50 protein-coding genes and 3 tRNA genes (1 of these 53 running past the window's edge) are annotated in these 57,671 nt (G+C 44.0%); 36 read left to right on the forward strand and 17 right to left on the reverse strand.

What is annotated here, in order from left to right:
• The 3 genes from QZU58_RS02155 to QZU58_RS02165 form a co-directional block, all read right to left on the reverse strand.
• A partial coding sequence (locus tag QZU58_RS02155) for a DNA primase (RefSeq protein WP_294494375.1) occupies positions 1 to 1,697 on the reverse strand: 1,697 nt, incomplete at its 3' end.
• A complete protein-coding gene (locus tag QZU58_RS02160; protein WP_294494378.1) occupies positions 1,698 to 2,219 on the reverse strand; it encodes a hypothetical protein in 522 nt (173 codons plus the stop codon).
• A gap of 8 nt (positions 2,220 to 2,227) precedes the next feature.
• Positions 2,228 to 3,130 carry a hypothetical protein gene (locus QZU58_RS02165; protein ID WP_294494381.1) on the reverse strand — a complete coding sequence of 301 codons (903 nt, stop codon included), beginning with the start codon at positions 3,128 to 3,130 and terminating at the stop codon, positions 2,228 to 2,230.
• A gap of 525 nt (positions 3,131 to 3,655) precedes the next feature.
• Here QZU58_RS02165 and QZU58_RS02170 point away from each other — a divergent pair.
• The gene (locus QZU58_RS02170; RefSeq protein ID WP_294494384.1) at positions 3,656 to 4,711 is read left to right on the forward strand and encodes a DUF4238 domain-containing protein; all 1,056 of its coding nucleotides are present in this window, start codon (positions 3,656 to 3,658) and stop codon (positions 4,709 to 4,711) included.
• Positions 4,712 to 4,943: 232 nt separating this feature from the next.
• Here the strand turns inward: QZU58_RS02170 and QZU58_RS02175 are convergent, their stop codons facing one another.
• The 7 genes from QZU58_RS02175 to QZU58_RS02205 all read right to left on the reverse strand — a co-directional run bounded on the left by QZU58_RS02175 (position 4,944) and on the right by QZU58_RS02205 (position 9,824).
• Positions 4,944 to 6,770 (reverse strand): DNA polymerase, encoded by a 1,827-nt coding sequence (locus QZU58_RS02175; protein ID WP_294494387.1) that lies wholly within the window; start codon positions 6,768 to 6,770, stop codon positions 4,944 to 4,946.
• A gap of 72 nt (positions 6,771 to 6,842) precedes the next feature.
• A complete protein-coding gene (locus tag QZU58_RS02180) occupies positions 6,843 to 6,977 on the reverse strand; it encodes a hypothetical protein (RefSeq protein ID WP_281242272.1) in 135 nt (44 codons plus the stop codon).
• Between the two features lie 8 nt (positions 6,978 to 6,985).
• Positions 6,986 to 7,534, reverse strand: coding sequence for a DUF2815 family protein (locus QZU58_RS02185; RefSeq protein WP_294494391.1), 549 nt, complete (start codon positions 7,532 to 7,534; stop codon positions 6,986 to 6,988).
• 3 nt (positions 7,535 to 7,537) lie between these two features.
• Positions 7,538 to 8,665, reverse strand: coding sequence for a DUF2800 domain-containing protein (locus QZU58_RS02190; protein ID WP_294494394.1), 1,128 nt, complete (start codon positions 8,663 to 8,665; stop codon positions 7,538 to 7,540).
• Positions 8,658 to 9,029: a hypothetical protein gene (locus QZU58_RS02195; RefSeq protein ID WP_093141889.1), complete on the reverse strand. Its 372-nt coding sequence runs from the start codon at positions 9,027 to 9,029 to the stop codon at positions 8,658 to 8,660. Before QZU58_RS02195 ends, QZU58_RS02190 begins: the two co-directional genes overlap by 8 nt.
• Positions 8,962 to 9,174, reverse strand: a complete 213-nt coding sequence (locus QZU58_RS02200) for a hypothetical protein (RefSeq protein WP_143066467.1) — start codon at positions 9,172 to 9,174, stop codon at positions 8,962 to 8,964. Before QZU58_RS02200 ends, QZU58_RS02195 begins: the two co-directional genes overlap by 68 nt.
• 170 nt (positions 9,175 to 9,344) lie before the next feature.
• The gene (locus QZU58_RS02205) at positions 9,345 to 9,824 is read right to left on the reverse strand and encodes a hypothetical protein (protein ID WP_294494406.1); all 480 of its coding nucleotides are present in this window, start codon (positions 9,822 to 9,824) and stop codon (positions 9,345 to 9,347) included.
• An 896-nt stretch (positions 9,825 to 10,720) separates the two neighbouring features.
• Here QZU58_RS02205 and QZU58_RS02210 point away from each other — a divergent pair.
• The 6 genes from QZU58_RS02210 (at position 10,721) to QZU58_RS02235 (ending at position 20,763) form a co-directional block, all read left to right on the forward strand.
• Complete coding sequence (locus QZU58_RS02210; protein WP_294494409.1) at positions 10,721 to 12,340, forward strand: type I restriction-modification system subunit M; 1,620 nt, start codon at positions 10,721 to 10,723, stop codon at positions 12,338 to 12,340.
• Complete coding sequence (locus QZU58_RS02215; RefSeq protein ID WP_294494411.1) at positions 12,337 to 13,665, forward strand: restriction endonuclease subunit S; 1,329 nt, start codon at positions 12,337 to 12,339, stop codon at positions 13,663 to 13,665. Before QZU58_RS02210 ends, QZU58_RS02215 begins: the two co-directional genes overlap by 4 nt.
• Before the next feature lie 170 nt (positions 13,666 to 13,835).
• Entirely contained in the window at positions 13,836 to 14,228 is a 393-nt protein-coding gene (locus QZU58_RS02220) for a restriction endonuclease subunit S (RefSeq protein WP_363174809.1), read from the forward strand.
• 21 nt (positions 14,229 to 14,249) lie between these two features.
• Positions 14,250 to 17,408 (forward strand): type I restriction endonuclease subunit R, encoded by a 3,159-nt coding sequence (locus tag QZU58_RS02225; RefSeq protein ID WP_294494416.1) that lies wholly within the window; start codon positions 14,250 to 14,252, stop codon positions 17,406 to 17,408.
• Positions 17,409 to 17,462: 54 nt separating this feature from the next.
• Positions 17,463 to 19,496: a DUF262 domain-containing HNH endonuclease family protein gene (locus QZU58_RS02230; RefSeq protein ID WP_294494419.1), complete on the forward strand. Its 2,034-nt coding sequence runs from the start codon at positions 17,463 to 17,465 to the stop codon at positions 19,494 to 19,496.
• A 115-nt stretch (positions 19,497 to 19,611) separates the two neighbouring features.
• On the forward strand, positions 19,612 to 20,763 hold the full coding sequence (locus QZU58_RS02235; protein ID WP_294494422.1) for an HNH endonuclease: 1,152 nt from the start codon (positions 19,612 to 19,614) through the stop codon (positions 20,761 to 20,763).
• An 893-nt stretch (positions 20,764 to 21,656) separates the two neighbouring features.
• Here the strand turns inward: QZU58_RS02235 and QZU58_RS02240 are convergent.
• The gene (locus QZU58_RS02240; protein WP_294494425.1) at positions 21,657 to 23,045 is read right to left on the reverse strand and encodes an aldo/keto reductase; all 1,389 of its coding nucleotides are present in this window, start codon (positions 23,043 to 23,045) and stop codon (positions 21,657 to 21,659) included.
• Between the two features lie 302 nt (positions 23,046 to 23,347).
• Positions 23,348 to 23,533, reverse strand: a complete 186-nt coding sequence (locus tag QZU58_RS02245) for a hypothetical protein (protein ID WP_294494427.1) — start codon at positions 23,531 to 23,533, stop codon at positions 23,348 to 23,350.
• Here QZU58_RS02245 and QZU58_RS02250 point away from each other — a divergent pair.
• The 3 genes from QZU58_RS02250 (at position 23,532) to QZU58_RS02260 (ending at position 24,880) form a co-directional block, all read left to right on the forward strand.
• Positions 23,532 to 24,080: a DUF4417 domain-containing protein gene (locus QZU58_RS02250; RefSeq protein ID WP_294494430.1), complete on the forward strand. Its 549-nt coding sequence runs from the start codon at positions 23,532 to 23,534 to the stop codon at positions 24,078 to 24,080. The genes QZU58_RS02245 and QZU58_RS02250 overlap by 2 nt on opposite strands.
• Positions 24,080 to 24,454, forward strand: coding sequence for a hypothetical protein (locus QZU58_RS02255; protein ID WP_294494432.1), 375 nt, complete (start codon positions 24,080 to 24,082; stop codon positions 24,452 to 24,454). Before QZU58_RS02250 ends, QZU58_RS02255 begins: the two co-directional genes overlap by 1 nt.
• A gap of 105 nt (positions 24,455 to 24,559) precedes the next feature.
• A complete protein-coding gene (locus QZU58_RS02260) occupies positions 24,560 to 24,880 on the forward strand; it encodes a hypothetical protein (protein ID WP_294494435.1) in 321 nt (106 codons plus the stop codon).
• A 71-nt stretch (positions 24,881 to 24,951) separates the two neighbouring features.
• On the opposite strand, the gene QZU58_RS02265 is transcribed toward QZU58_RS02260, so the two are convergent.
• Both QZU58_RS02265 and QZU58_RS02270 read right to left on the reverse strand, forming a co-directional pair.
• The gene (locus tag QZU58_RS02265; protein ID WP_294494438.1) at positions 24,952 to 25,272 is read right to left on the reverse strand and encodes an N-acetylmuramoyl-L-alanine amidase; all 321 of its coding nucleotides are present in this window, start codon (positions 25,270 to 25,272) and stop codon (positions 24,952 to 24,954) included.
• A 40-nt stretch (positions 25,273 to 25,312) separates the two neighbouring features.
• Positions 25,313 to 26,224 carry a hypothetical protein gene (locus QZU58_RS02270; protein ID WP_294494441.1) on the reverse strand — a complete coding sequence of 304 codons (912 nt, stop codon included), beginning with the start codon at positions 26,222 to 26,224 and terminating at the stop codon, positions 25,313 to 25,315.
• 594 nt (positions 26,225 to 26,818) lie between these two features.
• Between QZU58_RS02270 and relA the strand changes: the two genes are divergently transcribed.
• The 9 genes from relA to QZU58_RS02315 all read left to right on the forward strand — a co-directional run bounded on the left by relA (position 26,819) and on the right by QZU58_RS02315 (position 36,771).
• Positions 26,819 to 29,065 (forward strand): GTP diphosphokinase, encoded by a 2,247-nt coding sequence (relA, locus tag QZU58_RS02275; RefSeq protein WP_294494443.1) that lies wholly within the window; start codon positions 26,819 to 26,821, stop codon positions 29,063 to 29,065.
• Between the two features lie 267 nt (positions 29,066 to 29,332).
• Positions 29,333 to 30,964, forward strand: coding sequence for a CTP synthase (locus tag QZU58_RS02280; protein WP_294494446.1), 1,632 nt, complete (start codon positions 29,333 to 29,335; stop codon positions 30,962 to 30,964).
• A gap of 367 nt (positions 30,965 to 31,331) precedes the next feature.
• Positions 31,332 to 32,642 (forward strand): phosphopyruvate hydratase, encoded by a 1,311-nt coding sequence (gene eno / locus QZU58_RS02285; RefSeq protein ID WP_294494449.1) that lies wholly within the window; start codon positions 31,332 to 31,334, stop codon positions 32,640 to 32,642.
• 199 nt (positions 32,643 to 32,841) lie between these two features.
• Complete coding sequence (locus QZU58_RS02290; protein WP_294463318.1) at positions 32,842 to 33,129, forward strand: septum formation initiator family protein; 288 nt, start codon at positions 32,842 to 32,844, stop codon at positions 33,127 to 33,129.
• A gap of 1 nt (position 33,130) precedes the next feature.
• Positions 33,131 to 33,811, forward strand: coding sequence for a 2-C-methyl-D-erythritol 4-phosphate cytidylyltransferase (gene ispD / locus QZU58_RS02295; RefSeq protein ID WP_294463317.1), 681 nt, complete (start codon positions 33,131 to 33,133; stop codon positions 33,809 to 33,811).
• Between the two features lie 2 nt (positions 33,812 to 33,813).
• Positions 33,814 to 34,287, forward strand: coding sequence for a 2-C-methyl-D-erythritol 2,4-cyclodiphosphate synthase (gene ispF / locus QZU58_RS02300; protein ID WP_294463315.1), 474 nt, complete (start codon positions 33,814 to 33,816; stop codon positions 34,285 to 34,287).
• Between the two features lie 10 nt (positions 34,288 to 34,297).
• Positions 34,298 to 35,047, forward strand: a complete 750-nt coding sequence (surE, locus tag QZU58_RS02305) for a 5'/3'-nucleotidase SurE (RefSeq protein WP_294463320.1) — start codon at positions 34,298 to 34,300, stop codon at positions 35,045 to 35,047.
• A 2-nt stretch (positions 35,048 to 35,049) separates the two neighbouring features.
• On the forward strand, positions 35,050 to 35,673 hold the full coding sequence (locus QZU58_RS02310) for a YqaA family protein (RefSeq protein ID WP_294494452.1): 624 nt from the start codon (positions 35,050 to 35,052) through the stop codon (positions 35,671 to 35,673).
• Positions 35,674 to 35,679: 6 nt separating this feature from the next.
• Positions 35,680 to 36,771: a peptidoglycan DD-metalloendopeptidase family protein gene (locus QZU58_RS02315; protein ID WP_294494454.1), complete on the forward strand. Its 1,092-nt coding sequence runs from the start codon at positions 35,680 to 35,682 to the stop codon at positions 36,769 to 36,771.
• 96 nt (positions 36,772 to 36,867) lie between these two features.
• Here QZU58_RS02315 and mutS read toward each other — a convergent pair whose 3' ends face one another.
• Positions 36,868 to 39,432, reverse strand: coding sequence for a DNA mismatch repair protein MutS (gene mutS / locus QZU58_RS02320; RefSeq protein ID WP_294494457.1), 2,565 nt, complete (start codon positions 39,430 to 39,432; stop codon positions 36,868 to 36,870).
• 117 nt (positions 39,433 to 39,549) lie between these two features.
• Here mutS and QZU58_RS02325 point away from each other — a divergent pair, with 117 nt between their 5' ends.
• The 10 genes from QZU58_RS02325 to alr all read left to right on the forward strand — a co-directional run bounded on the left by QZU58_RS02325 (position 39,550) and on the right by alr (position 48,751).
• A complete protein-coding gene (locus QZU58_RS02325) occupies positions 39,550 to 40,056 on the forward strand; it encodes a CinA family protein (protein ID WP_363174810.1) in 507 nt (168 codons plus the stop codon).
• A gap of 290 nt (positions 40,057 to 40,346) precedes the next feature.
• Positions 40,347 to 41,462, forward strand: coding sequence for a recombinase RecA (gene recA, locus QZU58_RS02330; RefSeq protein ID WP_294494462.1), 1,116 nt, complete (start codon positions 40,347 to 40,349; stop codon positions 41,460 to 41,462).
• 68 nt (positions 41,463 to 41,530) lie between these two features.
• On the forward strand, positions 41,531 to 42,004 hold the full coding sequence (locus tag QZU58_RS02335) for a regulatory protein RecX (protein ID WP_294494465.1): 474 nt from the start codon (positions 41,531 to 41,533) through the stop codon (positions 42,002 to 42,004).
• Positions 42,005 to 42,178: 174 nt separating this feature from the next.
• A complete protein-coding gene (alaS, locus tag QZU58_RS02340) occupies positions 42,179 to 44,809 on the forward strand; it encodes an alanine--tRNA ligase (RefSeq protein WP_294494468.1) in 2,631 nt (876 codons plus the stop codon).
• A gap of 149 nt (positions 44,810 to 44,958) precedes the next feature.
• The gene (gene csrA, locus QZU58_RS02345) at positions 44,959 to 45,165 is read left to right on the forward strand and encodes a carbon storage regulator CsrA (protein ID WP_294462356.1); all 207 of its coding nucleotides are present in this window, start codon (positions 44,959 to 44,961) and stop codon (positions 45,163 to 45,165) included.
• Between the two features lie 476 nt (positions 45,166 to 45,641).
• Positions 45,642 to 45,732: transfer RNA gene (locus tag QZU58_RS02350), tRNA-Ser, on the forward strand.
• A gap of 24 nt (positions 45,733 to 45,756) precedes the next feature.
• Positions 45,757 to 45,833, forward strand: a tRNA-Arg gene (locus tag QZU58_RS02355).
• A gap of 18 nt (positions 45,834 to 45,851) precedes the next feature.
• Positions 45,852 to 45,928 (forward strand) — tRNA-Arg (locus tag QZU58_RS02360).
• A 215-nt stretch (positions 45,929 to 46,143) separates the two neighbouring features.
• Entirely contained in the window at positions 46,144 to 47,601 is a 1,458-nt protein-coding gene (gene dnaB / locus QZU58_RS02365) for a replicative DNA helicase (protein ID WP_294461154.1), read from the forward strand.
• Between the two features lie 58 nt (positions 47,602 to 47,659).
• Positions 47,660 to 48,751: an alanine racemase gene (gene alr / locus QZU58_RS02370; protein WP_294494471.1), complete on the forward strand. Its 1,092-nt coding sequence runs from the start codon at positions 47,660 to 47,662 to the stop codon at positions 48,749 to 48,751.
• Between the two features lie 158 nt (positions 48,752 to 48,909).
• Here alr and QZU58_RS02375 read toward each other — a convergent pair whose 3' ends face one another.
• Together QZU58_RS02375 and nadC are read right to left on the reverse strand one after the other, a co-directional pair.
• The gene (locus QZU58_RS02375; RefSeq protein WP_294461160.1) at positions 48,910 to 49,338 is read right to left on the reverse strand and encodes a hypothetical protein; all 429 of its coding nucleotides are present in this window, start codon (positions 49,336 to 49,338) and stop codon (positions 48,910 to 48,912) included.
• 220 nt (positions 49,339 to 49,558) lie between these two features.
• Positions 49,559 to 50,401 (reverse strand): carboxylating nicotinate-nucleotide diphosphorylase, encoded by an 843-nt coding sequence (nadC, locus tag QZU58_RS02380; RefSeq protein ID WP_294461161.1) that lies wholly within the window; start codon positions 50,399 to 50,401, stop codon positions 49,559 to 49,561.
• Positions 50,402 to 50,713: 312 nt separating this feature from the next.
• On the opposite strand from nadC, the gene prfB reads away from it, so the two are divergent.
• From prfB to QZU58_RS02415, 7 genes are all read left to right on the forward strand, one after another.
• Positions 50,714 to 51,812, forward strand: a protein-coding gene (gene prfB, locus QZU58_RS02385) for a peptide chain release factor 2 (RefSeq protein WP_294461163.1) whose coding sequence is annotated in 2 segments (ribosomal slippage) — positions 50,714 to 50,788 and positions 50,790 to 51,812 — 1,098 coding nt in all. Because the reading frame shifts where the segments join, the coding sequence is not laid out codon by codon here.
• A 16-nt stretch (positions 51,813 to 51,828) separates the two neighbouring features.
• Complete coding sequence (lysS, locus tag QZU58_RS02390; RefSeq protein ID WP_294461166.1) at positions 51,829 to 53,352, forward strand: lysine--tRNA ligase; 1,524 nt, start codon at positions 51,829 to 51,831, stop codon at positions 53,350 to 53,352.
• A gap of 119 nt (positions 53,353 to 53,471) precedes the next feature.
• Positions 53,472 to 54,347: a 4-hydroxy-tetrahydrodipicolinate synthase gene (gene dapA, locus QZU58_RS02395; protein ID WP_294461168.1), complete on the forward strand. Its 876-nt coding sequence runs from the start codon at positions 53,472 to 53,474 to the stop codon at positions 54,345 to 54,347.
• A gap of 247 nt (positions 54,348 to 54,594) precedes the next feature.
• Entirely contained in the window at positions 54,595 to 55,308 is a 714-nt protein-coding gene (gene trmB / locus QZU58_RS02400) for a tRNA (guanosine(46)-N7)-methyltransferase TrmB (protein WP_294494495.1), read from the forward strand.
• Position 55,309: 1 nt separating this feature from the next.
• On the forward strand, positions 55,310 to 56,323 hold the full coding sequence (locus tag QZU58_RS02405) for a phosphotransferase (RefSeq protein WP_294494474.1): 1,014 nt from the start codon (positions 55,310 to 55,312) through the stop codon (positions 56,321 to 56,323).
• 255 nt (positions 56,324 to 56,578) lie between these two features.
• Positions 56,579 to 57,259, forward strand: a complete 681-nt coding sequence (gene murU / locus QZU58_RS02410; protein ID WP_294494477.1) for an N-acetylmuramate alpha-1-phosphate uridylyltransferase MurU — start codon at positions 56,579 to 56,581, stop codon at positions 57,257 to 57,259.
• Positions 57,260 to 57,671: the start of a DnaJ domain-containing protein gene (locus QZU58_RS02415; RefSeq protein WP_294494480.1), read on the forward strand. The gene runs 485 nt beyond the window's last position; only the first 412 of its 897 coding nucleotides appear in the window; it begins with the start codon at positions 57,260 to 57,262; the stop codon falls past the right edge of the window.

Here is a 57,671-nt window from a genome sequence, read left to right on the forward strand (position 1 = left end):
GAGGTTGACATCCTTCGGCCTTCTTCGAGTTCCGAGGCAAGCAGGAATCGTTTGCCTTTCAGTTCAGCCAGCTCCGGCTTAACATTTCTGCGGCATTCGGCGGTCAGCACATCCGCTGAAATAACTCCGGCATAGGATCCCATAGCTCCGCCAACCGAATTCCACCATGTGGATTTACCGTTGCGTCCTACACCAAAGGAAATGAAAATTCCTTCATGGAAGACTTCTCCGATAAGGCAAAGACCGGATCCTCGATGCAGATATTCGATTTTTTCCTGATTGCTTTCGCACACTCTGTCCACAAAGTCGAGCCACAGATCTTTGCCTTTATCCCCGGGAGCATAAGCTGTTATCTGGGTGATAAGGTCAGCCGGATCGTGATCTCTGCGGCCGGCCAGACCCTTGGTAAGGTCGTAGGTGCCGTCCGGGCAGTTCAGCAGAAACGGATGACTGTCGATAGCACTGATGGAAACCTCCACCAATGGCTTAACCGCTGTTAAAGCACCGTTAACATACTTGATATCCCGTCGCTGACAGGCAAAGCTCCTGTATGTAATGGCATTGTTGTATTTCAGATATGCATCAGCCTGAGTGAAATTTTGGATAGCCTTTTTAAGGGCTTTCCCACCTGCGGCGAGAGCTTCCTCCGAAAATCCGCTTTTGATGAGTTCCTTCTCGGCGGTTTCAAGTTTATCCCCGGCTTCGGCAAGCTGACGATCAAGGAAGTTCAGCATGACACCCATGGCTTTTGATTTTGACTCTACCCAGCGGTTGGTTTCATAGACTATGAAGTCTGTGTTGGGGCTGTATGCCAGCTCATTGGCGCAGTCTCTCGCCAGCACCTTAGCCTGTCCCACGTCGGAATAGTCCGAAGGCTGCAGAGTGCTTTCCGGCTTATATTTCTCCGGCGGTACATACCCAGGCTGACCCTGAACCTTTTTGGCAAAACGCTGGGCGCTTGCCCAGACCTTTCCGAGTTCCTCATCTGAGAGAGGCGGGTTACATCTGTCGGCTTCCTCCATAAAGATTTTGAAAGCTTCCTCGGTAGAGCCGTATCGCTTAACAATCTTTCCGGCAAAACGGCTCATGGTGGCATTGCGTCTGCCTTCCTCTATGACGATCTTTTTGCCGTAACTGCCCTGGGGCATGTCGGCATCAAACTCATCATCGCCAAGAAATTCATTCAGAGTTTTGGTTCCGGAGAAGAATTCCACCTGCGGATTTTCAGTTCCGTAGAAGAAGTGGGCAGAATCCATTGATTGCGGATCAAAATACGGGAATAATTCATGAGCTCGTTCCTTTAGGCGTTTCAGCTGTTCGGCATCCTTTATTGAATCCGTAAGAAAGCCTATGTGGAATTTAGGTCTGGCTGCTTTCCCGTTCTTGGCTTTCATATGATGACGGCTGTAATGAACCCAGAAAGGTACATCGGGAAAAGCGGCTGCCACGTCCTTCGGAGTGATCCAGTCTTTCGGATCATCTGAATGTGTGTTGTCACAGTCTCCGGCACAGCAGTTGCTGCTGATGAAATTCTTGGTATTCCGATAGCTGTTCCTGTACTCTGCACAGACGTAATCTTTGGAAACGGCGCGGATCAGGGACTCCGTGTCGGACACTTCAATTTTGTTGGGATACAGACAGTTGGTTTTATTCCCTCTGCAGTCCGCGCTGTATAAGATAAATACTGGCTTTGTCACTTAAATTCCTCCTTCTTCAATAACAATTTCCCTTTCACGACCATCAAGATCCATTCGGAGTTGCCTCATTTCTCCTTTCCAGTAAGGCTTGATAAATACCTTCTTGCCGTCTGAGTAATGACGCCAGTGACCGATTACGTACCAGATCGGGGTATGTCGGGTAAAACCGCTTTTGCCCTTGAATGAGGTCTGTTCAAGGTCTTCAGCAGTAATGACGTGCTTTTTGATGTAACGCACAACACGTCTTTTCTTTCCGCCTTTACGTGGTCTGGTGTCCATTACCGGCTCGGTTTTAGGGTGACTGAACACCTCCTTAACAGTTGGGTGAAGCAGTGCCAGCTGAATACCGTACCAGGTGGTAAGACATTCATATCCTGCGGAAACAAAATCCTGTACCGGAATCCTCCCCATGCGATTTCTTACTTCTGCACTGCTGTAATTGCCAATCACTCCGCAATTTGACATGAGCACAAAATCAACACCGTAAAACACAAGAATCGGTATAAAGAATTTATGCCCCATAAACTCCGTTACCACAGCACCGACATCTGCTTAATACGCTCGATATAATCCGGGTATATGACAACGCGGTATGTAACAAGCTGACCGAACGGCTTATCTCTTTCATCCACTGTAATTTCGCAGTCAAGAAGAGGTACGTTTCCTGAGAAGAAGAGATCTGACGGAATACCGCCCTTATCAAGCATTTCCCTGGAGCAGAACTGTTTCCAGAACTTGGATATGGCCTCATCGTCTTTGGATTTAAGATGTATGCGGTCAGTAGGACGGCTTTGAGAGATATCCCGCCACACTTCATCACGAACTTCATCCTTCAGAGGGGGCATGGAAACGCAGTTAAGGGCAGAATTTTCAAAGGTTACATTGCGCTTCTTATTGAATTCTGCTCTCTTCTTAACGAGATCTTTATAAGAAACACCTTTACGCTTAACCGACTCTGCACACTCAGCCGCAATCTGATCAAATACAGAATCCGGCATAGTGGCAAAAAGATGAGACATCTTCCTGTATTCATCAATGGTTAAAATGCTGGCGAGCCCATTAAGCATCGCCTCTTTCATTTCATCTCTGCTCTTAAATGGCGAATTTAAACAGGTCATTAGTCCACAACCTCCGCTGTTAACCACGAACTTCAAAGCTCGGAGCATGGTCTCGAGCTCGCAGTCGCCGCCCAGGTACACCTCGAATTCGGCGGTGTTGCCGTTCTCGGCGCGGAATCTCTTCACGAACATGTCAGTACCGCCAAGATCTTTGATGCGGATGTAGGTACGGCTTCCGCAGCTGGCATCACCGCCCTTAAAGCCGTTGGTGCCGACTTCCACTTCGATGGTGTTGGCACTGGCAACCTCACGGGTAAATGTGGTGATCTTGGTTCCGTCCGGCAGAACTCTCTGTTTTTCCTTAATTTCAAACATAAAAACTCCAATGAAAATTGTTGATAAAACCGGAGCGTTTTTTGGTGCTCCTACTATCTACTGGACGTGAGGGGCGATTTTGAGCGGAACTATTTTGAAAATTTTTTCTAAAAGGTTAAGAAATGAGCGAATTGAGACTGTATGTTTGAAAAAGGCTTGGAGGTAGACAACTTGATCGGTAGAGACCGACCAAGTTACCGATAAAGATCTTAAGGAGAGAGCTAATCTTTCTTGTTGTATTGGGATGTATAACCTGCAGCATGGAGAATCAAACCAAGGGATACGTCCCATAAGTTTACACACGGCATCAAGACTCATATGAGGATCAGCTTCGATTACCACTTCGTCATGTATGTGCATCGCGCTACTGCTGTGCGGGAGCGTCTTCATTTCAATGGACATGACGGAGGTGTTTGGGCGAAACGGAATGAGTTGGAATGGTAATATCCAAAAATTATGTGATATTTCGAGGTATCCATGATATGCTGACAGTTAAATGAAAGCTTTGCGGTACTGGAGGTGTTAATGATTAACAGCCACTATATTCCTAGACTGATTCTAAAGAAGTTTAGTGATGATAAAGAGCATTTAATATACGCTGATTTGATTCATCAGAAATGTGAGATTAGAAGATTGGATTCTGTTTTCTCAAAAAAGGGATATTATTCTGATGATCTAGAACATGATCTTAGTAAAAGCATTGAATCAAGGTTTGCACAACTTCTTAACGATAATCTGTTAAAGAGTAAGGATCAAATTATTTTAAGCAGGGAGGAGCTCTTTCTTCTCAAAAAATTCTTATTAATAGGTTCACTTAGAAAGTCTTTTACCCGCGATGAAATTGAAACACGTAATGGATCGGCAGTTGATGAATTTGTCTACGAAAGGAATAAAAAATTTTTTGAATCCAGAATGGACGAAATTTTAAAATGCAACACATCTGAAGAACTTCTTAAATTCTGCGACACAAAGTGCGAGGAGATGATTGATAATGGTCTGTTAAGAGCCATTAAGAGAATTGTCTATGGGTACATGTCTTTCGTTTCTACAGAAATATGCGGGGAAAATTTGATTATTTCTGACTGTGCATGCGGTTATTGGTACGGTGAAAGACCTTTTGCTAAGTTAGACCTGATTTTCAATTCAAAATCTCCGTATGCCATAGGGCTTTTAGACAAAATAGATCCTGCAGATTATGTATATTTTCCAATATCGAAACATTTGGGGGTTTTAGCAATCAGTCCTATTTTTAGAAAAGAGTATGGGATATTTGATGTAAAAAAATATTCCAAAAATGGTTTAGAGAAAAGATTGGGATTTGATGATAAACATTTGTTAAATGCTCCTGCCGTAACCTTTTCAGAAACAGGAGTTAGAACTCCAAATAAATACGTGTATAAAAAAACACAATTAAGCTTAAAGAATGCCATCTTTTTTAATATTTTAACTATGCAGACATCATGTAAGTTTATAGCCTTTTCTAATTACGAAAAGGTGAAAAGTTCAATAGAATCGTACATCAAAAACCAGGGTATGAAACATGATTTATCTTTTATTGCCAATCATTTTCGGCATGAGTAATCTTCGCGAAGGCGTGTTCCTTCAACTACCCTTGAATTTGGGTACCTTCCTTTACGGCCGTTAACACATTAAAAGCAGCAGTGAAATCTGACAAGTAATCACAGATGTCTTAATGTGGCATCTGTGTTGAATTCCAAATGACTTGATCGGTACAGACCGACCAAGATACCGATCAAGTTAAGGCGCTAATCCTTTTTGTAGTAGGGCGATGTGTAACCGCTGGCGGTAAGGATTAAGCCTTCAGCCCATGGCGGATGTGCATAACTATGCTGCAGCACCGTAAAGTCTTCATGGCAAAACACAGGATATCTCTTGCCGTTGCCTGGACGATGTTTTCCACGAACTTGGGACCGTAGGATTCGAGACGTTCCCACTTTTTGGTAGCACCGATGCCTTCATAGGTAATGCTTTCACCGCCGAACTGGTTCATGCCGATACGAGGTTTAACGTAGGCGAGCTTTCTGCCGGAAGGCAGGGTAATAAACAGCATGCCGCTTTTGAACGAGAAAGTGATGCCGTGAGTTTCGGTGGTGGTTCTTTTATTCACTGCTTCCATAACTGCGTTATCCACAGCCCACCAGAATTTCACAATATTTGGATTGGCGTTTCTCCAGGCGTTGACGAGGGGCTGTAACTCCTCCTCCTTAAGCCCCATCTCAAGAGCTCCCATGGCCTTTAATGCGCCCATACCCCCGCCGTAACCAAGGGCCAGTTCCGCTATTTTCCCTTTTTGCCTCAGATGACCATTGATACCATGCTTTTCCACCGGAACCTTAAACATCTGACTGGCACTGGCGCAATAGATATCACCGCCTTTACGGAATACCTCAGACCGCCATTTTTCACCAGCAAACCACGCAATCACTCGGGCCTCAATGGCTGAAAAGTCCGCTACATAAAAGAGCTTTCCCTTCGGAGGCACAAAGGCTGTTCTTACGAGCTGGGAGAGCGTATCCGGCACATCATCGTAGAGCATAGATACAGCGTCATAGTCACCGGTTTTGATAAGCGCACGAGCCTGATCTAAATCGCTCATGCTGTTACGGGCAAGATTCTGCAACTGAATGATTTTGCTTGAGAACCGCCCGGTGCGATTGGCACCGTAGAAGCTGAAAAGTCCCCTGGCTCTGCCGTCGGCACATACAGCATTCTGCATAGCCTGGTACTTTCTCACTGATGACTTGGCAAGCTGCTGCCGGAGTGTCAGCACTCTGATGAGTTCCGGCGGGGCATTCTTCATAAGTTCAGCCACGGCTTTCTTATCAAGGCTTTCAGTCATAAGACCGTTATTTGCCAGCCAGACCCTCATCTGCTGGACTGAGTTGGGATTTTCAAGCTGAGTAAATTCCCTCATGGCACTTATGAGCTCATTTCGCGAGCGTTCATCAATGGCAATCGCCTGACGTACCAGTTCCATGTCGATTTTTACGCCGCGGTCGTTAATCTCCTGGTCGAGGTGGTATTCCTCCCAGACGAAGTCCGGCACCGGGAACTTACTCAGTCTTTGCTGTATTCCCATCTCAGCTTCCACGTCCCGGATGTTGTAGCGTTTGAACATTTCCCACTTGTCGGGAGCATGGCAGGGGAGATTTCTGGTTCTGCCACTGTTTGCCTGAGTAGGGGAGCACGGTTTGCAGAAATAGCGTATGAGCTCCTTTCCTTCCGTGAGTTTCTGCTTATCAAGACCCAGTACTGCACCTGCTCCTTCGAGTGAGAAGGGAAGACCCAGAGTTGCTGCCCACACCATGTCGCACCGCCAGCCTTCGGGATTGAGATAACCGGTTAGTAAGCCTAAGTCGCGCAAGTATCTGGACAGACATACACGCTCAAAGTTTGCATGCCACGCCCATTTGATGACGCTGTCATCGGTCACGGCCTTGATGATTTCCCTGGGAAGTTTTTCTCCGGAGGCGAGATCAGCAAGCTGTACCTCACCACCATCTACACTGTAGGCAAAGAGCAGAATTTCAAAATCGGGAGCCTCGCAGTAGCGGTAGACTCCGCATTTCCTTAAGTCCTCACTGCTGTATGTTTCGAGATCACAAGATAGTGTTTCCATAAAATTCTCCTGTCAAAAAAGGGCAGCAGTCAAAACCACTACCCTTACTAAATCGTTACAAGTTATCTGGTGCTACCAGACACGACGCTTTCTGCGTTTCAGGAACTCGGTAAAGAGAAATCCGAGGAACTCAAACAGGATTGCTGCCACTACGCCGGTAAACAAACCGGAGCCAAAGCCCATCAGAAAGATTTCACCTGAATCCATGATGCCTCCTAACCTAAAAAGTCTTCATCTTCTTCAGTGGCAAAATCACTTTCGGCACTTGCTCTTCCGCCTAACGGCTCACCGTCCTTAATCTTCTGCAGATTGTTAAGACCGCAGGCAATACCCTTGTTGCCGTTGGCATTGAAGGCATAGAAGCTGATTGACGCTCTGCCGTAGCAGCCGGAGTAGACTTCAGACTTGTCGAGGATTTCATTCCTGTTGGCGTCCACCACACCGGGAGCAGTGGTAGAGTTGGCGTTGACGAAATACGCATTGGCGTAAGCAGGATCATCCGGACGTTCCAAATCACCGTCACGAAGCGGAGTTCTGAGAGTGCTGAGCGCAGGTACGGACTTGGCGTTACCCTTGAGCTTGGACTGACCGTCACGGTAAGCCTCTTCAATGGCAGCCTTGATCTTGCCAACGGTTACGGTGTCAGACTTTGGGATGATGAGAGACACACTGAACTTAGGCTTGCCGCCTTCCATAGCCTTTGGTTCCCATACATTTGCATAAGACCATCTGGTGTTAACACCTGTAATCACTTTTGTAGCCATAATTTATTCTTCCTTAAAATCTAAAGATGCACTTGAAACTGCCGGTCTTTTATCGCTCTCCGGTACGAGCGTTGGTTTGCCTTTCGACTTGGCAATAAGTCCTGAAAGAAGTTCGTCAAACTTTGCCTTTCCGAGAAGTTTCTGCATGGCGGTGATGCCTATGAGTTTCTTCTCGAACGGATCGAACCCTGCCTCGCATACAGCCTTGATTACCTTGTCCTCGCTGGTGAATTTTCTAACTGAACGTCCTTCCACGAGCTTCCAGCCGTGCCATTCCTTACCGCCAATGGCCTGCTTCAAGGCATATTCCTTGATGTCATTTGCCCATGCTGTAAGTTCATCAACCTGGGAAAGGATCACTTCGATTTCTATGTCCTCGAGTAGATCTGGAAGTTTGAAATCGTGCTTTGCCAGCAGAATGTTCGCCTCGGCTCTGGCACGGCAGGCGTGTTTGGCTTTACAGAATCCGCACCATTCACCGGCGCAGAATTTACCTTCACCGGCAAAAGCCAGACCGGCAATAGGCTTCAGAGTGTTTTCAGCCCATTGGAGGAGTTCTTCCCGGGAAATCTCCCAGGTGCTGATGTTCTCCCGGCGGGGCTGATAGATGGTCATGCTGACCTTTTCGATGTCATAAAGAACATCGAAGATTTCCAGCGCACCAAGGGCATAGCACTTCATCTGCGGATTGTTTTCAGCCTCGACAAGAACACCGAGACCGTGCTTGTAATCAACAATTCGGAGTGTTCCATCGGATACAATGATGCAGTCAGCCGTACCGAATCCCTCCGGTACCCATTGCGAGAAATCAACTCTCTGCTCAATAAGCACCTTCGGATCTGAGCAGGACTTGGCAGCCTCGCTTACCAGCTCCAGAACAAAGGAGGCATAGCCGGTGGCGCATTCATCCATCTCCTCGCTGTATCGGGAAAGTTCGGGCGTAGGATCAGTAGCATCCATGCCAAGGGCTGTTTTCAGCTTGAACTCGCAGAGCGCGTGAGCCTCTGTTCCCTCTGCAGCAAACTCGCTGGCTCCGTCTCCCGGAAACTGCTCACATAAGCGGACAGAGGGCGGGCACATCAGCCAGCGGTGTGATGCCGAGGCTGACAGGATTGCGTGGGAATCAGGCATTCTTAAGTTCCTCCGCATCTTTAAGAATCGCAGCGTAGTGCTCCGGGGCAAGAGCAGAAAGCTTTGAAGCACCGTACTTTTCAAGCAGAGCCTTAACGCCTTCACGGTTCCCAGCACGGGCAATGTCAGCCAGAATTCCGCGAACATCCTCGAAGGATAATTTCGGGGTTTCCGGTTCAGCCTTGGCTGCCGGAACAACTGCATCGGTCGACGGTGCGGATTCAGTTTCCTGAGACTGGTTTTCAGTAGCAGGTGCAGAATCCTTGGCATTCAGATCTTCCAGAAAATCGGCAATGTTATTCAAAGCGACTGCCGCATGCCGCAGTGCGACGATGCTCGAAGCCATGTCTTTTGTGTTGTTCATAGGTAGTATTTCCTTTCTTTGAGTTACGTAATTCAGCAAGAAGCTCAAGGTTTCTTGCCATCTTTGCGGATACATGAGAGATAGCCGTGAGTACGGCAATCAGCTCATGGCTTTTCCCGCGGGAATCGAAGTAAGACTTGTTCATTTGAGAACCTCCTTAATTTGTGAAAAAATCAGCCTTACACTTACTACTGGACATGAGCGGGCGTTTTGAGCGGAAATATTTTTAAATTTTTTATTACTTGGTTATTTCGTAATCAAAACGCCTTGCTCAGACATCGCCACTATGGGTAAAAGCCTTTATGAAAGGGGAAACTACCTGTTGAGCTTATGCAGCTCGGTTCGGATCTTCTTCATGTGATCTGCAAAGGTTCGCTGTTTACGTCCCAGCGTTTCCGCAATTTTTCGGTCGGAAAATCCTTCCTCCAGCAATTCAATGATGAGATCAGCCTCCGGTTCAAGTTCGCGGAATCTGGCAACCAGTAGTTTCAGCATTTGGTCGCATGCCATAAGTTCATCCATCAGCGGTTTCTCATCTGATAATTCTGTATCTGTCAGTTCATCAATAGACTCCTCATTTCCTCCGGTGTGATAGGAACAGTCAGAACAGTAGCCATTACATGTCCACAGGTAGTTGGCTGGGCATCTGCATCGGCCATGTCTCTGTTCCCGCTTAATGGTTGCCCAGATTTCAGGATAGATTGCCTGGTACTGTTCCTCGGTAATCTCAACGAGCTTAACTTTCTTGGGATCGGTTGAGCTGCGAAGAGGGTAATAACGTTTTTTATTTGCCATTTAGGCTTCTCCAGTTCGGAAAAACCGAAGCGGAGTAGCCCTTCACGGCTCGTTGTCACTGTGTGCATTAGGTCACCTCGGGAATACCCCGTTCGGCAGGTGACCAGTGGTGCATGACACTGGACGGTTAAAATAAATTCGCCTGTTTCAGCCATGCACTCATCAATTTGCAACTTGATGAGCTTACGCAGGCGAGGTTAAAAATCTGTATCCAGATCTGAAAAGACGCAGAACACGTAACATCCAACAGGCGTGTTGCATGTTACGTAGATAAAGCCTTTGTCTTTAGTAAAAAAAGCAATCCCCCTAACAAGTAGCCAGGGGGATTGGTGAAATCTGACGTTCGGTCAAGATTCATACGAAAAAAGCAGGCATCTTTTGCGGTGTCTGCTTGGATAAATACGAGTAATTATGTGATCTGGATAACAAAATTACAGAGCGTGGATTTTACAGAGGAAAAGGCTTTCTTTCCATAAAATTGTTATGAAGTAGTGTCTAATCGGCGATTATTTGGTAGGGAATGGTGTAATTTTTGTGCATATGATTGACAAATGTACAAAGTATGTCGCAGATTTGGCTAAGAGGTGAGCAAGGAGACTCTCTGCCATTCTATGAAGGAAACACAAATTTGAAGAACTGCAAAAATTGAATAAAAATTATTCGGAATGTTTAAGGTTTTGTGTGTTTTGTGCGGTTGTAACAGGAATTTGAGACTACAACTGTGCTATCATGCAAGGTTAATTGATTTGTGATGCATCTGTGATAGTTTATGTCTTGTTATCGTTTTGAATTTATTGACATAACGACAAGCAGAATTTTTAACACGTGATTTTGCAACATTCGGGTATTGTCCTAAAGGCGCAAGTTTCGTGAATAATGTTAGCGGAGTTTTTTGAATGGTAGATACCAAAAAAGAACAGGAGCGTGATGAACTCCATCGCGCAATATGGGCAATAGCTGATGAGTTACGTGGGGCTGTTGATGGCTGGGATTTTAAGAATTATGTTCTCGGCACGATGTTCTATCGCTATATCTCTGAGAACCTTTGTGCTTACATAAATAAAGGCGAGAGGGACGCGGGGAATCCAGATTTTGATTATGCCAATATGTCAGATGCAGAGTCTTTAGAAGCTCGTGCAGATCTTGTTCAAGAAAAGGGATTCTTCATTCCGCCAAGTGAGCTGTTTTGTAATGTTCTGAAACACTGTACCGATGATAAGGCTGTCTTTATTGACAGCGAAGGTGAAACGAAGAACTTAAAAGACAATTTGAATGAATTCTTAGAGAGTGTGTTTAATCATATTGAAGAATCCTCCTGCGGTTGTGAGTCTGAAAGTGATTTTAAAGGACTTTTCGATGATATCGATGTAAACAGTAACAAGCTTGGTGCAACTGTTCCAAAGAGGAACGAGCGCCTAGTTAAACTTCTTGAAGGCGTTGCAGCCATGGATCTTGGTTCAGTCCAAGACCATGAGATTGATGCTTTCGGTGATGCATATGAATTTCTTATGCAAATGTATGCGTCCAATGCAGGTAAGTCCGGTGGCGAATTTTTCACCCCAGCCGATGTGTCAGTTCTTCTCACTAGATTGGGAACCGCGGGCAAGACCAAAATTAATAAAGCTTACGACCCAGCCTGTGGCAGCGGTTCGCTACTTTTAAAAGTGGTAAAGATCCTCGGAAGGGATGCAGTTCAGAACGGTTTCTATGGACAGGAAATCAACATCACCACATTTAACCTGTGTCGTATCAATATGTTCCTTCATGACATAGGCTTTGATAAGTTTGACATTGCCTGTGAAGACACTCTTACGCATCCACAGCATTGGGATGATGAACCATTTGAACTGATTGTTTCTAATCCTCCATATTCCATCAAGTGGGTTGGTGATGAAGATGCTACCCTGATAAACGATCCTCGTTTTTCTCCTGCAGGTGTTTTGGCTCCAAAGTCCAAAGCTGACATGGCTTTCATAATGCATGCTCTTTCCTGGTTGGCTCCGAATGGTACGGCAGCAATCGTATGTTTTCCAGGAATCATGTATAGAGGCGGAGCAGAACAGAAAATCAGAAAGTATCTCGTAGACAACAACTATGTAGATTGCATTATTCAGCTACCAAGCAACCTGTTTTTCGGCACCACAATCGCCACCTGTATCATGGTTATGAAGAAGAGTAAGCGTGATAACAAGGTTTTATTTATTGATGCTACAAATCTCTGCGTCAAGGTTACCAACAATAACAAACTTCTCCCGGAACATATAGACAGAATCGTTGAGATGTTTTGTGAAAGGCAGGACGTGGAGCATACCTGCAGGTTGGTTGATTACGATGAGGTAAAGGAACAGAACTACAATTTGTCGGTTAGCACCTATGTAGAGCAGGAAGATACCCGTGAGAAAATCGATATTGTAAAACTCAATGCTGAAATTAAACAGATTGTTTCCCGTGAACAAGTTCTCCGTGAAGAGATTGATAAGATCATTTCTGAGATTGAAGGAGGGCAAGAGGCATGAGTAAATTAGATAATTTGCTAAAAGAGTTTTGCCCTAATGGTGTGGAATATAAAACTTTAGATGAACTTGGGAATTTCTATGGAGGAATAACTGGTAAATCTAAGGACGATTTTGTTGAAGGGAACGCAAAATTTATTACGTATCGAAATGTTTATGCCAATCCCGCGTTGAATATCGATGTAAATGACACGGTAAAAATAGGTGACAATGAAAAACAGCGTACTTTGGAATACGGAGATGTCATTTTTACTGGTTCTTCAGAAACTCCTGATGAATGTGGTATTTCGTCTGTACTCACGCAAAAGACGACGGAGAAGCTATACTTAAACAGTTTTTGCTTTGTTTTTAGATTCAATGATATTTCAATCATGATCCCAGATTTTGCAAAACATCTTTTCCGCTCTGAAAATTTACGATATCAAATTGGAAAAACCGCAAGTGGTGTAACAAGATTCAATGTTTCAAAGAAACTAATGGGGAAAGTTAAAATCCCCGTACCTCCTTTAGAGGTACAACGTGAAATTGTCCGGATTCTGGACAATTTCACGGAGCTTACAGCGGAGCTTACAGCGGAGCTTACAGCAAGAAAGAAACAGTATGAGTATTATAGGGATACCTTGCTTTCAGCAAAGAAAGATATTCCATTAGTTAAGTTAAAGGATATCGCTACAGAACTTTATCGTGGTTCAGGTATTAAAAGAGATGAAGTTACGGCAGAGGGGATTCCGTGCGTTCGCTATGGTGAAATCTATACTACGTATAACACATGGTTTGATAAATGTATCTCTCATACAAAATTAGAGTATGTGAATTCCCCAAAGTACTTTGAAAATGGCGATATTCTTTTTGCCATAACTGGAGAGAATATTGAGGATATAGCTAAATCAGTAGCTTATTTAGGCAATGAAAAATGCTTAGCAGGTGGCGATATAGTTGTGATGAAGCACAAACAGAACCCGCGCTACTTGGCTCATGTATTAGCAACGCAATCTGCCAGACTTCAAAAGGGAAAAGGCAAAGTTAAAAGCAAAGTAGTCCATTCAAGCATTCCGTCAATTCAAGAAATTGAAATTCCTTTGCCGAATCTTGAAGTTCAACAAAAATTTGCAGATTGTTTAGATAACTTCGAGAAGATCTGTAATGATTTAAATATTGGTCTGCCAGCAGAGATAGAAGCTCGTCAAAAGCAATATGAATTTTACCGTGATCAGTTGTTGACGTTCGCAGAAAACGGCGAAACCATCTTAACAGACAGACAGACAGACAGACAGACAGACAGACAGACAGACAGACAGACAGACAGACAGACAGACAGACAGAGCTGAGTCTGATTAAGTTGCTGCAGTATGTGTTTGGGTATGCTTCTGTAAGAAAGCCTTGTATCCACTATGGTCAGATGTATACCCATTTCGGGGTTCATGCAGATAAGACCTTAACTTTTGTGGATCAGAATGTTTTTGATAAATCAAAGATCGCAAAACAAGGGGATATAGTGATGGCTGTTACAAGTGAAAATGTTGAAGACGTGTGTTCTTGTACTGCATGGTTAGGGGGTGATGATATAGCTGTAAGTGGCCATACTGCAATAATTAGTCACAACCAAAATGCGAAATACTTGTCGTATTATTTCCATTCAGCTGATTTCTTTTCAAAGAAGAAAAAGTTAGCTCACGGGACTAAGGTGATTGAAATAACACCAAGTGCATTGGAGGATGTTGTGATTAACCTTCCGTGTATAAATGAGCAAGAACGCATTGTTTCAATCTTGGATCGTTTTGATGCTCTCTGTAACGATTTGTCTTCGGGACTTCCGGCAGAAATCGAGGCTAGACAGAAGCAATATGAATATTACCGCGACATGCTGTTAAGTTTTAAGGAAGCAGAGTAGAAAGAACAGAAGGAGGTAGGTATGCCTTATTTTAATATAGTAGCCGAAACAAATGAAAATACTGTTGTTACTAACTATGAGCCTGTTAAGGCTAGGTCTGACAGTTATGAGTCCGAGGCTGCTTTAGAGAAGGAATTTATCCGTTTGCTCTGTGAGCAAGGATATACCTATCTCCCTATTCATTCTGAGTCTGATTTAATTGCAAATCTTCGTGTTCGTTTGGAAGAACTCAATAAATACAAATTCTCTGATACTGAATGGGAACGTTTCTTTAAGACTTCCATTGCAAATCCAAATGAACATATTGCTGAAAAGACTGCAAAGATTCAGGAAGATTATATTCAGGTTCTTAAGCGTGATGACTCAACCTCCAAAAATATAACTCTGCTTGATCATAAGAACATCCACAATAATACCCTTCAGGTAATAAACCAGTATGTGCTCGGTAAAGCAGAAGGTGCGACCTATGATAACCGTTACGATGTTACAATCCTCATCAATGGTCTTCCTATTGTTCATATAGAATTGAAACGTAGGGGCGTGGCTATTCGTGAGGCTTTTAACCAGATTGAACGTTATCAACGAGACTCTTTTTGGGCTGGCAGTGGTCTGTTTGAGTTTGTTCAGATTTTTGTTATTTCAAACGGCACAAACACGAAATATTATTCAAACAGTACCAGGAATAACGCAATCAAGGATTCTACTTCAAGAAATATCAAGAAGGGTAAGACAAGTAACAGTTTTGAGTTTACTTCGTTTTGGGCGGATGCTGAGAACAGGGTTATTCCGGATCTTATTGATTTCACTAAAACCTTCTTTGCAAAACACACAATTCTAAATATCTTAACCAAATACTGCGTGTTCACATCAGAAAAAATGCTGATGGTGATGCGCCCGTATCAGATCACTGCAACTGAACGAATTCTTAACCGTATAGAGGTTGCTCATAATTACAAGAAGTACGGTGATATTGCCGGAGGTGGGTATATTTGGCATACCACCGGCTCTGGTAAAACCCTAACTTCATTTAAGACTGCACGACTGGCTACTCAACTGCCGTTCATAGATAAGGTTCTCTTTGTCGTAGATCGAAAGGATCTGGATTACCAGACCATGAAGGAATACGACCGCTTTGAAAAGGGAGCCGCAAACAGCAATTCATCTACGGCAGTTCTTGAAAGACAGCTTGGTGATGATAAATCTCATATTATTATCACCACAATTCAAAAGCTTTCCACCTTCATCAGAAAGAACAAAAGCCATGACATTTATTCAAAGCAGGTGGTTATCATTTTCGATGAATGTCATCGTAGCCAGTTTGGTGAAATGCATGAGGCTGTGGAAAAGCATTTTAAACAGTATTACATGTTCGGTTTTACCGGAACTCCTATATTCCCGTTGAATGCCAGTTCCGGGAAGAAACTCAATTACTTCACAACAGAGCAGACTTTTGGAGACCGCCTGCATTCATATACAATTGTTGATGCCATTAATGATAAAAACGTACTTCCGTTCCGTGTCGATTACATAAAAACCATGGATATCGATGCAGACATAGATGATGAGGAAGTATGGGATATAAACAGAAAAAAGGCTTTTGAAGATCCAAAGCGAGTTTCTCAGATTGCCAATTACATTCTTGATCACTTCGACCAGAAAACCTATAGAGGTGATAAGACCTACGAGTTTAATGCTCTCACCAATATCGGAGAGGTGGCATCTGCGGCAAGAGGAAAGGTTGAGGAAATTAAGCAAAAGCAGAGACTGAGCGGTTTTAACTCTATTTTTGCTGTAGCCTCTGTTCCAATGGCAAAGATGTATTACGACGAATTTAGAAAAATCATCAATGCCGATCCAACAAAGAATCTGAAGATAGCCGTCATTTACAGCTATGCCGCCAACGAGGAAGAAGTCGAAGGAATGCTGGATGAGGAAAATTCTGAAGATACATCAGCACTTGATCAGAACTCAAGAGACTTCCTCGAATCCGCTATTCAGGATTATAACCAGATGTTCCATACGAACTACGATACCTCCAGCGATAAATTCCAGAATTACTATAAGGATGTGTCTCTTCGTATGAAGAACAAGGAACTTGATTTACTCATTGTGGTTAATATGTTCCTTACCGGTTTCGATGCCACTACTCTGAATACGCTGTGGGTTGATAAAAATCTGAAGATGCATGGGCTCATTCAGGCATTCAGCCGTACCAATCGTATCCTGAACAGTATTAAGACTTTCGGTAATGTTGTCTGTTTCCGTAATCTTCAGAAGCGGGTTGATGCTGCTATCTCTTTATTTGGTGATAAGAATGCCAGCGGTATTGTACTTATGCGTAGTTTTAAGGATTACTACCATGGGTATACAACTGATGACGGCAGAGAAAAGCCTGGCTATGTTGATATGATTAATGAGCTTACTCAAAAGTATCCTTTGTCAGAACCGCAGATCATCGGTGAACAGAACCAAAAGAATTTCATTGCGCTATTTGGTGCAATTCTGCGGATGCGGAATCTTCTTGTTTCCTTTGATGAATTTAAGGATAAGAACATTCTGACAGAACGAGATTTGCAGGACTACCTTGGCCGCTACCAGGATCTTGCGGACGAATGGAAACGGAAGAGAAAAGATCACGAAGCTAAAGACATTACGGATGATGTTGTCTTTGAAATCGAGCTGATTAAACAGATCGAAATTAACATTGATTACATCCTTATGCTGGTTAAGAAATTTCACGACACACATTGTGAGGATAAGGAAGTTCTTATCACCATCAAAAAAGCTATTGATGCCAGTCCTGAACTGCGTAGCAAGAAGCAACTTATCGAAGCGTTTATTTCCGGTATCAATGAAGTTGATGATGTGATGAATGAGTGGAATGAGTATGTGGTAAAACAGCGTGAAGCTGATTTGGAAAAACTTATTCAGGAAGAAAAGTTAAAGCCGGAAGAAACCCGTAGATTTCTGGAGAATGCATTCCGGGAAGGAGAAGTAAAAACCGTTGGCACAGACATAGATAAAATGATGCCTCCGGTTAGCAGATTCGGTGGTGGAAATCGAACCGAGAAGAAGCAGACCATTATTGAAAAAATAAAGGCGTTCTTTGAGAAGTATTTCGGTATTGGCAGAAGTTTTAAGGCTAGTGAAGAAGATAAACAACAAGAAACTGTTCATTAAATCATTTGGGGCGTTAAGTTTATAGGTTTGGGCAAGGTTATTTAAGAGGTTGTTATGAAACCGGTTGAGAAAAATTTATTGAAGTTACTGTCAAATAATGATGTAACTTTCTTTATTCCCCCATATCAGAGAAATTATGAATGGGCTATAGAACATTGCGAAGTTCTTTGGAATGACATTGTAAATACTGCTGAAAAGAATAAAGGATCTGATACACATAACTTGTACAAGCACTTTTTTGGTACAGTTACATATTTTGAATCTGATCATCATTTTGATGAACCTGCAAAATTAGTTTTGATTGATGGACAACAACGAATTACCTCAACAATGCTATTTCTGCTAGCGGTAAGAGATAAGATTCAGGATATAAATAAGAAAGAATTAATTAATAAATCTTTTTTAGTAAATACAAATGTATCGTCAGAAGATCAATCCAAAAAGATTAAGCTTAAACAGGTTGAGGCTGATTGGGAAGCGTATAAAAGTGTGGTGAATGGCAAGATTAATAATGATTATTTGAATTCTGCTATTATTAAAAACTACAACTATTTCAAACAACAGGTGTCTAAAAAGACAGATGAAGAACTCAATATTTTGATTGATAATGGGTTAAGAAGCTTTACATTGGTTGCTCTGGAGCTAGAACCTAATAATCCTGGAGAAAACCCTCAAGAAATTTTTGAATCTATGAATTCTTTGGGTAAACCTTTATCCTTAGCCGATCTTGTAAGAAATTACATGCTACTTTTTATGCAACCAGCAGAGCAAGAAGCTAACTACAATAGGTACTGGCTTGTTATTGAAAAGAACTTACCTGGTGCAATATCTGCGTACATAAGAGATTTTATGCAATTGCATGAAAAGAGAGCTTTGCCTGTGGCATCTGAGACGAATTATAAAAAGCTTTACGCTGAATTTAAGAGTTTATATAGCAATAGTCTGAGTTCCACTAACGTATTAGAAGCTATGGCTAATTACTCAGAAATTTATTCGTGGATTCTTGGCTTGAAGCCTGTTAATAATAAGAGAATCGATTGTATTCTCGAAGACCTTAGAAAAGTAAAAGTTACAACAGCAAACTCATTTTTATTGTCATTGCTTATTTCTTGGCAAGAGGGCAAATTTTCTGATTCTGACATAGCAGACATTTTGTGGTGCTTTGAAACATATATTTTAAGGCGTAGATTGTTATTATTAACTCAAGCGGAAAACAAGGCGTTTCCTGTTTTGACTGACGAAATTGATTTCTTAATTTCTTGCTCGGATAAGAAACAAGCTATGTTCGGAATTCTAAGTAATAAAGAATATAGATTACGACTACCTAATGATGTAGAAATTACTAAGTATCTTGAATCTGCAAATTTATCTAAATTTCAAAATACTAAGTTTTATTTGTCATTGATAGAAGAGAAGATAACTAAGAATCGTCCAGTTCTGGATGAAAAAATTCAACTAGAGCACATTCTACCACAAACTCTTAATGATGACTGGAAGAATGATCTTGGTGAAAATTTCGAACAAATACATCAAAACAATGTTGATGTATTGGGCAACTTAACACTTATTAGACATAACCAAGAATTGGGTAATAAAAAGTTTTCTCTTAAAAAGGAGTTTTACAAGAATAAGGCGGGATTACAGATAGCGCAAAACTTTATTATTGATAATGATTTCTGGAATGGGGAAACCATCCAAAATAGAACAAAAGAGCTATCAAGTTATTTGGTAAGAGAGGTTTTGCCGATACCAGAACAAATGAGAACTTCTAATAATTACAATTCAAAAGAATACAAAGGGGTTCACTTTGAGGCTTTGGATTTGATCGGTAAAAATATATATTATCTAGAAGATCCTTCTGTAGAAGCAAAAGTAGTTTCTGATAATGAAGTGGAATACGACAATAAAAAATACCGTCTTACTCCAGTAACTAGATTAGTCAAAAATATTAAAGGAACCGCTAATACCTCTGGAGCTTATCAAGGGGCAAAGTATTGGGGATATAAAGGAGAGTCTATTTATAGCTTGATGCTACAGCTAGATATTGATTCTGATGATATCGATGATATTGAATCTGATGAAGATTAATCTTGCTAAAGGCTCCAGCTAAAGGAGGAATTATACTTTTTTTCTGTGATTTGAGGTAGAAAAATCAGTGGTATTGTGCCACCGAGGGTTTGGTTATCTATATAGGTGGGTAAATATGACAAAATCCGGTAAATTTGGCTTTGAACAAAGTGTCAATTTTTTTAGGGAACATGCTGGGGATACTTATATTCTTCCGGAAAAAGCTGGTGCTGACAAGGAGCGGATGCTTTCTCTAAAACAAGATGCTAGAGAGGCTCGATATAATTTCATAGAGTTTGCAAAACAACTGTCAAAAGAATTCACCGATTTAAAATATGATAACGCAGATAGATGTTCAAGATGGTGTCGAGATAACGGGAAAGGGAAACCAAAGATCATACATTTTTACTTTTGGATTCAATTAAAAAATCCTAAGTGGAAAGATCAATTACCTAGTGTTTCGTTATCATTTGGAGCTGAGAATTGCTTAGACATTAGAATTGATGTAGAGCAAGATAATTTAGATAAATTAAGAGATAAAAATCCAGAGCTGTATCGTAAAATTATAGAACAGCAGTTTCATTTGCTAGATAAGCCTTTACAAAACAACATAGAATATCGTTGCATAATACCAGAAGCTGATACGCTGTGCTATGGAAATTCCGACGTTGAATCACTCAAAAAGAAATATAAAAATTCTGAAAATAAGCCTTTATTCCAGGTCGGTACGAAGGTTAAATCATTATTTGAAAAAGATAATGCAGGAACTCTTTTTGACGAAGCTCTAGAGTTGGTCAGAGTTGTAAAGTCATACTACGACTTTGTCATGACATACAATGAAGAAAATTGTATTGATAGGGCGGAAAGCATTGATGAGGAAATTGATGACCTTCACTTGAAAGGGGAGGATAGAGAGGCTATTGTTAATCTACGCGTAAATCAACATGTATTTAGAGATCGTCTCCTATCAAGGTATAAACACCATTGCATATTGTGCAATGTAGATCAAACTGAGTTGTTAGTTGCAAGTCATATCAAGCCATGGAGTAAAAGTTTGCCCAAAGAAAAGCTCGATGTGGATAATGGTCTGCTTATGTGCCCAAATCATGATAGATTGTTTGATCGTGGTTTTATCTCGTTTGACGATCATGGAAAAATTCTAATATCTTCAATCCTGACGGCTGAAAGTCGTCAAGCCTTAGGCATTACAGGTGATATAAAGATTAATTTGTCTGAAAAGAATAAAGCCTATCTGAAGTATCACAGGGATAAAATATTTCAAAAATAGGAGTCTGTTATTCTGGCAAAACTGTTTAGCCGCAATATACGCATTCCGAACTGGAAAAGACCATGGCATAGGCTTTGATTGGTTTGTTTTTGAATTTGAGGGGGAAGGTGTTGACCTGTTCGTGGTTTCTTTTTTATATTTCGCCACAAATATCAATATTTATTTGGGGGTAGCGATGCAGACACGAGATTTAATTGGTTGTGTTTCCACAAACTTAAAGGTTGGGACGCTTGAAAAGACGTATGTTTAAACATGTTCCCTCAATATGTCAGCAAATCAGACATCAATTAAAAGGTCTCGGCACATGTTGAGACGGTGGTTTTACTGTCACGGGCAAAATAGAACGGTTCTGAAAGCCCTTGAAATCTAAGGGATTGCAGATTTTGATGCTTTTTTGAGCATGGCTGTAAAGAGCGATTTTGGCTGTATGTGAAAACATATCAAGGCGGAGAGATACAGGATAGTAGTTGTGGCTACGGTTTTGCTGTTTTAGGAAGGTTGTGGATACCATTTTGCTTTTGGAGCGGTGTAGCGGTTTGCCACTTTTGTGGATGAAGAGAGAGCGGGAACAGGAATTTAGTGATAAGGTCTGGACGTTTCGGTGAGGTTATCAAAACAATCCGGGAATGCGGCTATGATTTCATTGTTATGATGCACGGTGATCATTTTGGGCATACAGCAATGGTTAAAAAACACGGAGATACCATACCATGGTAGCCGGAATTTGCGGTGAGTGATGACGGTGTCTTCGGCATTACAGAAGAAACGCAGCTGTTTAAACTCCATCCGGAGACCACGGGATTTGTGAATCTCTAGGTTTTGAACGCGAAGGCATCCGGCCGGCAGCTACCGGGCAGGAGAGGGCGGGAGAAATACTGCAGGCAAACAGCAGATTACCAGTTTTCGTAGCGCTGGCGCCGATCCAGCCGCCTTATTTTTTCCATATCTTCGGGCGTCAGCTCAAAGTCGAAGATATCACAGTTTTCCGCGATATGGTCAGGATCAGACGAACCCGGGATGGCGATAAAGCCTGCCTGCAGGTGCCAGCGGAGAATGATCTGCGCCGGGGTTTTTCCGTATTTGCCGGCCAGCTCCGTGATTATTTCATTGCCGAAGCTCTCGGCAGTATGGCCTCTCCCCCCGAAAGGATACCAGGATTCTATGACTATGCCGTACTGTCTGACATATTTCTGAAGCTCTGTGTTCTGGTAATAAAGGTGGTTCTCGTTCTGAATTACCGCAGGCTTGATGGTGGCAAATGACAGAACCTTGTCCACCGCTTCCTTGGTGTAGTAATTGGAAATCCCGAGGGAACGAATCCGGTGATCGTTTACCGATTCCTCCATGGCCTTGTAAACGCCTGCATCATCTGATCCGGGCTGATGAATAAGCAGAAGGTCAAGATAATCCACCTGGAGATCCTTGAGCTCATCATTGATGATCCTGCCGGCGCGTTCATAGTTGCCGCCGTAGATTTTCCCGGTGATAAAGACCTCCTCCCGGGTTACAATTCCTTCGGAAATTGCTCGCTTAAGGCCGCGTCCGACGCTGACTTCATTACCGTAATATCTTGCCGTGTCGATAAGGCGCATGCCGGACTTAAGCGCCTGATAAACGGCCTCTTCCGCTGTGTTATCAGTGAGCGCCCATGTTCCCAGGCCGATGATGGGCATTTCATAGCCGCTGTTCAGAAGCACGGTCTTTTTGGAGAAATCAAAGGCCCCCTTACCGCTCTCCTTCTTGCCGGCAGACAGGGTGACGGTGACATCCCCGTTACTCAAAAGCTCCTTTAAGAGTTCCTGTGACTGCCCGGTGATCCGGCCCAGCTTTGTATATGCCCAGGAATTGCTGCCGTAAAACACCACCAGCTGATTACCGGAATACAGCATGATATCCCCTGCCTGAGCAGTCATTCGGCGGTCGTTTCTCGGGAGGCTGTGACCTATTGATCCCACCTGCTCAAAGCCGCCGTACATGGACATTGTTATCGTAAGGGGAGATTTTGCCGCCAGCTTCATCAGCGCCGAAACCGCCTCATTTTGCTCCCATGCCGCTGAAACCGCTGTTTTGCCGATCCGCATTTCCATTGTCATTATCTCCTTTTGGCTGAGACCATTCCCATTCCCGGCCGCTTCATTAACCGGGCTGATACTTGCCGGAAGAGCGTCTTTTTTAGCAGAGCTTCCGGCAGCAGTTGCCTGATGGGTTACCGTAATTGCTGTTCCGCAGAAAATCAGAAGGAGCATCAGGCTTAAAAATATCACAAGCCGCTGGTGTCTCATAAGTTCCTCGCAAAAATGATTATTTCAGTCCTTTTCAAGGCCAGAGCCTTTTTTCGGAAATGACTCCTTTGCCGAAAATTATGACAGCATTTTCGGAATTGAGGCGCTTCCGGAGAGCAGGGAACTCCAAACTACTATCCTGCTGTTTGCAAGTATAAACGGAATTCCGGCTGAGAGGAAGGGCGGAGTGTTCAGGCTGAGACAGAGCAGGGCGGAGAATATTCCGGCCCCTGACCCGCATCTCAGACATCTGACATTTCGGCATTATCAGCGGAGCTGGCAAGGATCTGATTTCAGGCGGATTACGGGATGATTTCTTCGATTTTTGTGAGAAAGTTCGCCTGAAGAACCTGCTCTTCCGCGCTGTAGCTTTCGATAAGCTCCCGGCATTGCCTCTCGGCATCTCGGATCTGCTGCGCCATGGCCTGATAGATATGATCGCCGGAGGAGGTCAGCCGGTAAAAGATCTCCTTCCGGTTTCCTTCCATGCGGTTTGTGGTGATAAGCTCCTTTTTGATGAGCCTCCCGCAGATTTTTGATCAGTGGATTCATTTTTATGAAGATGACTACCTGTTCGAATGTGTTTGGGGTTCACCTAATGATTACCTTGATTCATTTAAAAAGTTTAACGGGGTAATTTTACCTGATTTCAGCTTGTACAGAGATATGCCTTTCAATATGCAAATCTCTAACATATATAGAAGCAGGGCAATCGGTAACTGGCTACAGAAGAACAATGTAAATATCATTCCTAATATCCGATATGGTGATGAACGCACATATAAAATTTGCTGTGATGGTGTAGAACAAGGCGGCACAATAGCCATAGGCTCTCATGGAAACATGAAGTGCAGTACAGATAGGAAGTTTTTCCTTGAAGGACTGGCTGTTATCGTTGAAATAATTCAGCCGTCAGTTATTGTGGTTTACGGCATTGCAAACGATAAATACTTCGGCAAATATAAAGAACGAGGTATTCAAATTGTACAATTTGACAGTGAATTTGCCTCCTCTCATAAAAAGGAGGTGCAGTAATGGGTGCCGGGTATCATGGTGGCTTTGGAAACACTAAAGGTTCCGTTCATAATAATGAATCAGCCAATACCCCCAAGAAAGAATCAAGAGCGGATTTAATTTCAGAATTAAGAAAAAACAATATTAAATTTTTAGAAAAAGACATTGTTTTTATAGTCAGAGATACGACTGGTAAAATTGTTTGGCTTGAAAATGGTAACTTGACTGTTGGCCTAAAACATATACTTGATGGAGGAAATAATGGTCTGGGGCATGCCAATGATTTTAAAAAATCTTTTGGTGTTTCAAGAGAAAAAATTCCTTCTTTCTTAAAAAAGGTCTTTAGCAACGGAACTATTGTAAAGAAAAAATGTTACTCGAAAAGGCAAAAATGATTTCGAAAGAATTTACAAATATAGAGGGAAGTATTTAATTATATCTGCCGTAGGTACTAATGGCTTTATTGTGTCTGCTTATCCTATCAATAAGGAGGATCTATAATGTACACTATCCGATTGATGAATGAATTTTTACATGGTCCAATATGGATATATGATCAAGATGAAACAATCCGTTTGAAGCATTCTCTGATCAGCAATGATACAATATTGCAGAATCTTAATGAAGAAGCTGCAACTTTGTATGATTCATTTTATGATTTTGATGTAGGTGATGAGCCTTGCGTTTTTGACGATGAAGGATACAAAGCCGCGTTTCCTAAAATGAAAGAACTTATTGAAAAAATTAAGCAGAGACTTAATGAGATCAATGATGGGTCTTTCACTGTAGAAGACTACATTACTAATCAGAAGTTCGATTAACCGAGAGTCAATCATTGTATTTTTAGCCGACAGTCCCGTATCTGTCGGCTTTTTCACTTATGGAAATTTCCTCATTCCCCAAGTCGGCTATTCACTGCTTGAGCCGAATCGCCCAACTTCCCGAATAGCCAATTTCCGGGACAGGACTTTTGAGCAAACCAGCGGTGAACCGTCAGCAGCATCTCATCACTCTTGACCGAATAACTCAATGCTTTATCCCGATCAGCAATCCACAGCAGTCGTTTCTTTCCGTTCCTTCTGCAGATATCAACGCACAGCTTTACCAGGGCGGCATACACCTCCGGCTTCATAGTGTAAGGTTCCGTCAGATCAGATGCGCATTCGATGGTGACGGCTCGCTGGTCGTTGTCACGTAATGATGAACTATTCAAGGACAGGCGTCCGTAATTCCTGTACGTAAGCGGTTATCCTTTAGTCATCTTCAGATTCGGTAAACTGTTCCAGAACTGAGGCAATGCTTTCGTTACTCAGATTGCTGTTCAGAAGTCCTTCAAGAATACCTGCCGCATCTTCGGATTCTTTGGCACCATATCCGAGTTTCGCAGCTGTGTCCCTAAAACTTGCAGTATCATTGAGGGCATTCCCGTTATCTGATTCAATAATGGATTTTACAACCTGTTTGAAAACCTGAAGGTTGCCGGCATTTGATGATTTACCGTTTCCGAACATTGTTTGTACTACTGATTCCAAAAGTCCCTGAGAGACGTTCGGGCCGGAGCTGCCGGATAAATTGTTTTGTGTTACGGCTGATGTAAGATCACTGCTTCCTTTGAGAAGTGAATTAAGAACATCCGTTCCGCTGAGAGACGATTTACGGGCGGTTGACTTTCCTTTCTTGCCGAAAATCAGATCTATCAGGGCTTTCAGGATCATTTTTATTATGCTGTTTGTGCTTGGTACGCGGATCCTGGTAGAACGTGATGATGTTCTTCTGCGTCCAGCAGTGCCGGTTCGTGCAGATGATGAGCGGCGTGTTGTGCTTCTTCTTGCGGTATTTCCGGTTTTACGGTTTTTTGATATCTGGTCAAAAATGCTTATTTCACCACTGTTATTGCGTTTTTTGGAATTTCTGGAATTCTTTTTGACGTTGCTGATGGCTGAATTGAAGAAATCAGGATCGTCTTTTTCCTGCTGCGGAGCAGGTTTAATGTTTTTGTCATTTGCTGATTTTTCATTTGTGGCGGTTGTGGAACGGAGCCTGTCTGCCGTCTTTTCTTCAGATTCCGTATCTCCGGATTTCTGAGTCTTGTTCTTTTCTTCCTCTTCCTGCTGCTTCGCCACGTCAGCCAGTATATCCAAAAAAGAATGCAGTTCGTCAGCCATATAACCTCCGTTTTCTGAATTTATGTGAAAGTTTATATTTCCAGTGTCGGATAAGCAGTGTCAGTGAGGGTATGAAGTCCTGAAAACAGGACTTTGTATGCATTCTGACATTGCGGAACCGACAGCAATTTTTTCAGAAAAAATAATAACATGCAAGCATTTGCATGTTATTTCCCGTACCATGTCGATATAAATTAACGTCATCATGGCTGACTGTTTAAGCAATCTGAATTTTATTTTCACTGTCAGATTGAATTTTAATCCGTAATACCCATCTATATATACAGTGTGACTGCTGTTTTATTGCATTACGGTTAATTTTCTTGGATGTTGAATAAAAACGTTCCAAGTATATAATTGTTTCAGTGGGAATTTATACCGTATCGGTGTGAAAAACAAAATACGACACAGTATCCGACGTACAGGCGTACGTGTGTTCTGGTGTTCGTGATATATTTAAAGGGCATCGGGGCGTATCATACCCATGTGTGAAAAAAAGAAAAAATAAATTTTGTATGTCCACTTAAAAATCAGTGGGGATGCAGTCTTAATAAAAGCTGATTATCGACAATAAAGAGAGGTTCTTACCTTATTATGGTAGCTATCCGCAATACTCATGTTAAAGGCAAATTTGATCTTGAGGCATGGAAAGAATCATTACATGTGAACAGTGACGACAAACTTAAGATTATGAAGGTATTTGATTACTGTCATAACAAGATTGCCGAGTCCGGTGACAACATGGAAAGACTGACCAGTCGTGCCATCGAGATTATCGGAATCCTGCAGACATTGCACATGGATGTGGACAGCTATTGTGCCGCCATACTGTATCCTCATATTGAAGAAGGATACTTCACCATTGAACAGGCCGAAAAAGATTTTGGGAAGCCGATAGCCAGACTTCTTCACGGTGTAAAGGATATGGAGGCGATTAGGTTCCTTCAGAATATTTCGAATTCAGGAAGTGAGATTTCCAATGCCAAGATTGATACCGTGCGCCGCATGCTTCTGGCCATGGTTGAAGACGTAAGAGCAGTTATTATTAAGCTGTCCGAAAGAATAGCAGCACTGAGAGAAGTTAAAAATGCGGATGAGGAAACCCGCGTGGCCGTGGCCAAGGAAATTTCCAACATATATGCGCCTCTTGCAAACCGTCTGGGTATCGGTCAGCTGAAGTGGGAGCTTGAAGATCTGTCATTCCGTTATCTTCATCCTGATACCTACAAGCAGATTGCAAAACTTCTTGATGAAAAGCGTGTCGACAGGGAAAAGTACATTGTTGACTTTGTGTCAATACTTGATGAAAAGCTGAAGTCCGAAGGGCTGGAGGCAGAGGTTTACGGACGTCCGAAGCATATATACAGTATCTGGAGAAAGATGCAGAAAAAGCATCTGAACTTTACTGAACTTTACGACGTCAGAGCTGTTCGCGTAATCGTAAAGAGACTTCAGGACTGCTATGGTGCACTCGGTGTCATTCATACCTGTTTCCACCACATTCCGAGGGAATTCGATGATTATATAGCCAATCCTAAACCTAACGGATACAAGTCAATTCATACTGTGGTTATCGGACCTCAGGGAAAAACCGTTGAAATTCAGATTCGTACCGCAGACATGCATAAGGAAGCTGAACTTGGCGTGGCTGCACACTGGAAGTACAAAGAAGGCGGGTCAAATCTCGATGCCGCATACGAAGAAAGAATAGCGTGGCTCCGTAAGCTGCTTAAGTGGCAGGAAGACATGGTTGAGGCAGGCTCCATTGTCGATGAGTTCAAGACACAGGTGTTTGAGGACAGAGTGTATGTCTTTACTCCTAAAGGTGATGTAATTGACCTTCCTCAGGGTGCTACACCGTTGGATTTTGCATATCAGATTCACAGTATGATTGGTCACAGGTGCATTGGAGCCAAGGTCGACGGACGAATTGTTCCTTTCACTTATCAGCTGCAGACCGGTGAGCAGGTTGAACTTGCAACTCAGAAGGAGCCGAATCCGAGCCGTGACTGGCTGAATCCGAATAACGGATTCTTAAGAACAAGTAAGGCAAGAGCCAAGGTTTCTGCCTGGTTTAAGCAGCTCGATCGTGAAAAGAACATCGCTGCAGGCAGGGAAATGCTGGAAAAGGAAATTGAACGGCACGGTCTTACCGTTTCAAAGGAGCAACTGCCTGAGCTGATTAAGGATGTGCTTCATCATTACAATGTGAAGGACCATTTTGATGTTCTTGCCAATGTGGGGTCAGGTGATATCAGGATAAATCAGCTGATAAACTACATTGAAGCGAAGATAAACAATACCTATAAGGATACAAATCCTGACGAAGAAATACTGAAAAATATCGAACAGCGTACTCAGGCAAGAATTGCCAATGTTGAGCGTAATGCCGCAAAGAGTAAGATAGTGGTGAACGGAGTGGGTAATCTGGTTACTCATGTTGCCAAATGCTGTCATCCGATTCCGGGTGAGGATATTGTAGGTTTTATTACCAAGGGTAAAGGTGTATCTATTCACAGAAAGGGCTGTCATACCCTTAACCATCTTCTTTCTGAACATCCGGAAAGACTGGTTGATGCGGTATGGGGTGGCGAATATTCCAGTGGCTTCAGCCTGACTGTCGGTATTATTGCAAACGACAGGGCTGGACTGTTAAGGGATATCACGACGATTATCGCCAACGAAAAAATTAATGTTCTGGGGGTAAGATCCAGATCTGACACCAAGACTCAGACTGCTCAGATTGACATTGACATGGAAGTGATAAACATCAATGACCTGAACAGAACCCTTGCCCGTCTGAACAATATGAACGGGGTTATTTCGGCAAAACGTCTGTGATCTCCAGGATATGCTGAGAAGTAATCAGAATCTGTCGTAAAACGGATCGGCGACCGGCAGTCGGGTTAGTTGTGCTGACCGGTCGTGTTTCGGATTTTTCACGGATGTTATTCGGAAGTGTTTAATTAAGAACGGATGATTTAAAATTCTGCTGTTATTTAAATCAAATTTTTGATACAATCCTCCTTAAATTTTTTGTGAAAACAACATAAAAGTTGCACATGACTTTTGTGCTGTTTTTTTATTTTTAAAGCGTTATGGTTTGATATGGCTACTAAATTTATATTTGTTACTGGTGGTGTTGTTTCTTCACTGGGAAAGGGAATTGCCGCAGCTTCATTAGCTGCTGTATTGGAAGCCCGTGGTCTAGATGTGACCATGCTTAAGCTCGATCCGTACATCAATGTGGATCCTGGTACCATGAGTCCTATTCAGCACGGCGAAGTGTTTGTTACCGAAGACGGTGCTGAAACCGATCTGGATTTAGGTCATTACGAACGTTTCATTCGTACCAAGATGACCAAGAATAATAATTTTACTACCGGACGAATCTATTCTGACGTAATCAGAAAGGAAAGAAGGGGTGATTATTTAGGTGCCACCATTCAGGTTGTACCTCACATTACCAGCGAAATTCAGGACAAGATTTTAGCCGGTGGTGCCGATCATGAAATCGCGATTGTTGAAATCGGTGGTACCGTAGGCGATATCGAATCATTACCGTTCCTTGAAGCAATCAGACAGCTGGCCGTAAGACTCGGCAGACAGAATGCCCTGTTCATGCATCTTACTCTGGTTCCTTATCTGAAGACTTCAGGTGAAATCAAGACCAAGCCTACTCAGCACTCCGTTAAGGAACTGTTAAGTATCGGTATTCAGCCTGATATTCTTATCTGTCGTTCAGAAACCAATATTCCTAACGCTGAAAAGACCAAGATTGCTCTTTTCTGTAACGTTAATGAAAAGTGCGTTATTTCCATGAGAGACGTGGATTCAATCTACAAGATTCCAGCTCTTCTCAAGAATCAGGGACTCGATACCACTGTTTGCGAACGTTTCGGTCTTAACTGCAAGGAAGCTGACCTCTCAGAATGGGAAAAGGTAATTTACCAGCAGGCAAACAGCGAAGGTGAAGTTACCGTTGCCATGGTAGGTAAGTATGTACAGCTTCCGGATGCATACAAGTCTGTTAACGAAGCCCTTAAGCACGGCGGTTTAAAGAATCACGTAAACGTTAACATCAAGTATGTGGATTCTCAGGATCTTGAAACCAAGGGTCTTGAAGCTCTTGAAGACGTTGATGCAATCCTTGTTCCTGGCGGTTTCGGTAACCGTGGCATAGAAGGAAAGATTCTTGCCGCTAAATACGCCAGAGAAAACAATATCCCTTACCTCGGTATCTGTCTGGGCATGCAGATTGCTATCATTGAATATGCAAGAAACGTTGCCGGTATGGAAGGTGCAAATTCAACCGAATTTGATAAGAATTCAAAGTATCCTGTAATCGGTTTAATCACTGAATGGGTTAACGAGGAAGGTGAAAAGGTTGAAAGAAGCGAAAATTCTGATCTCGGCGGAACCATGCGTCTGGGAGCTCAGCAGTGTCATCTTGCCGAAGGTTCAAAGGTAAGAGAGCTTTACGCTCAGCCGGAGATTTATGAACGTCACCGTCACCGTTACGAAGTTAACAACTACCTGTTACCTAAGATTGAGGCTGCAGGTCTTAAGGTTACCGGTTTAAGTGCGGATCGTAAGCTTGTTGAAATCATTGAAAATCCAAATCATCCTTGGTTTGTAGCTGTTCAGTTCCATCCTGAATTTACCTCAACACCTAGAGATGGTCATCCTTTATTCGAAGGATTTATCAGGGCTGCAATGGATTATCAGCAGAAGAGATAATTTCTCCTGCCGATAGTTTCGGCATGACATAATGAAAAACACGGGGCATGTTTTAAGAAGAAAACATGCCCCTTTGCATTAATCGGAAATGATTTTGTAAATTTATTCGGGCTGTCGGCCTGTTTTGGTGAACACCTATCACATCCGCTGCTGTCATCACTTATTAGGTTGAATTTTGTTCAAAAAGAAGAGTCAGTCCACAAAACGGAAAGCATAGAAATATTGAATTTTTAATAAGAGATGAGTATAATTATGGCGAAAATTTTCAGATGATATATAAGTCTATCGGGAAATTAGACCTGTTTTTTTTATTTCTGTTTGAAACAGAAAATTTACGTAAATTTATCCAATAGAGGATTTAATAATAATGGCTAAGATTGTTAAGGTTATTGGTCGTGAAATCATCGACTCTCGTGGTAATCCTACCGTAGAAGCTGACGTTTACTTAGATGACGGTTCAATGGGCCGTGCTGCAGTTCCATCAGGAGCTTCTACCGGCGTTCGTGAAGCATTAGAACTCCGTGACGGCGACAAGTCTCGTTTCGGCGGCAAGGGTGTTTTAAAGGCTGTTAAGAATGTTAACGAAATCCTCGGACCTGCAATCGTTGGTATGGATCCAGCTGATCAGCGCGCTGTTGATAAGGTTATGCTTGACAAGGATGGTACTCCATTCAAGAAGAACCTCGGTGCCAACGCTATTCTTGCTATCTCTTTAGCTGTTGCTAAGGCTGCTGCCGCTGCTAAGAAGGTTCCTTTATACGAACACATCTCTGACTTAAACGGTACTCACGGTGTTTACTCAATGCCTCTCCCAATGATGAACATCATCAACGGTGGTGCTCACGCTGCATGGTCAATGGATATGCAGGAATTCATGGTTCAGCCAGTTGGTGCTAAGACCGTTAGAGAAGCTATCCGTATGGGCGCTGAAATTTTCCACGAACTTGCTAAGGTTCTCAAGGCAAAGGGTCAGCCTACCACTGTAGGTGATGAAGGTGGTTATGCTCCTAAGCTCGCAGGTACCGCTAACGCAATGGCTGCAATCAAGGAAGCTGTTGAAAACGCTGGCTACAAGTTCGGTGAAGACGTAACTTTAGCTATGGACTGTGCTTCTTCAGAATTCTATGATGAAGCTGCTAAGCTCTACAGAATGAAGGCTGAAGGTAAGGACTTCACTTCTAACCAGTTAGCTGACTTCCTCGCTGACCTCTGCAATCAGTACCCAATCATCTCTATCGAAGATGGTCAGGCTGAAGGCGATTGGGACGGTTGGAAGTACTTAACCGACAAGATCGGTTCTAAGTGCCAGCTCGTTGGTGACGACCTCTTCGTAACCAATCCTTCAATTCTCAAGGAAGGTATTGAAAAGGGTATCGCTAACTCAATCCTCATCAAGGTTAACCAGATCGGTTCTTTAACTGAAACCCTCGACGCTATCCAGATGGCTCACAAGGCTGGTTACACTGCAGTTATTTCTCACCGTTCAGGTGAAACTGAAGACTGCACCATCGCTGATATCGCAGTTGGTACCGCTGCTGGCCAGATCAAGACCGGTTCATTAAGCCGTTCTGACCGTATGGCTAAGTACAACCAGTTAATCCGTATCGAAGAAGAATTAACTGCTAAGGGTATTGCTGCTCCATACGCTGGTCGTAAGGCTGTTAAGGGTCAGAACTAATTCAATCTTTAAGATTATTTAGTTAAGATCTGAAACCTCCCGTGGTCATCTGACTTCGGGAGGTTGTTTTTTTCAGGTGGCATATGTCCGATACCTCAAAGCAGGCAGGTGTTAACGTGACAAGTGCAGGTGTAATAATCCATTCAATATATTATAATATGGCCGGAAGTGTCACAATCGTTGTTTGGGAACGGAAACCATGCGATTTATTGAAATAATTCTGACAGCCATTATCGCTTATCTCGTATACAGCTACATCAGTGGTCATAACGGCTATCATCAAAATTTACAGATTGAAAATTCTCTGATTAAAACCCAGAATCATACCCGCGTTCTTCAGGAAAAGAATGATATGATTCAAAAGGACATTGATAATCTGAGAGATAACACCAATCTGGACATCATTGAGGATATTGCCCGTTCCGATCTGGGAATGATAAAAGAAGGTGAGACTTTTTATCAGGTGACAGGAGTAGAGAACAGGTAAAATGAAACTTGATGTTGTAATTCCCGCTGCCGGTGTGGGTAAAAGAATGAATGCGGGATTCCCGAAGCAGTATCTTAAGCTTGGAGATAAAACCATTCTGGAAAGGACTGTTTCCGTTTTTATGGAAATGACTGACGTTGTTTCCGATATAATCGTGGTTATAGGCAGAGATGATGAGAGATTTAAGGAGCTCGGCCTTGAGAATGACAGTCGCATAAAGGTATGCTTCGGCGGTGCCGAGAGAATTAACAGCGTACTGAACGGATTGCATTATGCCCGGTCTGAATATGTAATGGTTCATGATGCCGCAAGACCGTGTGTACTGCCCGATGACATCAGAAACCTGATAAACGTCGGCTGTAACGAAAACGGGGCTATTTTGGTGTCCAGGGTTGCTGATACAATGAAAAGAACTGATGAGAATAATTCAATCATATCCACAGTATCAAGAGAACGGCTGTATCATGCCCTTACACCTCAGCTTTTTAACAGGAAAAGTCTTATAAGTGCCTATGAAAAGGCTGTGTCATCAGGAATTGTGCTTACCGACGAGGCATCTGCCATGGAGAGCGCCGGTTTTTCTCCCAAAGCGGTTGTGGGGCAGGCCTCCAACATAAAGGTCACTGAGCCTTTTGACATGAAGCTTGCTGAATTTTTCTTAAAACTTAATAACAGGTGGTAAAAGTGTTTAGAATTGGTCATGGATTTGATGTTCACAAATTCGGTGGAGAGGGGCCTGTAACCCTTGGCGGCGTGAAAATTGATTATGAACAGGGACTGATTGCACATTCAGACGGAGACGTGGTACTTCACGCACTGGCTGATTCCATTCTCGGTGCCGCCGCTCTTGGAGATATAGGTCGGCTGTACCCTGACAATGATGATGCCTTCAAGGGCATTGACAGCAGAATTCTGCTTCGTGACACTGTTAAGAGAGTGCATGAATTAGGGTACCGCATCGTAAATGTTGATATTACCGTTCTTGCCCAGGCTCCTAAGATTGCCGTACATGAAAAGCAGATGTGTGCCAATATTGCTGCAGATCTTCAGGTTGAGCAGGACTGCGTAAACGTAAAGGCCACCACTACCGAAAAGCTGGGTTTTGTGGGACGAAAGGAAGGTATCGCCGTGGAAGCCGTGGCTCTTCTGGAAAAGTAACATGAGACCTCTGAATATTCTTATCAGCAATGATGACGGAGTTTATGCCGAAGGCATTGATGTTCTGTATGCCCATCTGAAAAAAGCGGGGCATAAGGTTACCGTAGTGGCTCCGGACCGTAATCAGAGTGCGGCCAGTCACTCACTGACGCTTGAGTATCCGCTGAGGATCCAGAAAATCAACAAGGAAGATTATCTGGCCGTGAAGGGGACGCCTACGGACAGTGTTTATCTGGCGGTCAACAGCCTTCTTCCAAGCAAACCGGATATTGTGGTGTCTGGAATAAACAACGGTGCGAATCTCTGTGATGACGTGATATATTCCGGAACCGTGGCCGCTGCAGTGGAGGGCAGAAATCTGGGACTGCCGGCAATAGCGGTTTCACTTTGCGGCAGTGTTCATTACGATACTGCAGCTGCTGTTGTCAGCAGAATAATCGAGAGAATAGACGAATGTCCGATTCCGTCAGACAGAATCCTGAATATTAATGTTCCTGATTTGCCATTATCTGCCATAAGAGGAGTAAGGGTAACCAGACTCGGAAGAAGAATGAGTTCGGAAAGTGTCATTGAGGAAAAGGATTTGCGCGGTCATCCGATATACTGGATAGGTCCTCAGGCAGAGGCCCTGGACAAAGCTGAGGATACCGATATATATGCCGTTTCCGAAGGATACGTGTCGGTTACTCCGTTGCACATAGATCTAACAGCCTATCAGGTTCTTGATGATCTGTCCGGATGGATTTCAAAGGTTTACTGATAATGAAATTGTTTGAAAAAATCTATGATAAATGCATAGAGCTTGCACGACACAGATATGCCGTTTGGTTTTTAACCGGAAACAGCTTTATTGAATCCATTTTCTGGCCGATTCCTGTGGATATCATGCTGGCCCCAATGTGTCTGGCGAAGCCGGAAAAATCATACAGATATGCTTTTTATGCTACAGTGTCATCAGTAGTCGGAGCTGTTGCAGGTTATTATGTAGGGTACTATCTCTATGAGCTGTACCTTGCCGGACTGTTCGATACACTCGGCTGGACTGATACCTTCAGCAAGGTTCAGGAGTATCTGACCAGATTCGGTATATTTTTCATAGTAATCGGATCTTTTACGCCGGTTCCTTACAAGGTGGTGGCAATATGCTGTGGTCTGGCTGCGGCAAATCATAATCTGAATATTCCGTCATGGCAGCTGCAGATATGGATGTTTATTCTGGTTTCCATGCTGGGAAGAGGTGCAAGATTTTACCTCATAGCCATGCTGCTGAAGCTCGGAGGCAGCAGACTGGCCCAGAAGATTCGTAAGTATATAGATTTAATAGGATGGCTGACGGTGGCAGCTGTTCTGATTGGTATTGTTTGGTATTCTGTTTCTGGAAATTAAGCTTCTATGAAAACAAATTACTGTTTATGTGCATCCGTTATTTTTCTGATTGTGAGTGTCGGCTGTGCCACTTCGGACCGTCCGTATTCACCGTCTGATCTCACCGGTGTAAAGCAGGTTCCTTCCCGTGCGACCAAAACAGCCTACAGAAAACAGAGTGTTTCACAGAATCAGGTAAGGAACTCTGCATCAGCTGCGGGGTATTACATCGTTAAGCCTGGTGATACCCTGTATTCCGTTGCTTTTGCAAATAATATGGATTACCAGACACTGGCTCTTATTAATGGCATAAAAGCTCCTTATACCATAAATGTGGGACAGAGGCTGCTTACGGACTCCGTCAGATCGGAACGGAAGCTGTACCGTGTCGTGAAAGGGGATACTGTTTACAATATTTCCAAACGCTACGATCTGACTCCTGCCCAGCTGGCGTCCATGAACGGGATAGATAAAAGCTTTAACATCAGAATCGGACAGGTGCTGGTGGTTGGTAAGAAAACCGTTAACTCATCGGTTCAGAACGTTAATCAGGGTAGGATAGCTTCATCTCAGCCTGTATCTGCTTCAAAACAGCAGACGGCGTCAAAGACCACACCGGAAAAAAGAACCGGTTCATCCGCTCCTGCTATGTCACTGACTTCATCAGGAACGGCGGCATCATCTTCTGCGGCAACAGGAGGCAAGTCCTCATCAGCTTCCTCTTCAAAGTATCAGAACGTTGCCAGAAACAATGCCAAGGTAAACTGGAGGTGGCCGTACAACGGTAAGATTGTTGAAGGCTACAGCAGAAACAACAAGGGTATTGATATTTCCGGAAATCGCGGTGACTCTGTCAGAAGTGCGGCCAAGGGGAAGATTGTATATGCCGGTAATGCCTTAAGAGGCTACGGAAACCTAATCATTATCAATCATGACGATGATTATCTGTCTGCGTATGCACATAATGATGCCATTCTTGTCGCTGAAGGTCAGATGGTTGAATCAGGTCAGGTGATAGCAAGAATGGGAAGTACGGATGCCAAATCGGTAAGACTGCATTTTGAAATAAGACACAACGGAGAATCCGTAAATCCGTTAAGTTATCTCCCTAAGAAATAACCAGAGTTTCATGGATAGATATTTTTCTTTGGCGGTATTCAGAAAGCGGAGGCCTCAGATATCTGATGCCTCCGCTTTGATTTTAAGATCCTGTTTTTACTGCATATCCTTAATCTTGTCTGTCATGGCATAAATGAGATTAAGCGCATCTCTTGCCGACATGGTGTCGGGATGAAGTGATTTCAGTGTGCTGATGATGTCTTCAACCTCAGGAGGCAGCCTGTCTTCAGAACTTTCCTGTTCAGCATTTTTCCCTTCGGCGGTGAGATGCTCGGTAGTGAAGGATCTCATGCGTTTCCTTGCAAGAGATATTATGGTGTTCGGAATACCGGCCAGAGCCGCAACCTCGAGACCATATGAGCTGGTGGCCGCACCGTCCTCGACATTATGTAGAAAGATAATGCTGTCCCCGCTCTTCTGGGCCCCGAAATGAACATTGCGGACATTGGCAAAGGTATTGGCAAGTTCGGTCAGCTCAAAGTAATGGGTTGAGAACAGTGTGTAACATCTTTTTTTGGCAAAGTATTCGGCTACGGCCCATGCCAGTGACATGCCGTCAATGGTGCTGGTACCTCTGCCTATCTCATCCATGAGCACCAGACTTTTGCTGGTTACCTGATTGATGATGGATGAGGTTTCGGTCATTTCAACCATGAAGGTGGATCTGCCCGAAGCCAGATCATCACTGGCTCCTATTCTGGTAAATATTTTATCAACATCCGGGATGACTGCTTTGTGTGCGGGAACAAATGAGCCGGCATAAGCCATCAGTGTAATAAGTGCACACTGACGCATGTAGGTTGATTTACCTCCCATGTTTGGTCCGGTAATCAGCAGCAGGGTGGAGTTATCATCAAGCGATGACGTGTTGGCTATGAACGGATTGTTCATTACCTGTTCTATTACCGGATGTCTGCCGCGTTCAATACACAAATCTCTTGAAGGAGTGAATTCCGGACGAACGTAGTAATTCTGTTCGGCGACGGAGGCAAATGAGAGAATCATGTCCAGGTTTGCAAGTTTTCTGGAGATGTCTGTCAGCGTGTTCAGATAAGGAAGCACGCTGTCCAGAAGCTCGTCGTAAAGTTTCTTTTCAAGTGCAAGAGCCCTGCTTTGGGCAGTGAGGGTCTGTTCCTCGTATTCCTTAAGTTCCGGAGTAATGTATCTTTCGGCATTTTTCAGGGTCTGACGGCGGATATAGTCGTCAGGTACCGCATCAGCGTTGGCCTTGGTGACTTCTATGTAGTATCCGTGAACACGGTTATAATCCACTTTGAGGGTGGTGATGCCCGTTCTCTGCTTTTCTCTTTCCTCCACCTTTTTGAGAATGTCCACGGCACCGTCCGTGAGCTGCCTCAGGTAGTCGAGTTCCTCACTGTATCCGTCGGCTATAACCCCGCCTTCCCTAATGACTATCGGCGGGTTTTCCCTTATGGCTCTGAGAAGCAGATCGGCGAGTTCGTTTATGGTCGGGATGGCTTCTCCGTAGGATGCAGTTTTTCCGCCGAATGTCATCATGAGTTTTTTCAGTTCAGGGAGCATCCGGAGTGCGGCCCTGATTTTGCACAGGTCCCTCGGTCTCAGATTCTTCAGTGCAAGTCTTGCCGTTACTCTTTCGAGGTCTCCGGCTTCCTTCAGTTGTTCGGAGAGGGTGGCAACAGCGCTGTTTTCAATGAACTCGGCAATGAGATCGTGTCTGCCGGCGATAACATGCAGATCCTTGGGCGGCTGCAACAGGTTCCTTTTGAGCATTCTGGAGCCCATTGGGGTTACGCATCTGTCCAGAACCGAGGCCAGGGTGTGGGTCTGTCCGCCCTGAAGATTTTCAACAAGCTCCAGATTTCGCTGAGAGTTCGCATCAAGGTATACGTACGAGCTGTCGGATTCCGTTTTAAGAGAAGTTATGTGAAGTAATGTCGTCTTCTGGGTTTCGCTTACGTAACTCAGCAGGGCACCTGCTGCGCAGATGCCGATGGAGATTCCGTTCAGACCGAAGCCCGACAGGTCTCTGGTACCGAACTGACGGCACAGTTTTTTAAGACTTGTTTCGTAGTCAAAGTCCCATACGGGTCTGCGGCGCAGTCCGTTATATGATGACAGCAGCTCCGGGGATTTGAAATTTTCCGAATAGAGCAGTTCCGCCGGACGGAGTCGCTGCAGAATGGATTCAAAGGCGGATGGCGTTTCCGCCTCATAGCAGTAGAAGTCTCCGGAACTCAGATTTATGTAGCTCACGGCATATGTAAGCTGATCACTGCATACACATACAATGCAGTTGTCCTTTCTTTCCGCCAGAAGGTTGTCATCCGTAACTGTTCCCGGAGTTATTATGCGGGTTACCTTTCTTTCAACAATTCCCTTGGCGGTGGCCGGATCGCCAATCTGTTCACAGATGGCCACGCTTTCGCCGTGTTCAATCAGTCTGGCAAGATAGTTGTCCACAGAATGGAAGGGAACGCCGGCCATTGGTATTGGTTCGCCGTTGTAGGTTCCGCGCTTGGTCAGGGTGATATCCAAAATTTCCGCCGCTTTTTTGGCGTCATCAAAAAATGTTTCATAAAAGTCGCCCATTCTGTAAAGCAGAAGGGTTTCAGGATACTGGCTTTTTACGGACAGATACTGTTGCATCAGCGGCGTTGCATTATTGGATGAAGTGACCATTGTTTTATATGTTGATTTACGATTAAAAAAGAGAAATTACAGCTTAAATAATTGAGCCAATAGTTTATCATAATTCAAAACAAACCAAAAAATTAAGAGGTATTAAGTTTGAGTACGGTGTCAGAAAATCAGGTAACGGAAATTCTTAAGCTGTCGGCAGATCTTGGCAGGGTGCTGCAGCATTTGGGAATCAGCATGTGTACTGCTGAATCATGTACGGGCGGACTGATAAGCGCTTTTATCACGGACATAAGCGGTTCTTCAGAATGGTTTGATCGGGCGTTTGTTACGTACACCAACGAAGCAAAGATGGAAATGCTCGGGGTTTCTTCCGATACGCTTGAACGGCACGGAGCAGTCAGCTCGCAGACCGTTGAGGAAATGGTTCGCGGAGCCGTTGAAAGATCTGCGGCAACGGTAGGTGTGGCTGTTTCCGGAATTGCCGGTCCTACCGGCGGAACGCCGGAAAAGCCGGTCGGAACGGTGTGGATGGCCTGGTGTTATCCGGACGGATATGTGGAGACGGAATGTCACCATTTTGACGGAAACCGTCAGGAGGTGAGACTTTGTACTGTTGCGGAGGCATTCAGAAGGCTTCTTGAAAAAATTTCCGCACATACGTAAAACCAGAAAAAGACATTTTTAACTGAACTGATCTCAAAACGGATAATCATTTTTTTAGGGAAATGGACTTTTTTGCAAATAGCAATAACAATAGAGCATCGTGGGGATGTATTACCGACAGATACGGAGGCTGATCCCCGGGATAATTCCGCAGAACGGCGGGAAGAGATGATAAAATAAAAAATATACGCAAAACAAAAATAATTATTGACATGTTTTGAGAGTAAAACTATACTTAATCCATAGATTTTTTATATTGACGGTAATTTAGATACTAAGGCGGACTAACCATGGCAGTAAGTAAGGCAGAACAGGATAATAAGCAGAAAGCGCTTCAGGCGGCTATCGATCAGATTAACAAGCAGTTCGGTAAGGGCTCCATCATGCGTTTGGGGGACAACAAGCAGCTTGACATTGAGAGTATTCCTACAGGTTCATTATCATTGGACATAGCTTTGGGAATAGGCGGACTTCCATGCGGCCGCATAGTTGAAATTTACGGTCCGGAAAGTTCAGGTAAAACCACTCTGACCCTCGAGCTTATTGCTCAGGCTCAGAAAAAGGGCAAGAGCTGCGCATTTATCGATGCGGAACATGCACTGGATCCTGTTTATGCCGCAAAGCTTGGCGTAAACATCCAGAATCTTTATGTTTCTCAGCCGGATAACGGTGAACAGGCTCTGGATATCTGTGATACCCTGGTCCGTTCAGGCGGTATTGATCTTATTATTATTGACTCCGTTGCTGCTCTGGTACCGAAGGCTGAAATTGACGGAGATATGGGGGATTCCCACATGGGTCTGCAGGCCAGACTCATGTCTCAGGCCCTGCGTAAGTTAACTGGCAGTATCAAGCAGGCGAACTGCATGTGCGTGTTCATCAATCAGCTGCGCATGAAGATTGGCGTAATGTTCGGTAACCCGGAAACCACTACCGGCGGTAATGCGCTTAAGTACTATGCTTCCGTCCGTCTGGATATCCGCAAGGGGTCTCCAATAAAGGACGGTGAAGAAATCATCGGTAATGAAACCAGGGTGAAGGTAGTTAAGAACAAGGTGGCTCCTCCGTTCAAGACTGCTGATTTCCAGATTCTCTACGGTAAGGGAATCAGTATGGAAAGTGAAATTGTGGATCTTGGCGTAAAGACCGATATCATTGAAAAATCAGGTGCCTGGTTCTCCTATAACGGACAGAAGATTGGCCAGGGCAAGAATAATGTGATTAAGTACCTTGAGTCAAACAATGACGTAAAGGAAGAAATGATTGCAAGAATCAGAGAGTATTACAAGAATCATAATGATTTCTCCATAAGTGCCGAAGCTGAATCAGCAGATGAGTCTGATGCGGTGGACGGCATTGATCTTCCTCCTGAACTTGAGGTTGCCGAAATACCTGAAGACCTGTAATTCAGAACAGACATGAGCCCCGACTGATCGTGATTCAGGCGGGGCGATTTGTTTTTAAAGGATTGATTATGACAGACAGTTCACTGGAAAAAGCGTTCGGTTATGCCGTCAGGCTTCTGACTAAAAAGGATTATTCCGCTTACGAGCTTTCGGTAAAACTGCGCTCCCGCTGTAGGGATGAGGATGAAGTCAACGCCGTCATTGAGAGACTTCAGGAACTTAGATATCAGAGTGACGCCAGATGTGCCGACATGCTTGTGCGTCATTATGTCGGAAACGGCTACGGCAGACTCAGGATTTTTTATGAGGCGAAAATGAAGGGACTTTCCAGAGAGCTCATTACATCCTGCCTTGATGAGGTTGGCGCTGATTGGAACGGACTTGCAAGAGATGTACTGCTTCGCAGGTATGAACATCCGGAAAGTCTTGAATACAAGGAAAGACTTAAGGCCGTTGCTTTTCTCGTAAGAAGGGGGTTCAGCCAGGGGGAGGCGGTTGCCGGTCTTAAACAGGCTGTTTCGGAAAGTCTCAGGAACCGATAATTGTCCGGTGCGGAAAGTGCTGCAGACCGCACGGATATTCATATACTGAAAAACTTCACATCCGCACGGTAAAAGTTTTTGTAGTTCTATTAGCCAAAATACGGAAAAAAATATATAATCTACGCAAACTAAATATTTAGTATTTTTATCACGAAAAATCAATAAAGGCTTAATATGTACATGACAACCTCAGAGATTCGCAAGGCGTTTCTCGAATATTTCCATTCGCATGGTCATGAGGTGGTAAGTTCAAGCTCTTTAGTACCTCATAACGATCCTACGCTGTTATTTACCAATGCCGGTATGAATCAGTTCAAGGATGTTTTCCTGGGTAAAGAGCTTAGAAGTTATTCCCGCGCTACTACTGCTCAAAGATGTGTTCGTGCAGGCGGTAAGCATAACGACTTGGACAATGTCGGTTATACTGCCCGTCATCATACATTCTTTGAAATGTTGGGAAACTTCAGCTTCGGTGATTATTTCAAGAAGGATGCCATCCATTTTGCTTGGGGCTTCCTTACCGGAGTATTAAAGCTTCCTGCTGAAAAGTTAACCGTAACCGTTTATCAGACAGATGACGAAGCTTACGATATCTGGAACAAGGAAATCGGTGTTCCTGCAGAACGCATCGTAAGAATCGGTGATAACAAGGGAGCTCCATATGCTTCAGATAATTTCTGGCAGATGGGTGATACCGGTCCTTGCGGTCCTTGCTCCGAAATTTTCTACGACCACGGTGCAGACATCTGGGGCGGCCCTCCGGGATCCCCTGAAGAAGACGGTGACAGATTCATTGAGGTCTGGAATATCGTATTCATGCAGTACAACCGTACCATTGACGGAGAATTCCATAAGCTTCCTCGTCCTTCCGTAGATACAGGTATGGGGCTTGAACGTATTGCTGCGGTAATGCAGGGTGTTCATTCAAACTACGAAATCGACCTGTTCAAGGATCTTATTGAAAACACCGCCAGGGTTTTATCAGTAACCGACCTTACCAATAAGTCACTTCGCGTTATTGCCGACCATATCCGTTCATGTTCATTCCTTATTGCTGACGGAGTGCTTCCTTCAAACGAAGGCAGAGGATACGTGTTAAGACGTATTATCAGACGTGCGGTCAGACACGGCCGTCTGCTGGGTGCCAAGGAAGTGTTTTTCTATAAGCTTGTTGCCCCACTGGCTGAGCTTATGGGGGATGCTTATCCGGAACTCAGAGCCCATAAGGATCTGATTGAAAAGACCCTTAAGAAGGAAGAAGAACAGTTCATAAGAACTCTTGACAGAGGTCTTACCCTGTTGAATGAACAGCTCGAGGCTCTCGGTGAAGGAAGAACAATTCCTGGTGATGTGGTATTCAAGCTTTACGATACCTACGGCTTCCCAGTTGACCTTACCGCTGACGTGGTAAGAGATGCCGGTTACGTAATTGATCTTGAAGGCTTCAACAGCGAAATGGACAAGCAGCGCGCTCGTGCCAAGGAAGCCAGCTCATTTGAGGTTGACTACAACTCTCAGTTGAAGATTCAGAGTACTACTGAATTTGTCGGTTATACCAGACTGACTGAAGAAACTGAAATCGAGACCATTTTTAAGGGAGTTGAAGAGGCTGAAGCCCTTTCAACCGACGAGCAGGGGGTAATTGTTCTCAAGTCAAGTCCGTTCTATGCGGAATGCGGCGGTCAGGCCGGTGATATCGGCGTGATTAAGGCTGATGACAATTTCATTTTCAGGGTAAGCGATACCAAGAAGGCCGGTAATGCAATTATTCACATCGGTAAGGTGGAACTCGGTTCTTTTGTACCTGGTATGAAGGTTGTTGCCGAAGTTGATGCCGCAAACAGAAAACTGACCTGTGCCCATCACAGTGCCACCCATCTGCTTCAGGCTGCATTACGTCAGGTTGTCGGTACTCATGTTAACCAGAAGGGGTCTTCAGTTAATGCCGAACGTCTCCGTTTTGACTTCTCACACAATGAGCCTTTAACCGAGGAACAGATTGCGGAAGTTGAAGTTCTGGTGAACCGCGCAATTGCCGATAACCTTGATGTTTCAACCAGTATTATGGATCTGGAAGAGGCTAAGAAGACCGGCGCAATGGCTCTGTTCGGTGAAAAGTACGAGCAGAAGGTTCGCGTGGTATCCATGGGTGATTTCTCATGTGAACTGTGCGGCGGTACGCACGTAAACAGAACAGGTGACATCGGATTCTTCAAGATTCTTTCTGACAGCGGTATTGCCGCCGGCGTAAGAAGAATTGAGGCTGTTACCAATCTTGCTGCGTTAAGCTATGTTCAGAAGCTCAACAACGAGTTAAGAAGAAGTGCGGAACTCTTAAAGAGCGAAGCCTTCGGTCTTACCGAAAAGGTTAAGGTAACTCTCGATCACGTTCGTGAAATTGAACACGAGAACTCAGCACTCAAGGAAAAGCTTGCTCTGTCTGCAGTATCCGATCTTATGAATTCAGTTACTGAAATCAACGGAGTAAAGACACTGATTGCTACCTTTGACGGTGTTGAAGTCAAGGAAATGAGAACCACTCTCGACGATCTCAAGAACAGACTCAAGAGTGCGGTTATCGTTCTTGCCTCAGTTGTTGACGGCAGGGTATTCCTGATTTCCGGTGTTACCAAGGATCTTACTTCAAGAGTTAAGGCGGGTGATCTGGTTAACCATGTTGCCAGTCAGATTGACGGTAAGGGTGGCGGACGTCCTGACATGGCTCAGGGTGGCGGTACCAATGTTGCCAGTCTGCCAAAGGCCATGGAAAGCGTAGCTCTCTGGCTTGAAGAAAGATTAGGCTGATTATTTATTTAATAAGCAACAAAAATAAAAAAGAGTTCTATTTTCAAGTGGAACTCTTTTTTTATGGATAAATAATCACAGGTAATATAGAATATAAGATGTAAGGTGAGATATTTCAGTCAAGCTATCATGATGTAAGCGAGAGAACAATGCTAATTTTAACAAGACGTTTAGGTGAAGCTATAACAATCGGTAAAGATGTTAAACTTACCGTATTAAGCATTAAGGGTAACCAGGTTCGTATCGGCGTTGATGCACCAAAGGAAGTGAGCATTCAGCGTTCTGAGCTGATCGAAAAGAAGGATTCTGAAGAATCTTCAGATAAGGCTGAAGTTCGTAAATCAGCAGATAAGTAGGTTTCATTTCCAACGATATCATTTCAAAGATATGTGATGTTACGGAACATCCATAGCATCCGTATTTTATTATAATTTCCATTTTCATCTGACGCTTCCCGTCTTTTCAGTTACATGATTCAAGTGAACAGTTTACAGTGTTCGTTCCCTAATTCCGGTATTTGTGTTTTTACCGTTACTCCGGGGTGATTCCCAAAGTAAGTTCGTGTTCCGGACATCTGACCGTTTTCAGTAAGAATTTGCGGTTGTATGATGCGGAAGGGTGTTGTTTCCCAGGAATTCATCAGTTTCCCCACGGTCGGATTTACGTATGTTCCTGTTGTGCCTCCGGTATATTAAAAAAGCGGAACAATCCGTTAAATTGTTTAAAAAACTTGCAAACGGACATAATAATTCAAAAAAATCAGTTTTTTTAAACCTAACCGCTTGACAATATCTGTGAACATTGTAAAATTACGCCCACAAAGAAACTTGATGGTGAGATGACCGAGAGGCCGAAGGTACTCCCCTGCTAAGGGAGCATACCCCAAAAGGGTATCGAGGGTTCGAATCCCTCTCTCACCGCCAGGTTTGACATAGTTTTTAAATAGGGCACCCTTAGCTCAGCTGGATAGAGTACTCGGCTACGAACCGAGCGGTCGAAGGTTCGAATCCTTCAGGGTGCGCCATTTAAAATTCGATTGTGAGCACCCTTAGCTCAGCTGGATAGAGTACTCGGCTACGAACCGAGCGGTCGAAGGTTCGAATCCTTCAGGGTGCGCCATCTGATCTTCCTTACTTCCAACTTCCCTTCAAACGTTTTTGTTCCTGTATCATCGTTGTCTGAACGGTTCTGTTGTTATCCCTGTGCCTCCGTTAATGTTGCTGACATATTAGCATGATGCCTGCATATTTTGACTTGATTCTGTAAATTCTGAAGGCAAGTGGTATATAATACAATGAATTTTTTGTTATATGTTTTTGAATGGGACACAGCCAATGCCGCTTACTCCGACTTCTCCTGAATGGGATAAGGTTTCGGGAAACAATTCCATAAGTGACGGAAGGGTTAACCGCAATCCAAATGAACCGCTGGGAATGCCTCATGATTTTGAAGCTGAACAGGCCGTTCTCGGTTCGCTGCTGCTTACCCCGAATAAGCTGGAGCTGGTGAATCAGAAGATTTCCGTTGATGATTTCTTCAGTGAAAATCACAGACTGATTTACAGTGCGATACAGAGACTGTCAGTGGCCGACAAGTCCATAGACATAATCAATCTGGCAGGTGAATTAAAGCAGTGCGGTCAGTTGGAAAAGGTTGGCGGACAGGCATATCTTCTTTCTCTGCAGAGCAAGCCTCCCGTATCGGTAGATATCCTGAGTTACACGACCATAGTAAGCGAAAGGTCTCAGGCAAGAAAAATTCTTAACCTCATCGGTTCCGTAGAAAGAAAGCTTTATGTGCCTAACGGTGAGTCCGTTTCCTCAATAAGAGATGATTTGGAAAACAGTATCATCAAGCTGGGGGAAGAGAATTCCGGTATTGATGAGAATACGCCGAAGGACATTAAATCCGTAATTTTTGATGTCGTAAATGACATCAGGGAAAACAATAATAAGAACATTGAGGTAACAGGCGTTACCACGGGCTATGTGGAGCTGGACCGCATGACTGCGGGGCTTCACGGTGGCGAGCTGATTATTGTGGGCGCCAGACCGGCGATGGGTAAAACCACCTTCGGCATGAATCTGGTGGAAAACATGGCATTCAAGTCGGATCCGGGAATTAAACCGGTACTCGTATTTTCCATTGAAATGAATGCCAAGGAGATTGTCACCAGACTTATAGCGTCCATGGCTCACATTGAAATGGACAAATTAAAGAAATACCGTCTTGATGAAACGGATTTGAAGAACATGCTGACCGTGGCTACCAAGGTTAACAACTACAAGTATCCGCCGATATTCATCTGTGACGGACAGGTAAGCGCTCAGGAGATAAGATCCATAACCAAGAGACTAAGCCGAGAATATAACGGCCTTGGCGCGGTCATGGTGGATTACCTGCAGCGTATCAATTTCCCTAATGACGGCAGAGCCAGACATGAACAGATAGGTGAGGCTTCATGGATTCTCAAGTCTCTGGCGAAGGAATTGCAGATTCCGGTAATTGCCCTGGCACAGGTAGGGCGTGACATTGAAAAGGGACGTAAGGATAAGAGACCTATGAATGCCGACCTACGCGAATCCGGTTCCATCGAACAGGATGCTGACGTAATTATGTTCGTGCATCGAGAAGAGGCATATCAGAGAGACAATCCTGATTTAAAGGGTAAGGCCGAAATAATAATAGGTAAACAGAGAAACGGTCCTACCGGCATCGTTGACATGTTTTTCCAGGGGAATTACGCAAGATTTACTGAAACGTCACAAGCAAATATTGAACAGACAGTGTAATCGGCGGTTATGACGTAATCAGGTAGGTTTTTAATAATAAATATAAATAGGATTAGTGATGAAAACCGTGCAGGCTCAGATCGATCTGAGTGCTTTGAGACATAACGTAAATCTGATTAGGCAGAAGTTGCCTGAAAGTAAAGTATACAGCGTGCTTAAGGCTGATGCGTACGGACACGGCAGTGTCCGTTGTGCAAAGGCATTAAATGATACCGTTTACGGTTTTGCCGTAGCCAGAATAGAAGAGGCCATAGAACTGAGGGATGCCGGCATAACAAAGCCGATACTGATGCTCGGCGGTTTTTTCAGGGAAGATGACCTTAATCTCATAGAACGTTATGCTCTGGAGTTTACCGTTCATTCTCAGTGGCAGATAGATGCCCTCAGAACCTATTCTTCCGATAACTGCTTTACCGTATGGCTGCAGGTTAACGTGGGAATGCAGCGTCTTGGATTTAACGGGGATGAGCTTGATTCCGCAGCTGCAGGTCTTGCATCCTGTGCCAGCGTCAGAAAGCCTGTCGGCATTATTTCTCATCTGAGCTGTGCCGATGATGACAGTCTTAAAGATTATAATGAGCTTCAGCTTGCCGAATGGAAAAGAATGACCGATGGGTGGAACGGACCTAAGTGTCTGTCTAATTCAGCGGCATGTGCCTATTTCCCGGAGAAATCAACCGAATTCGTGAGACCCGGAATTACCCAGTACGGGATTTCACCGACCCTGGGGAAAACCGGAAAGGACATGGGACTCCGTCCCGTTATGAAGCTGTCATCGGAAATAATTGCCATCAGGGATCTTAAGCCCGGAGATGTTGTCGGATACGGTGCATCGTGGGTGTGTGAAAAACCTACCAGACTGGCCATTGTCGCCGTGGGTTATGCAGACGGATATCCGAGAGCGGTTCCAAGCGGTACTCCGGTTGAAATAAACGGCAGGTTAGCTAAAACTGCAGGTCATGTATGCATGGACATGATGTTTGTTGATCTTGGTGCCGGTGCCGTGGATAAAATAGGTGACAGGGTTTACCTCTGGGGAACCGACAGTGTGTCTGTTGAGTGTGTTGCGGAGTCGGTAAACACCATTCCGTACGAACTGGTGTGCCATCTGTCTGACAGGGTTGAGTTTGTTTATACTGATGACAGATAAACGCAAAGATGAATAATCCGAAAACCCCGGTGACTATCAGTGTCACCGGGGTTTTGATATGAATTAAATGATTTTCATGAGACGTCAGACAAAATAAAAGAAACCGGCGGTTAAATGATAACCGGACCGGTTTCCTGAATATTTATGTTTAGGAACTACTAGAAGTTGAACTGATCCTTTTCGTATTTCTTGGAGAGCCTGATGTCGTCTCCAAGCTGTTCAATCAGGGTTTCAAGTTCGGCTTCCGCTTCATCAAGCTTGATTTCCAGATTATCAAGGGCAATGAGTTCTTCTTCGCATTCATTGCTTTGTTCACCCTTTTCGTGGCATACCAGATCAGAACGGGTCTTCTGGGCATCAAACTTTTCCTGTGCGAAGCGTAAAGGAAGGTCGTGAGGCTTTTTGAAGCTTACGCCTGCTGAATCAACGTTAACATAGAGCCACGGATGACCCCAGTCCCATACCGGGAATATGAATTCCACTGCGTTGTTTTCGGCAGTATACAGTGATGTGTTGCTGTTGATTTTGCCTAACAGGGCAACAAAAATAACTGTGATGATACCGTAAAGAAGAACTTTATAAAACATATTACCACTCTCTTACAATTTGCAGATAATTTTTACAGTCTGATAACATTATACTAAAAAAATATGTCTATCGTACAGTTTTACAATAAATATATAAATTTCTTTGTTCTTGGCAATGATTATCTGAATTAAGTAAGAATATGTACGCAAAAAAAGATGAGAACCTGAAGGTTCTCATCCCTGATAATGTGTTTAACGTGTTGTTTTCAGACGGTAAATCCTATTTTTTGAATCTCATTGACAGATCCATTGCTCTTACGTTCTTGGTAAGGGCACCGACGGAAATGAAATCTACGCCGATCTTCGCATATCTTGCAATGGTTGAAAGATTTACGTTGCCGCTGATTTCAAGCTTGGCTTTGTGATTGGTGATTTTTACCGCTTCTTCCATTGCCGGAATGTCAAAGTTGTCCAGCATGATGATGTCACTGTTTGCATCAAGAGCCTGCTGAAGTTCATCAAGGTTTTCCACTTCAACTTCAACCATTTTTCCGGGATTGAGCTTTCTGGCGGTTTCGATGGCCTGTCTGATGCCGCCGCATGCCATGATGTGGTTTTCCTTTATAAGATACGCATCAAAAAGTCCCATGCGGTGATTGTGACCGCCGCCTGCAACAACTGCATGCTTAAGAGCGGTGCGGAGTCCCGGAACTGTTTTTCTGGTGTCGAGAAGGGTACAGTTTGTGCCTCTCATTTCCTTAACGTATGCGGAAACGGCAGTGGCAACGCCGGAAAGGGTCTGTACGAAATTAAGAGCGGTACGTTCAGCCGTAAGCATGATACGGGCATTTCCGTGAAGACGGAAAAGTTCCTGTCCCGGAGCAACCTTGTCACCATCCTTGACGAGCCATTCCACGGTAACGCGGTCACCGAGCTGATGAAATATTTCGTCAACCCATGCTTTGCCGCAGAATACGCCTTCTTCTCTGGTAATAACGGTGGCATCGCTTACGCGGTCGGCAGGAATCAGCTGAGCCGTAATATCAAGAGAAGGATCAAGTTCACCGCCCAAATCCTCTTTGAGGGCAAGCGCAACGGAATTGGTAATATCATTACTTAACATAATATGTGTCCTGTTTTCGTTTAAGTACGGAAAAGTGACGGTTAAAAATCACATCCCGGTGCATTATATCATGAATCGTATGGTTTTTTCCGCATACGTCCACTTAATGATTTCATGCTCCGTGGTCATGCCGAATTGGCCGTGATGCCTGCGGTGACGTGTTTTTGGAGAACCGCTTCGAATCGGGATCTGAATTAAGCATGCTGAAATGAGATTTAAGTCGAAAAAATGATAAAAAAAATGTATAATACAGCACCCATTGTGTTTTGCACGATGGACGGTTTTATTTATTGGAAACTTTAGTGAAGCAGTATGTTGGAAATAACCTCTCTTGAAAACAGATTAAGCGATTACCAGAATCGCACCGACAGCCTCAGGGGGTATCTTTGACCCGGACAGCAAACGTGAACGCCTTGAAGAAGTTGCGGGTTTGCTGGAAAATCCTGAAGTCTGGGGTGATCAGGCCAGATATCAGGAACTGAGCAGGGAAAAGCAGGAACTTGAGTCATGTACCGGAACCTTTGACACCCTGTCAGGATATTTTGATGACTGTGATGTTCTTTTTGAAATGGTTAAGACCGATCAGGATGAGATGGCGTATCAGGAGCTGATTTCCGTCCTCGATTCAGTTGACAGCCTATTGTCGGAACTTGAGTTTAAGCGCATGTTCAGCGGTACGCACGATGCATCCAACTGTTACATGGACATTCAGTCCGGATCCGGCGGAACCGAAGCTCAGGACTGGGCCAGCATGATTATGCGCATGTATTTGAAATTTGCGGATAAGAACGGATTTAAGAGCGAAATTATCGAAATATCGGAAGGTGAAGTTGCCGGAATCAAATCTGCAACAATCAAGTTTACCGGACCTTATGCCTACGGCTGGTTCAGAACGGAGACCGGGGTTCACCGTCTGGTGCGTAAGTCGCCTTTTGATTCAGGAAACCGTCGTCATACGTCATTCTGCTCAGCGTTCGTTTATCCGGAAGTGGATGACAGGATTGAAATCGAAATCAATCCGGCCGACCTCCGTGTTGATGTCTACAGGGCATCAGGTGCGGGCGGACAGCACATTAACAAGACCGATTCCGCAATCAGAATTACCCATATTCCGACAAATACGGTAGTACAGTGTCAGAATGAACGTTCTCAGCATCAGAACAGGGAACAGGCAATGAAGCAGCTGAAGGCAAAGCTTTATGAACTGGAACTCCGTAAGAAACAGGAAGAAAAGCAGAGCCTTGAAGATTCAAAATCTGATATCGGCTGGGGAAGTCAGATCAGATCATATGTACTGGACGATTCACGCGTAAAAGACTTGCGTACCGGTTATGAAGACAGAAATACCGTGTCTGTGCTGGACGGCGGTATAAAGGAATTTATTAGAGAAAGCTTAAAAGCAGGACTTTAATTCAATAGGAAAAATTATGGAAAATCAGCTTGAGACTCAGAATTCTGAGTTAAACAATGAAATGGCACAGCGTCTCGCTAAGTTAGATGAAATCAGAAAAAACGGTATCGCTTTTCCTAACGATTTCCGCAGAGATCACATCTCATCAGATTTACACAGCCTTTATGATGATAAAGATCCGGAGGCTCTTGAAGCTGAGAAACACGTAGTTAAGATTGCAGGCCGCATGCTTACCCGCCGTATCATGGGCAAGGCTTCTTTCGCAACCCTTCAGGATATGGGCGGAAAGATTCAGATCTACGTAACCCGTGATGATTTACCTGAAAATCAGTACAACGAAGAATTCAAGAAATACGATCTCGGTGACATCGTCGGCTGTGAAGGTCGCGTGTTCAAGACCAAGACCGGCGAATTATCAGTTCACGTAACCAACATCAGATTACTGACCAAGGCTCTGCGTCCTCTTCCTGAAAAGTTCAAGGGTCTTGTTGACCAGGAAGCCCGTTGCCGTCAGAGATATCTTGACCTGATTTCCAATGAACGTTCAAGAAATACCTTCATCATCCGTTCAAAGGTTATTGCCGGTATCAGAAAGTACATGACCTCTCACGGCTTCATGGAAGTTGAAACCCCAATGATGCAGACCATCCCTGGCGGTGCATCAGCCAGACCGTTCATTACTCACCACAATGCCCTTGATATGGACATGTATCTCCGTATCGCTCCTGAACTCTTCCTTAAGAGACTGGTTGTAGGCGGTTTTGAACGCGTGTTCGAAATTAACCGTAACTTCCGTAATGAAGGTATTGACGTAAGACATAACCCTGAATTCACAATGATGGAATTCTACATGGCCTATGCCGACTATCATGACCTTATTGATTTTACCGAAGATCTGTTCAAGACTCTTGCTCTCGAAGTTCTCGGTACTACCAAGATTCACTATGCTAAGGAAGGTGAAGAAGGTCTTGATCTCGATTTCGCACAGCCGTTTGACCGCCTTACCATGAAGGAAGCAATTCTTAAGTATGCAGACTGGATTAAGCCGGAAGACCTCGAAGATTACGATCGTGCTCATGCCATTGCCGAAAAGCTTCACATCGAAATCTTAAGTGCCTGGAAGCTCGGTCATCTGATTTCTGCAATTTTCGAAGAGGTTGCAGAACACAATCTTCAGCATCCAACCTTCATTACCGAATATCCTTTTGAAATTTCTCCTCTTGCAAGAAGAAATGACAAGAACCCTGATTTTACCGACCGTTTCGAATTCTTTATCGCCGGCCGTGAATTGGGTAATGCGTTCTCAGAACTTAACGATGCTCAGGATCAGGCAGCCAGATTCAGAGCTCAGGTTGAACAGAAGGAAGCCGGTGACGATGAAGCCATGTACTACGATGCTGACTTCATTACCGCTCTGGAACACGGTCTGCCTCCGACAGCCGGTGAAGGTATCGGTATCGACAGACTGGTAATGCTGTTTGCAAACTGTCACACCATCAGAGACGTGATTTTATTCCCTACACTCAGACCTCAGAAGTAATTTCAAGGGCTGAGTGAAATAAAAGCCGGGAAAGAAATGATTTTGGAATCGAATATTATTTCTCTTCGGAGTATAATAAAGCCGGCTTGTTGATAATTTTAGCAAAGGAAATTAGAAGAATGATCCATGGATCAATAGTTGCTCTTATTACTCCGTTCAAGGACGGAAAACTTGATGAAGCTGCTCTCCGCAATATTGTTAAGTGGCACATCGAACAGGGAACCAATGGCATTGTTCCGGTAGGTACCACTGGTGAATGTCCTACCCTTACCCCTGAAGAACACTGCCGTGTTATCGAAATTACGGCAGAAATCGCCAAGGGTAAAATGAGCATCATTGCCGGTGCTGGTTCTAACAATCCGGTTGAAGCCATTGAATACAGCAAGGTTGCCGAAAAGGCTGGTGCCGATGCAACCCTGCACGTTGCCGGTTACTACAACCGTCCAAATCAGGACGGCCTCTATGCCCACTTCAAGAAGCTTCATGACGAAACCAATATTCCTATCGTTCTGTACAACATTCCCGGCAGAGCAGTTGTGAATATCCTTCCTGAAACCGTGGCTAAGCTTGCCGAGCTTCCTCGCGTAATCGGCATCAAGGATGCTACCGGTGATCTGGCAAGACCATGGGTTGAAAGACAGCTCATTAAGAGAAAGGACTTCGTATGGCTCTCCGGTGAAGATGCCACTGCCGTAAGTTACAACGTTGCCGGCGGTACCGGTGTTATTTCCGTAACCGCAAACGTTGCTCCAAAGCTTGTTGCCGAAGTTCAGGCTCTTACTCTTGAAGGTAAGTACATTGAAGCTCGTGAAAAGCAGGACAGCCTCATGCGTCTTCACAAGCTGATGTTCAAGGAACCAAGCCCGGCAGGAGCCAAGTATGCATGTTCACTGCTCGGACTGTGCACTGAGGAATGCCGTCTGCCTGTAATGCCTCTTTCCGCTCAGACCAAGTCTGAAATCAAGAGTGCAATGCAGGATTTAAGCCTTATCTAGTAAGAAAAAGGTTGAATCGGACAGGGCCGCAAATCACTGATTTGCGGCCTTTTTTGTGGAAGGACGCAGAACGGTGACTGATCGGGAAACGGGCCCCTGCATCACGCCACAAACTGTTTCGGGAATAAAGCCGCATATCGTATAATCTGCAATTGTGTGTATTAGACGAATCATAATGTATAATATCCGCAGTCCGAATCCCAATGTCACATGACGGCAGAATTAAATTAATTTATTAACAGGCAGAATAATAGTTATGGAAAATGTAATTGAAGAAGAAGTTCCTCATCTCAGAAGAATTAAAAGTTATGTTTTAAGAGAAGGCCGTCTGACAACAGGTCAGGAAAGAGCTCTCAGGGAATTGTGGCCGGTATGGGGCATTGAGTACGAAGAAAGCCGGCTCGATATCGATAAAACATACGGCCGTGAAGGGGCTCCGCTTACCGTTGAAATCGGATTCGGCATGGGCAAGTCTCTTGTTGAAATGGCTCTTAAGGCTCCTGAACGCAATTTTCTCGGAATTGAGGTTCATACCCCAGGAATCGGTGCATGTCTTGCAGATATCCGTGATAAGGGCATAAGCAATTTAAGAATTGTGCACCACGATGCCGTTGAAGTATTAAACAATATGATTCCGGACGGATCCATTGATACTCTTCAGCTGTTTTTCCCGGATCCGTGGCATAAGGCCCGTCATCACAAGAGAAGAATCGTAAAGCCAGAATTTCTGGATCTGATTATGCCTAAGCTCAGATGCGGCGGAATTATTCACATGGCAACCGACTGGGAAAATTATGCGGAACAGATGCTTGAGGTATTGAGTGCCGATGAGCGTATCGAGAACCTGTCCGCCGACAATACCTATATACCGAGACCGGATTTCCGTCCGCTTACAAAATTTGAATTAAGAGGCCAGAGACTCGGCCACGGCGTGTGGGATTTAATGTTTAGGAAAAAGTAAGATGTCCACCAGCAGACTTGAAGCTCTGACAGCATGGTATAAAAGCCTGTCAGCAAACCACGTTTCGGTTCCGGTAATGATTAGCGGTGATGCCTCCTTCAGAAAATTCTACAGGGTGGACGAGGGGATTCTTATGGATGCTCCTCCCGCAACAGAAAAGAACAGAGAGTTTGTTGAACTGAGCGCCCTTTATCTGAGTAACGGCATAAGGGTGCCGAAGGTTCTTTCCGTAGACTATGAGCACGGCTTCCTGTTGGTTGATGATCTTGGCAACGAGACCATGTCCAAGCATATGAATGCGGAAGAAAGCATGCCATTGTGCCTCAGAGCCGTAAAACTTCTGGCTCGTCTTGCAGGAGCAGGGGCCTCAGGCCTGCCTCCGTTCGACCGTGAATTCATGCTGAGAGAAATCGATATTGGAACTGAATGGTATTTCCGCAAAGCTCAGGGAGTCACGTTTACGTCTGATGACGGGAAGATCGTTAAGGATGCTGCTGAAATAATGATTTCCAATAATCTCAGTCTGCCACAGGTATTCATGCATCGTGATTTTCACTGCAGAAACATAATGCTTTCCGGAGACGGGCTTGCCCTTGTTGATTTTCAGGACAGCGTTCTCGGTCCGCTCACCTACGATTTTGCCTCACTGATATTCGACTGCTACCGTGATTTCTCCGAAGAGGATCGTACCTTTTTAATAAAGGCTTTTATGGATGAAGTCCGGAAAACAGGCGTTCTCGGTGATTCAGTGGATTTTGATGAATTCAGAAGAGCCGTATACATCACTGCTCTGCAGAGACTGTATAAATGCGTGGGTATATTCAGCAGACTGTATTTCCGTGACGGAAAGAACGGATATCTGCAGTACATTCCGAGGGTTATCCACAATATCCGGATGATTTGCGGAATGTACCCTGAACTGTCCGATCTGGCAGGCCTTTTTGAAAAATACGGCCGCCATAATCCGGATTTTGCCGATCTGGTGAATTCCTGCAGCAGTTTTAAGGCTTCTTAATCTTTCTTAAACGATCCGCGGTACCTTCAGGACTATGGATGGTTCCGCGGAACCCAACGTCTGAAAAACGTTTCTGTCCTGTTTATAAAGCGTTTAAATGTGGTCATGAACACACTATAATCAGACTTTCCCGTTTAAGTTGTAGGTTAATTTTATGTTTGGGATTAAAATGCAGTAAAAGCCATTGTGTCAGTTAAGTTCCTGACTGTTACCGATAATTCCCAAAAATAATCATCAGCAATAAGGGTTGTAAATATGAAGGCTATGATTCTGGCTGCCGGCCGGGGCGAAAGAATGCGTCCGCTGACCGATACCACCCCAAAACCTTTACTTAAGGTAAATGATAAGTCTTTGATTGAATATCATATCGAAAAGCTCAAAAATGTCGGAATTACGGAACTGGTAATAAACCATGCCTGGCTCGGTAACCTCATAGAGGAACGTCTGGGAGACGGAAAAAAATACGGGGTGCACATCAGTTATTCTCCGGAACAGCCGGGAGGTCTTGAGACGGCAGGAGGAATCAGACATGCACTTCATCTTCTTGGTGACGAGCCTTTTGCCGTGGTTAACGGTGACGTATACTGTGAACTGGACTACGGTGAGCTTGTCAGGACGGAACTCGGGGATGCGCTGGGATGTCTGTATCTGACTGACAATCCTGATTTTCATCCTGAAGGGGATTTCAGCATAAGGGACGGATATCTGGCATCTGACAGGGAACTGACCTTCAGCGGAATAGCGGTATACAGACCGGAGGCCTTCAGGGATATTCCTGACGAGAGGGCAAAGCTTAAGCCGTATTTTGACAGGTGGATTGCCGAAAGACAGCTTCTTGCACGTTATCTGCAGGCATACTGGTGTGATGTCGGCACTCCGGAAAGACTTGGCAGTCTTGATTTGCGTCTCAGGGAAATGAATAAGGCGGAGGCATAAATGAGTGATATAGTGAATCAGGTGGCAAAGAGAGCCTTTACTCTTGTTCTTACCGTTATCACTGCCGTGATATCCTTTTATTTCATGTTTGACACTCCGATGCCGGCCATGATTCTTGTAGGCGTGGCATGGGCTGTAGGAGCCGCACTGGATAAGAAGTACAATCCCGCAAACAAAAGACCTGAATATACCGAAGAGCAGAAACGCATTTTCAATGCTTCAAAATTTATTCTGGCCGGTTATATTTCACACAATTCCAGAGCCAGACCAAACCAGCTGGAAAAGATACTGAAAAGGCTTGATGATCTTGCTGACAGTGAGGAGGATAAGGCCTTTTTTGAAGAGCAGTTCAATCTGGGACGCACCGTCGGTTTCGATCCTACTGATACCTGCGTCAAACTCAGGGCTGCCA

Source organism: uncultured Ruminobacter sp. (assembly GCA_902764345.1).
Classification (GTDB): Bacteria; Pseudomonadota; Gammaproteobacteria; order Enterobacterales; family Succinivibrionaceae; genus Ruminobacter.

Excerpts from the sequence above, each read along its gene's own strand:
- QZU58_RS02160 (WP_294494378.1), bottom strand. The coding sequence starts at position 2,219 with ATGGGGCATAAATTCTTTATACCGATTCTTGTGTTTTACGGTGTTGAT.
- QZU58_RS02165 (WP_294494381.1), bottom strand. The coding sequence starts at position 3,130 with ATGTTTGAAATTAAGGAAAAACAGAGAGTTCTGCCGGACGGAACCAAG.
- QZU58_RS02170 (WP_294494384.1), top strand. The coding sequence starts at position 3,656 with ATGATTAACAGCCACTATATTCCTAGACTGATTCTAAAGAAGTTTAGT.
- QZU58_RS02175 (WP_294494387.1), bottom strand. The coding sequence starts at position 6,770 with ATGGAAACACTATCTTGTGATCTCGAAACATACAGCAGTGAGGACTTA.
- QZU58_RS02180 (WP_281242272.1), bottom strand. The coding sequence starts at position 6,977 with ATGGATTCAGGTGAAATCTTTCTGATGGGCTTTGGCTCCGGTTTGTTT.
- QZU58_RS02185 (WP_294494391.1), bottom strand. The coding sequence starts at position 7,534 with ATGGCTACAAAAGTGATTACAGGTGTTAACACCAGATGGTCTTATGCA.
- QZU58_RS02190 (WP_294494394.1), bottom strand. The coding sequence starts at position 8,665 with ATGCCTGATTCCCACGCAATCCTGTCAGCCTCGGCATCACACCGCTGG.
- QZU58_RS02195 (WP_093141889.1), bottom strand. The coding sequence starts at position 9,029 with ATGAACAACACAAAAGACATGGCTTCGAGCATCGTCGCACTGCGGCAT.
- QZU58_RS02200 (WP_143066467.1), bottom strand. The coding sequence starts at position 9,174 with ATGAACAAGTCTTACTTCGATTCCCGCGGGAAAAGCCATGAGCTGATT.
- QZU58_RS02205 (WP_294494406.1), bottom strand. The coding sequence starts at position 9,824 with ATGGCAAATAAAAAACGTTATTACCCTCTTCGCAGCTCAACCGATCCC.
- QZU58_RS02210 (WP_294494409.1), top strand. The coding sequence starts at position 10,721 with ATGGTAGATACCAAAAAAGAACAGGAGCGTGATGAACTCCATCGCGCA.
- QZU58_RS02215 (WP_294494411.1), top strand. The coding sequence starts at position 12,337 with ATGAGTAAATTAGATAATTTGCTAAAAGAGTTTTGCCCTAATGGTGTG.
- QZU58_RS02220 (WP_363174809.1), top strand. The coding sequence starts at position 13,836 with ATGGCTGTTACAAGTGAAAATGTTGAAGACGTGTGTTCTTGTACTGCA.
- QZU58_RS02225 (WP_294494416.1), top strand. The coding sequence starts at position 14,250 with ATGCCTTATTTTAATATAGTAGCCGAAACAAATGAAAATACTGTTGTT.
- QZU58_RS02230 (WP_294494419.1), top strand. The coding sequence starts at position 17,463 with ATGAAACCGGTTGAGAAAAATTTATTGAAGTTACTGTCAAATAATGAT.
- QZU58_RS02235 (WP_294494422.1), top strand. The coding sequence starts at position 19,612 with ATGACAAAATCCGGTAAATTTGGCTTTGAACAAAGTGTCAATTTTTTT.
- QZU58_RS02240 (WP_294494425.1), bottom strand. The coding sequence starts at position 23,045 with ATGAGACACCAGCGGCTTGTGATATTTTTAAGCCTGATGCTCCTTCTG.
- QZU58_RS02250 (WP_294494430.1), top strand. The coding sequence starts at position 23,532 with ATGCGGTTTGTGGTGATAAGCTCCTTTTTGATGAGCCTCCCGCAGATT.
- QZU58_RS02245 (WP_294494427.1), bottom strand. The coding sequence starts at position 23,533 with ATGGAAGGAAACCGGAAGGAGATCTTTTACCGGCTGACCTCCTCCGGC.
- QZU58_RS02255 (WP_294494432.1), top strand. The coding sequence starts at position 24,080 with ATGGGTGCCGGGTATCATGGTGGCTTTGGAAACACTAAAGGTTCCGTT.
- QZU58_RS02260 (WP_294494435.1), top strand. The coding sequence starts at position 24,560 with ATGTACACTATCCGATTGATGAATGAATTTTTACATGGTCCAATATGG.
- QZU58_RS02270 (WP_294494441.1), bottom strand. The coding sequence starts at position 26,224 with ATGGCTGACGAACTGCATTCTTTTTTGGATATACTGGCTGACGTGGCG.
- relA (WP_294494443.1), top strand. The coding sequence starts at position 26,819 with ATGGTAGCTATCCGCAATACTCATGTTAAAGGCAAATTTGATCTTGAG.
- QZU58_RS02280 (WP_294494446.1), top strand. The coding sequence starts at position 29,333 with ATGGCTACTAAATTTATATTTGTTACTGGTGGTGTTGTTTCTTCACTG.
- eno (WP_294494449.1), top strand. The coding sequence starts at position 31,332 with ATGGCTAAGATTGTTAAGGTTATTGGTCGTGAAATCATCGACTCTCGT.
- QZU58_RS02290 (WP_294463318.1), top strand. The coding sequence starts at position 32,842 with ATGCGATTTATTGAAATAATTCTGACAGCCATTATCGCTTATCTCGTA.
- ispD (WP_294463317.1), top strand. The coding sequence starts at position 33,131 with ATGAAACTTGATGTTGTAATTCCCGCTGCCGGTGTGGGTAAAAGAATG.
- QZU58_RS02310 (WP_294494452.1), top strand. The coding sequence starts at position 35,050 with ATGAAATTGTTTGAAAAAATCTATGATAAATGCATAGAGCTTGCACGA.
- QZU58_RS02315 (WP_294494454.1), top strand. The coding sequence starts at position 35,680 with ATGAAAACAAATTACTGTTTATGTGCATCCGTTATTTTTCTGATTGTG.
- mutS (WP_294494457.1), bottom strand. The coding sequence starts at position 39,432 with ATGGTCACTTCATCCAATAATGCAACGCCGCTGATGCAACAGTATCTG.
- recA (WP_294494462.1), top strand. The coding sequence starts at position 40,347 with ATGGCAGTAAGTAAGGCAGAACAGGATAATAAGCAGAAAGCGCTTCAG.
- QZU58_RS02335 (WP_294494465.1), top strand. The coding sequence starts at position 41,531 with ATGACAGACAGTTCACTGGAAAAAGCGTTCGGTTATGCCGTCAGGCTT.
- alaS (WP_294494468.1), top strand. The coding sequence starts at position 42,179 with ATGTACATGACAACCTCAGAGATTCGCAAGGCGTTTCTCGAATATTTC.
- csrA (WP_294462356.1), top strand. The coding sequence starts at position 44,959 with ATGCTAATTTTAACAAGACGTTTAGGTGAAGCTATAACAATCGGTAAA.
- dnaB (WP_294461154.1), top strand. The coding sequence starts at position 46,144 with ATGCCGCTTACTCCGACTTCTCCTGAATGGGATAAGGTTTCGGGAAAC.
- alr (WP_294494471.1), top strand. The coding sequence starts at position 47,660 with ATGAAAACCGTGCAGGCTCAGATCGATCTGAGTGCTTTGAGACATAAC.
- QZU58_RS02375 (WP_294461160.1), bottom strand. The coding sequence starts at position 49,338 with ATGTTTTATAAAGTTCTTCTTTACGGTATCATCACAGTTATTTTTGTT.
- nadC (WP_294461161.1), bottom strand. The coding sequence starts at position 50,401 with ATGTTAAGTAATGATATTACCAATTCCGTTGCGCTTGCCCTCAAAGAG.
- lysS (WP_294461166.1), top strand. The coding sequence starts at position 51,829 with ATGGAAAATCAGCTTGAGACTCAGAATTCTGAGTTAAACAATGAAATG.
- dapA (WP_294461168.1), top strand. The coding sequence starts at position 53,472 with ATGATCCATGGATCAATAGTTGCTCTTATTACTCCGTTCAAGGACGGA.
- QZU58_RS02405 (WP_294494474.1), top strand. The coding sequence starts at position 55,310 with ATGTCCACCAGCAGACTTGAAGCTCTGACAGCATGGTATAAAAGCCTG.
- murU (WP_294494477.1), top strand. The coding sequence starts at position 56,579 with ATGAAGGCTATGATTCTGGCTGCCGGCCGGGGCGAAAGAATGCGTCCG.